A 54,535-nucleotide genomic window follows, 5' to 3' on the forward strand; every position below is an offset into this window, starting at 1 on the left:
TATACCATAGATTCATATCTCCAATATGTTTTCGATTATACTTTTCTTACTTTTTTATATTCTCAAAAACTTTTTGAACAGACTCATAAAACCTTTTCTTCAATAACTAAATATGTGGAATTCTATCTATCGGTAACAACGCACCAAAAATGGTGCGTTTATCTTTTTTGTGCTATAATAGAAATAAATAAAAGGAGGAGTTATATGATTGGAGAAAATATAAAAACGTTACGTAAAACACAGAATTTAACGCAACCTGAGTTTGCAAAGATTGTTGGTATCTCTAGAAATAGTCTGAGTCGTTATGAAAATGGGACAAGTTCAGTTTCAACAGAATTAATAGATCGTATCTGCAAGAAATTTAATGTTTCCTATATCGATATTGTAGGGGAGGAAAAAATGCTCACACCAGTAGAAGATTATCAGTTAACTCTGAAAATTGAAGTGATTAAAGAACGAGGGGCGAATATCTTAGCGCAACTTTATCGTTTACAAGATGAACAAGGAATTGCATTTGACGATACTTCTAATCCTTGGGTACTAATGAGCGATGATCTTTCTGATTTGATTAACACGAAGATTTATCTTGTAGGAACTTTTGAGGATGTAGAGCGATATAATGGCTATTTGGATGGCATTGAACGTATGCTAGAACAAGCTAGTCATCTAGTGGTGGCTTAATGAAACTAGAAGAATTTAGTCAAGATGATTTTGAACGAGCATCCAAACGACTCGTTCGTTCTTTAACTCGTGGTAAAATAACTTCGTCTCAGCCCAAGGCTATCTTGCTCGGTGGACAGAGTGGTGCTGGTAAGACAACGATTCATCGTGTGAAACAAAGGGAATTCCAAGGCAATATCATTATCATTGATGGAGATAGTTATCGTTCTTTTCATCCGAACTACCTTGACCTACAGGAAAAGTATGGAAAAGATAGTGTGGATTATACCAAGGTTTTTGCGGGAAAAATGGTTGAATATCTCGTAGATGAATTGAGTAAACAAGGTTATCATTTGTTAATCGAAGGCACCTTGAGAACAACAGAAGTCCCTAGAAAAACTGCACAATTATTGACAACTAAAGGTTACCAAGTCTCACTTGCACTGATTGCGACCAAGCCTGAATTGTCCTACCTTAGCACCTTGATACGTTACGAAGAGCTCTACGCCATAGATCCTAGTCAAGCGAGAGCGACTCCTAAAAAGCACCATGATGGAATTGTAGAACATTTAGTTGATAACTTACGAGAGTTGGAAAAGGCTAAACTTTTTAGACAAATTCAAATTTATCAAAGAGATCAATCGTGCGTTTATGATTCGCAAGTAGATCAAATCTCAGCATCAGAAGTTCTACACGAATGCCTATTTGGAAAATGGAACAAGGTGGAAAAAGAGATGTTGAAGATGGGACAGGAACGGTTGAGAGAATTAATGGAAATGAAAAAAGGTATAATTGATGGAAATTAAAAAAATCTATATTCAACATTATCGTTTATTAAACGATTTCTCTTTAGAGTTGAAAAATGATTTATCCTTGATTGTGGGTAAAAACAATTGTGGCAAGACTTCGGTTTTATCTGTATTAGAAAAAATATTCAATAAAAATTCCAATCACAATTTGGTATGGGAAGATATTAATTTATATCATAGGAGGGAAATCTTTGAGAATATAAAGAGAGTCTCTGATATTCCTGATTCAGAATTATCGTCTATTTTAGGGATTAATCTTCAAATTTGGATTCAATACTCAGAATCAGATTCTTATCAAAATATCCAAGGATTTATGATGGATTTAAATCCCGAAAATAATTTTATTATTCTTGAATTTTCGTATATAATTCCTACTCAAAAGCTTCGCGAGATAAGTAGTTTGACTTGTGATTTTGCAGATGATTTTTCAAAATTTGAATCATTTATGAAGAAAAATCTGAATAAATTTTTCGAAATACAGATTTATTCACGTGGATATAATCCTATTACTCAAGAAATGACAGAAGAAAAGTCTGATTTACATGAAATGAAAGATGTTCATAAAATTATTAAAGTAAGAGGGATTAGTGCTAGTCGAGAAGTATCTAATAAAGAAAGTAACCATTCATTATCTAAGACATCAAATCGATTTTATAAATTAAATAATGGCGAAGAAATTAACAGTAAAGCAAATAATTTACTACAATCTGCTATTTTAAAGGCAGATGAAACTTTAACCAGAGCATATAGTGGTGATGATAGCGTCGAAGGAATTTTTACTTCAGTCTTTGAACGCGTCAAAAGATTTGGTGGAAATGATAGTGAATCAGAGTTAGCAATTCATTCATCACTGTCTGAGAAAGATATTTTAAGTAATAATACGACACTGTATTATAAGCATGACGATAGTCTATTACCTGAAACATATAATGGTTTGGGATATTTAAATTTATATGGAATCATTTTTGAAATTGAAACTTTAATGGCAGATATAAAAAACGAACCTGCTGATATTAACCTAATATATATTGAAGAACCAGAATCACATACACATCCACAATTACAGTATATTTTTATCAAGAATATTAAAGATTTGCTAAAGGAACACAATGATGAACTAAAAGAAAGTGGAGATTTTAGTTGTATTCAAACTTTAATTACAACTCATTCCTCTCATATAGTTTCTGATTGTAACTTTGATGATCTAATTTATTTTAAACGTGATAACGGCACAGCAGTATCAAAGGCTTTTAATTCATTGAAAGAAGAATATGGTGATGAACAACTAGGATATAAATTTGTAAAGCAGTACCTTACTCTCAATAGTAGTGAATTATTTTTTGCTGATAAAGTCATTTGTGTTGAGGGTGATACAGAAAGGATTTTAATTCCTACGATGATGCAAAAGGTAGATACAGCCAATCCAATAAATCAAGCTTCTAATACAATGCCATTGCTTTCTCAAAATATTTCAATCATTGAAACAGGTGCTCATTCACAAGTGTTTAGGAAGTTATTTGATTTTTTAGGAATAAAAGTATTGATAATTACGGATATTGATCCAGCGAATAAAAATGAAAATAATCGCTTGACTTCTTGCTCAGCAGTAGCTGCTACCTCTACGACAAATACTTCAATTAAAAGTTTTTTTGATATTTCTGGGGATGAAGTTTTTTCAATAGTAGCCCAAAAGAGTTTTGCAGAAAAAATATCATCAGATGATAGAATTCGTATTGCATATCAAATTCCCGAAGATGAAAATGGTTATCAGCCTGCTAGTTTTGAGGATGCTTTTATCAGTTTAAATAAACAATTCATTATTAATCAAAAAGCTGGTCTTATCAAATTTGAAGCTTTAAAAGATTTTGATGATAGTGAAATAGAAGATTTCTATAAATTTGCTAGGGATAAAGTGAACAAAAAATCTGCATTTGCATCAAGTTTATTATATTTTGAAGGTGAAGAAAATACCTGGAAAGTACCTAACTATATTTCGGAGGGATTATTATGGTTGAGAGAACAGTAGAACCGGAGGTAGGAAAGGTATTTGAAGTAATAAAACAAGGTCAAAATTTTATACTTGAGGGTGGTGCTGGGAGTGGGAAAACTTATTCATTAATTTCCATTATTGAAAAAATATCTAAGGAAGAACCAAAAAAATCTATTGTATGCATTACTTATACTAACAATGCTGTTGCAGAGATTAGATCTAGAATCATTAATGATAATTTACGGGTTTCAACTATTCACGATTTTATATGGCATGTCATTGAAAATTTCCAAAAAGAGATTAAAGAATGTCTTGTTGAGTTAATAAATGATAATGAACAAATCTTATTCGTTGCTCCAAAGGAAGTATTAGGTGAGGAACTTATTTCGCTTGATTATTTTGATGGTGTTCGTGTTGAATATACTGAATGGTATTCTATGAGCATAACTGAGCAAAATAAAGTTCAAATAAGTCATGACCATGTTCTTATAGTTGCTGAAAAAATGTTTTCTAAATATAAGAAGTTGAGTGATATTTTAAAGGATACTGCAAACTATATTTTTGTTGACGAGTATCAAGATACGAGTTCCTTAGTTGTAAAAATTTTATTAGAGCATCTCAGAAAGAGTACTAGAGATAATATTGTAGGTTTTTTTGGAGATTCAATGCAGGCTATCTATGACTCAGGAGTGGGAAACATAGATTCCTATGGTCTTGAAAAAATACAAAAAAATCAAAATAGACGTAATCCACGAAAAGTTATTAATTTAGCAAATAAATTTAGAAGCGATGGATTAGTTCAGATTCCTTCTAGTGATGTAGCGGCTCCAAACATGAATAATGGTAATGTAATTGAAGGGACGGTGAAATTCATTTATGGTGATGGAATTACCCACCTTGAAGATCTTAGAAATAGCGAACTATTTAAAGAATTAGAGTTTGATATACCACAGAAAACAAAGGAATTGCGATTAACACACAAACTTAATGCAGAAATGGCTGGGTTTTCTAAACTATTTGAATTGTATAATTCTGATTTGCTTGTAAAATTAATTACAGATATGAAGAAAAAATTTAATGCAAGTGAGTTAGTTGATAAAGGAAAATCTTTTGAAGAATTAGTAGAAGAAGCTCAAATTGTTGTTAGAAAGGGAGGTCCATTAATAATTGATATTGTCAAATCTATTCCAGAACTTTTAGCCATTTACGAAGAAATTAAGACATTTTCGTTTGAAGAAGTGATTAGTAAGAGTAAAGTTAATAAAGATTCTTTATTGGCCTATAAATTTAATGGTTTAAGTAGTAGATATGAGGCGGGTACAGATAGAGATAGGATTCTTAAAAGATTAGATCTAATCTTTGAACTAATAGAACTATATAAAATAGGTAAGCATAACGATTTTTTGCGTATTACTTGCTTTAAAATAACTTCGTCTGCTGATAAAATTAATCTATCTAAAATTATGAAAGAAATCTCTGATAGTGATATTACAATTGGAAAAGTCATAAAACTTGCAGAGAGAACTGGATTAATTTCAAAGGACGACTTATTTACTAATTTTATAGAAAATAAGGGCTATTATTTATGGTTACGCCTTGAGAAATTACCATTTCAAGAATATGTAAATAGTATTGCTTATCTTAGAGAATATGTATCTGTCATAACTCAGCATAAGGTTAAAGGCAGTGAATATGAGAATGTCTTAGTTTTGTTAGATAATGGAAGATGGAATCAATATAATTTTAATTCTATATTTGGTAAAGGTTCATCTAATGAGAAGGTTCAAAACAGAACTAAGAAACTATTTTATGTTACAATCACTAGAGCAATAAAAAACTTAATTGTTTATATGCCATGTAATGACCAACAGATTCTTGAAAAAGCTAAAGATTATTTTGAACAGAGTGATATTGTTAATGTTCTGTCATTAGTTAAAGAGTAAATAAACTTTAACAATTGTTGAACTGAATGTTGAAGGAGAAATTATGATTACATTGGAAAATGATTTACTTGAATTTGATATTACAGGTGTTCTAGGTTCTGAAATTAATCAGCACATTGATTTTTATAATACCGGAGTAGAAGAAACTTATGTGGCAATAAAAAATAAAGATGACAGTACAGCACTGTCCATTTTAAGAATATTAAAATCACAACTAGATATGGAGTATGAGTATTTTGATTCTAAAAGGTTTTGGGATTTTGGTAAATTAAATGATGCTTACAGTTATGTTGATGGTATAAATAGAGCTAGTCGAGCATTGGTGGGAGCACCCAATTATCGAAATATGAAATCTATGCTCTATGACATTCAAGATTATATGACTAGAACAAGATTTGACGATGATAGGTATTATGGAAATGTATTCGCTTTAGCTGTTGACAAATATTTAGATGAGATGACAGCCTCGGGACGTCATTCGCGTTTTGGAATATTCCTTCAAGGGATTAGAACGTTTTACCATCGACCAGGAAAAGGTACAGCAAAACAATGCCTTACTCTATCTAAAGGTCTCGCTCTTAAAGATATAGAACCTTTTATCTTCGTAGAGGAGAGATATTTGTGATAATTTATAATGCATTCCGTATATCAAATGTACAAAGCAATAACAATTTAAATGGTGTGAACTTTTTGGTAAAATCTAGCTCAATTCGTGTATTTTTAGGGTAAAATTCACACCATTCAACTGAAATTTATTCAAATTAGATGAAATTCTGTTTTCTATAAATGTGGAAAAATATTGATTTTAAAAACATCTTGAAACTTATTTAAATAGAAATGTTTCCAGCCAGGTCTTAAGAAAGCTCGTAAAGCATCACAGTTCTCAAAACGTTAATCGAACCGATTATATCAACGTTTCAAAGCACTCAAAAGTTTACCTTATGGGTGCTTTTTTCGTGTTTTTTTGAAAAGTTTACCTTATTTTCACCTTATTGTTTTAGAGACTTTAAAGCAAATTCACCTACTGTCATAGGAACTACATTAGAAGTATTTACATAAATCTGTGTTGTTCCTGTGTCATTGTATGTTAGAGCTTCTGAAATAGCTTCTAAGCTCATTCCTGCTTGTCTAGCAAGCGTTGCTCCTGTATGTCGCATTTTATGCGGTGTAGCATGTGCCAGTTCTTTATGTCGCTCTCTGATGCTTTTCATTTTATCGTTTAGATAGTCAGCATGTAAAGGCTTGTTGATGTTTCCTCTAGTGTCTATATAAGTAAAGACAAACTGTTCAGGTAGTATGTCTTGCATGCTGTTTACTTCTTGTCTCTTGTTTTAGGCTTTGAGATAATAGCGACAACAGAAGTAGTTGTGGATTATTTTTGTGAATGTTCAAATTAATCATTAGAAAATTGTTGGCAGTTGAGAGCTCTAAGTAAATTATTTTGATACAATTTATGGTCGCACATAGATAGTATGTCACAAAAGAAACTACGGCTCGTTAAAAATTTCATTTTTTCAGAGATAGGTCTCTTTTTACATGATTTACCTATTAATATTAGTAAATGTTAAGGATAAGTATTCTTTCTATTTTTTGGCGAATACCGGCTTTTTTGTCACAAATGAGTATCAACATCTTTCGAATGGAATAGTTGACAATTGTTTTTAAGAATTATACTATTAAATTGAATAGATAAGGAGTTGATTTGATGCAAGAGAAAATGATTGATTACAAACAAAATATTTACCAAGAGCTATCTCGCTTAACAAAGGGGCTAGGAAGTGAGAAGCGTCTTGATATTTTAAATATATTATCACAGGGACCAAAGACAGTTGAGGGAATTGCGCATGCGACGGGTCTCTCTGTTGCCAATACTTCGCGCCACCTTCAGGTTTTAAAAGAAAGTCACTTGGTGGTGACGAGTCGAAATGGTAATTTTATCCGTTATAGCTTGGCTTCTGAAAAGGTTGTCCAGTTAGTCCTTCTGTTATTTGCCGTCGGTGAAGAACAGTTAGCAGAAGTCAGAGCGATTGAGTCAGACTATGATGAGGCAGCTGGTGTTCCTCAGATTGAGCTCGCTAATGCAATTGAATTAGCAGCTAAGACAGATGCTCTCCTACTTGATTTAAGGCCTGTTGAGGAGTATGAGGCAGGGCACTTGCCAAAAGCTCTTAATTTACCAATCGATGAGTTTGATCAAAAAAAAGCTCAGCTTCCCAAAGAGAAGACCATCATTGTTTATTGTCGCGGGCGCCAATGTGGCTATGCTAACCTAGCAGCACAGGATTTACAGAGTTTGGGCTACAGTATCTATAGTCTCAATCGCAGTTTTGCTGATTGGAAGTGGGGTGCATCTTCTCGTTCATAACTTGAGAGTGGGACAGAAACCGGTAATTCGTTAGAATTCGATTTCGTCGTCCCACCTCCGCACAGTTGAGTAGGCCTGTAAAAGCTGATGAAATCAGCGTAGTAGAGCCCACTCAACCACTGCGTCTTTCTCGACAATCCAAAAACAATTGAGAGGCTAGAACTTTTGTCCCAGCCTCTTTTCTTATAACCGGAGACTCGTGAGCAAAATCTTTGCAAAATAGATTTAGTGTGTTATAATTCAACTATTCAATAAAAAAGTTGAATTTCTTTTTTACTCAACTTATTCAACAATTTTATTGAATTACATCTTTGAAATACTTCTTATTTAGTATCTCAAAGAAACTAAGTGATACAAATTGGATTTTTAGAAGGGCTAAGTTAACCTTTTTGAAATTCATTCTTTTATGCTTATGCTATTCAATTATATGATTGAATAGAGGCGTTTTATTTTAGATAGGAGTTTTTTATGACGACACAACTAACAACCGAAACATTTGCGAAATCTATCCAAAATGGGGTAAGTTTTATCGATTTTGGGGCGCAGTGGTGCCCACCTTGTCGGATGATGGAGCCAATAGTGGAAGAACTTTCACAGGACTTTGACGGAAAAGTAACGATTGCTCAGGTGGATGTGGACCAATCACAAGATCTGGCCAATCTCTTTGGCATTCGTTCTATCCCAACAATGGTGATTTTTAAAGATGGCAAACCCGTTGATGCTCTTGTTGGTGTTCATCCTAAACAAACATTGATGGAAAAAATCCAAGCACAGTTATCATGAGGTGATTTATGTATGATGCAATTATTGTAGGTTCAGGACCTGCAGGGTACACAGCTGGCATTTATTTAAGTCGAGCTGGTTTGAAAAATCGATTGATCACAGGCTATTCTGAGGGTGGTCAATTAACCACCACAACCCTCGTAGAAAATTATCCAGGTTTTGAAAACGGGATTGATGGCAATGAATTAGTCCAAACAATGCGCCGCCAAGCAGAACAGTTTGGCACCGAAATGACCTTTGGATTTGTTCAAAAAATTGAAGGCGAAAAGTCTCCTTTCGAGGTACATCTGGATAATGGTGAAATCATTGATACCAAGGCCGTTATTATCGCAACAGGCTCTAGCGCTAAATACCTAGGGATTGAAGGCGAAGAAGAGGCCGTCGGAAAAGGTGTCAGCGCTTGTGCGACCTGTGATGCTTTCTTCTATAAAGAGCGTGAAGTCCTTGTAGTTGGCGGGGGTGATGTCGCTATGGAAGAAGCCCTCTATTTGACACGCTTTGCATCGAAAGTGACCGTTGTCCATCGCCGCAATGAGTTACGCGCATCTGATATTATGGCCAAACGGGCTCAGGCAAATGATAAAATTCATTGGATGTTAAATTACACGCCTATCAAAGTTGCATCTAATCTGATGGGAATGACTGGTTTGGATGTTCGTAATAATGAAACAGGTGATATTGAGCACATTCAGGCTGACGGTCTCTTTGTGGCCATTGGTCATCAACCAAACACCGCTTTTCTTGATGGAAAATTAGCATTGGATGATAAAGGCTATATTCAAACACAGGCAGGAACAGCAAAGACCTCTGTTGCAGGTATTTTTGCAGCTGGTGATGTGCAAGATCCAAAATACCAACAAGCCATTACTGCAGCAGGCAGCGGTGCCATTGCTGCCCTAGATACATTGGCCTATATTGATAACCTATGATGAAATCAGTCACGTCTAGTATCGAATTAGAAGAACTGTTAGCCAAACATCAAAATCTAGCTCTTCTTGTTTCAGGAAATCAATGCAGTCTATCGTCTCTTGAGCAAAAAGAACTCATAGACACGGCTGAACGAGAGCATTTGGTGCTTTACCAAGCAGATATTTTTCAAGTGCCCCGTCTCATTTCTTTATTTGGCATTCAGCCTACACTGACGAGTTTATTAGTCTTTAAAAAGGGTCAATTGGTTGATAAGAAAGAGGTTTAAATGGCAAGAAAAGCTTTGATACAAAGGAAAAAGAAGGCTTACCCGGTTCAAGAATACTCACGCTGTTTAGCATGCGGTCGCCCGCATTCGGTCTACCGCAAGTTTAAACTTTGTCGGATTTGTTTACGCCAGCAAGCTTACCAAGGTGTCATTCCTGGGTTGAAAAAAGCTTCTTGGTAGTGGAAAGAAAGGAAGGAAGAAATATGGAAATTAGTTACTGGTCAGATATTGCCTGTCCATTTTGTTACATTGGTGCTAGTCGGATGAAGCGTGCTATGGCAGCTGTTGGTTTAAACCCGGAAGATTTGACAATGAAAGCTTACCAGCTAAATCCCAATGCGCCTTTAGAAACAAGTGAAACCATGCTCACAGAGTTTGCTGCCAGTCACGGTATGACCACTGAGCAAGCTAAAGCTCAGTTTGCGCACATGGAAAGTATGGGAAATGAAGAAGGGCTTCGTATTGATATGGCGGGGATTATCCCAACCAACACCTTTTCAGCTCACCGTCTTATTAAATGGTCGCAGGAGTATTTAGATAAAAAAGATCATCAAAATTTCATTACGGCCTTGTACTATCTTTACTTTGAAGAACATGCCAATATTGCGGATCATTCTGTGTTACTAACTGTTATCAGTGAGTTCGCTCTACCACAAGAAGAGGCAGCGCAGGTACTTGCTGGAGATGCGTTTGCTGACGAGGTCAAACGCGATATCTTAGAAGCCCATCAGTCAGGCGTTCAAGGTGCACCTTTCTTTGTTCTGAACAATAAGTATGGAATTTCAGGTGCTCAGCCTTATGAATACATGTTAGCGGTACTAAAACAAATTCAAGCAGAGGAAGGAGCACAATAAAATGATAGATACCCCTTTTCAACTACTAGACAGCAATTCAGAAGAGACAGGCTTAGTTTGTGGGATTGATGGCTGCAGCATAGAGTCCTCAACACAGCCGTTAGAAACTACCTCTCAGCCATTAGAAAAAAGCAGTCATTAGGAGGACAGAATGGAAAAACAAAGAGTAGAAGCCTTGTCAGATGCTATATTGGCCATTATTGTTACAATTATGGCCTTGGAGTTACAGTTACCTGAGGAATTGATAGTAGGACTTAGAAGCATGCTACCCATGCTTTTTATCTACATTACTAGTTTTTTGCAAATCATGGCAGTCTGGCTATATTATCATGAACTCTACAAATTAGTAGATCATGTCAGCTTTCGTTTATTTGGAGCCAATAGTTTTTGGCTTTTAACAGCTAGTTTTGTTCCCTTAGCGACTCGAGGGATTGGACAGCATTCCGCTAATTTTGCCTTTCTCCTGTTTTACCTCATCGTTCTTGCCCTTTGGGATGTAGCTTGGATAATCATGACAGCAATGGTGATCAAGACGAGTCAAAGACCGTTATCAGCTGAAGAAAAAAAGATACCTTATCGGTGGGCACTATTATATGGATTGCAGCTAGTGATCATATTATTAGTTGGTTATCTTTTTCCAAATCTCATTCCTATTGCCCCGCTACTGATGATTGTTAATGTTATCTATGGTTTTTTAAGCAACAAATCTTGAAAAAGACTAAAAATAATGGCTAAATAGCATCGGTCATAAAAACCAGGTCTTAAGAAAGCTCGTAAAGCTTCACAATTCTCAAAACGTTAATTCGTTGCTGGGAAGCACAATACAAACGAAAATACTTTGCAACTTGCAAGGTGTTTTTTGTATGAGAACTGGCGGTACACAATTAGGCTAGATCTAGCGACTTTAGTCGCATAGAGATATGCTATGCACAGTTGCCTCAAGAAAACAAGTAGAGCGATGTTTGATTGGATGGCAACCACTATATAATGGAAATATCTAGAAATGTCTATTATAACCAAATAAAAAAGTTTCAGGAAAATAGTTGTTTTTTTGCTATAATAACACTATAAAAGGAGTTTTTATGAAATTTAGAATGGCTATAAAATATCGAATGTCATTTAATTCTGTCAATAAATTGTTGTAATGCATAATGTGTTGCAGACACAGTATTAAGTCCTTTAGGAATCAAAGGTATAAAGACTAAGTGTTTCGTAAAGATTTTAGATAGAACTAATTTAAATAAATATATATATAGGGGTTAATGTAAACTACAATACAGGAACAGTATACAGTAGTTTTTAAAAGTACATGCGTTTAAACATAAAGCAAAAATTGGGCCGATTACCCAGTGAAGTTTTGATAGATAAAAAGATTATTAATAGTAATATTAGAGGAGTTTATGGTATTTTTTCCTGCGATAAAAATAAAAAAAAAATAAACATTGTCATTATATTGGGAGAGCTGCGGATATAAGATGTCGTTTCTTTGATGCTGGTGGACATTTTCATAATTTTATTTGGGGGAACACATCAAATAAACAAGTGACAATGAAGCTTACGGAAAACATTATAAAAGATATTTTAAAAGATGGAAAACTAGTTGAAATTGAAGTGATAAAAGAAGTGCCATATCAGTTTGATAATTATTACAGAAATATGCAAAGGTTAGCATATGAGGAATACAAAGTTATAGAAGAGTATCAAGTGAAAAATGAAGCATTACATCAACTCCCAGAAGGTAATTGGATAAAACAATGTAAGTGGCAAGAATTAAAGAATATAAAATGAATATGGAGATTTTACACATTTGTTGGTGTATTATATTAGTATTTACAGAACTAAACTATTCCCTTATTTAAAAAATATTGATTCATATTTTATGAAAGCAATCAGTAGATATAGTTCTGAACAGACTTGGTATTACGCTATTCTTAGTCCAACTGAAACCTATACTTTCCAAACCAAGTTTTATGTTTTACAAATAATTTTTGGAAAATCCAGATGTAATTTTAGTCTCTACCTTTTTTTCTTAGACTGTTATAAAGTCTGTCAGAATAAGCTTTGTAAGTGTAGAAATTGATTTTTACAGAAGTGAAATAATTAGATATAATAAAAGCCTATGAAATCAGTATTTCAAAGGCTTTTTCCTTTTAATTTTAGCAAAATAATTGAATTTTAACTGATTAAGATACTTCAGTTAAAAATAAATAATTAATTAATCATTATTGAAATGCATGTTTGGAATTTGAATAGCTCCGTAAGCACCCTCTGAAAAGAAACCAGTATAAAGTCTAAGTTTCTCTATCATTGGATGAATTAATGCTTGTTGAAATTCAGTATCTGTAGAGAGATCTTCTGGTAAATCAGTGACTAAAACTGAATATACGGCTTTAATCTCGGCATAAATATTATACCTACTGTCTGGGTAGGTGATTTCCATATTAATTATAATAATCTGATTATTTTGCCCTTCTTCTCTATCAGGAAGATTCACGCTAATAGTAGCTTTCCCATCCTCCTTCGTTACCTCATCTTGATGTACGGCAAATTCAAATTTATTAAATGTAATTTTTCTTATTTCTATATTTGTTGATTTCATTTTAGCCTCCAACTGACAATGAAATAACATTACCTTTTGTATTCCTTCTATTAGGAATATTCTGTTCTTTATATGGTAACCTAGTTTCGGACTCGTTTTTCACAATGTAATGAATATGTTGTACTGGTGAAGAGACCTTTTCTTCAATGGTTCTGCTAAATTGCTTAGTCATGATTTCAAATTTGCTAGCTAATTGTTCAAAAGAATTTTGACTCTGCTTATATATTCCATCATTAATCAATTGCACTATAGTTTGATTTAAACTAATACCTTCGATTTCAGAACGTTCTTTTAAATTCCTATGTAATGTTTTGGCTATTCGTAGGGTTATCTTCCCACTATATTCCTCTAAAGAATTTTCAAGAGGTTCTTTAATTTCTCTGCCCCACTCAAGATTAGCCTCAATCCAATCAGCTTTAGCTAATTCAATTTCTTCATAAACTTCTTCCAAAGTTTCGCCATAAACAATTAATCCAGGTAATTCTTTAATAGAAGCAGTAAATAACCACTCACCATCTTCATATATTTTGTTAATCAAAATAGGATAATTTAGTCCAAGATAATATTCTTTATCCCTCATTACTTAAACCCTCCTCTAATTCTATCACTTTCTCAATCATCTTTATAATCTTCTTAACATAAACTGGTTTAATAGGTTTATGTCGTGGTATTGGAAAACTCTCCTGTAACAAAGGATGAGTCGTTATTGAATGATTGCTTCCTTCTCTCCACATAAAACCATACTTTTTGCACAGAGTTTCTAAACGTTCAGGGGTAACAGATTTGGGGTCATTTTTTATTTTTTGCAACTCTTTTTCTTTGCCCATGACATACCTCACCTAAAGTGACACTATATATGGTGTCATAATAATTATATCCCAAAAATTCGCTAAATTCAAGAATTTCTCTTAATTTTAATAAAATAACTGAATTTTAACTGATTATAATAATCAAGAAATTATTTCAGATAAATCTATCATGGCTTGTTCAATCTTATGTTTTCCCTTTTTGCATGACATGAAGGTAGATTTTTTCTATTTCCCTACTATCTTATGAATGTCCTACAAACTCTCGAATAACGTTTAGGATTAGATTCTTATCAGCCATGACTGAAACAAAACTATGTTGGAACATATGGGGAACTATGTGAACAGGTCTATCAAAATCGACTAGGTTGTCAATATTCTTATAGGAATTCCCATTTTTCTTATTATACTTTGCAGACTGACTAGTTCCTCCTCTTAAAAACATTGAAATTTCTGTATGATATAATGAACTCCCCCTGCTGATTCTTCCCCTATTTAGAATCTATTAATTCATATTTTATGAAATTAATTAGCATATATTGTTCTTAAAAACCTTGATATTATGTTGTTTTTAACCCAACTGAAACCCATACTTTACAAACCAGGTCTTAAGAAAGCTCGTAAAGCTTCACAATTTAGTAAACGTTAATTCGAAAGAATTACTATACTTACAAAGAGCACCTTTCGGGGTGTTCTTTTTTATTGATATCTTGTAGATTTATAATTAGAAATCTCCTTGAAGGATATCGGTAAATGAAAAGATTCGGCGATCATATCCTATTTTTTCGCACTTTAGTCTAATACCTATAATGTAAAAAACTCTAGCTATCAGGTAGTTGATAGTTAGAGTTTTTTTCTATTCATAGGATTTAATGAGATTAAATAAGGCTTCTACTTCTGATGACAGTGTAGCTGATTTGAGATAAGCGTAATAAACTGTAAATGTTATCTGGTCCTCTGGTATTAGAGGGATTTTTATTAAGTCATCATCTTCATCAGAAAGTGCGATATCAGCCAGTAAACTAAGGCCAATCCCTTTCTTTAAAAGCTCTTTAATGATGACAATGTCGTCACTCTTGAAGAATATTTCTGCCTTGTTTTGATACTTTTGATTAAGTAGTTCAAAAGCTTTCAGGTGAACAAAGTGTTCGTCTAAAAGTATAAAGGATTGATCTACTAAATCTTCAAAAGTGAGGGAAGGAGCAGTAGCAAGAGGATGGTTCTTAGATAAAACGACATACAGTTCTTTATGAAAGAGTTCATGTGTCTCTATTGAAGGATGATTGAGTGGTTCAATCAAGCCGAGTAGGCTTGCATCAAGGTCTCCCTTGAGGAGAAGATTTAATAACTCTACGGAGCCACCGCGGATAGGGCGTACTTTTTTTAAAAAATCGAATTGATCTTTTTCGTTTAAGGCAGCAAAGAGATACTGAATGATAATAGGAGGGAATCCTACAGTAGAGTATTGGGCCAAGGAACGATTGATTTCTTTGCGAGTAGAAATGACCTCAGGTAAGATCTTTTCTGTATGCTTTAGAAGGATTTTCCCTTGAGGAGTTAGTTTGAAGGAACGATGCGAGGGATCGTGGTGAATCAATTTGCAATTAAAAGATTCCTCTAAGCGCTTGATGGCATAAGAAATAGATGGTTGGCTGACTTTGTGTTGTTTTGCTACTTCCGTATAGGATTGAAGATGGCAGAGGTCATAAAAATATTGTAGATCTTTTAAATTCATATGGGCTCACTTTCATTAGTTGGAGAAGGAAAATAAGTGGAAATCACCAGATAAATACTTTTTATCCGTATCCCACAATTTGACTATACGAGTATTCGCCGGTTAAAATGTAAGTGAGTCAGGGATATCAAAGGTTATCTAAGATACTTTCAAAAATGACCAACATCTTTTCTCGTTTATCAATAGGGAGTTGTTTAATCTTCATGTTGATTCTTTTGAGTGAAAGATTGTCGGTCTTATCAGAGGTTGATTCAAGGCTATCAAAATTGAAAAATTCCTCTGGGGTCATCTTTAGGGCGACAATCACTTTTTCAAGACTGTGAATGGTCAGATTCACATTTTGGTTTTCAAGTTGATTGATATACTTAAGCCCGAGCCCCGCTTGTTCCGAAAGTTCTTCCTGGCTCATTTTTTTCTGTGTTCGAAAATATTTCACTTTTTGGGAAATATATTGTTGTAAATAGTTTTTATTCGTCATATAAATAGAATACAAGTTTTGTATGACAAAAAAACATCTTAAAAAATACAAAGTATTGCATAGCAAACTTATGTAATTTTTATTTTAATTCGGATTGCCAATTTGTATGATTAGTTTCTTTTACTCGAAACTTTTAGTAAAGAGTGATCATCGAGAGTTTTATGAGTTCAGAACTTTATAAAAAATAACACCTTAAAGTGCCATTAACAATAGTGTTTTAAGTATAAAAGAGCTTATTAGAAAATTGTCTTCGTAGACTCATTATAACATATGTGTACACGATTGTATTTTTTAAACAACAAAGTTTTCCAAACAATTCATTTTAAGTGGTATAATAGAAGTAAAAAGGAGGTTGCACTATGACTGCACATGATATTTTAAACAACCCTTTCCTCAATAAAGGTACTGCCTTTACCTTAGAGGAGCGAAAGGAACTAGGTCTTATTGGTTTACTGCCACCGTATGTTCAAACGATTGAAGAGCAAGCGGCGCAAACTTATGCACAAATGCAAACAAAAGCCAATGATTTGGAAAAACGTCTTTTCCTAATGGAAATTTTTAATACCAACCGAACTCTTTTCTATTACCTCTTTTCTCAACATTTGGAGGAATTCAATCCAATTGTATACGATCCAACCATTGCAGATACCATTGAAGGCTATAGTGACCTCTTTGTAGATCCCCAATATGCGGGATATCTTGATATCAATCATCCTGAAAATATTGAAGCCACTTTGAAAAATGCTGCTGGGGATCGCGAGATTCGTCTCATTGTTGTAACAGATGCAGAAGGAATCCTTGGAATCGGTGACTGGGGAACAAATGGTGTCGATATTTCTGTTGGGAAATTGATGGTCTACACGGGTGCTGCTGGAATCGATCCTTCTATGGTTCTTCCTTTAGTCATTGATGCAGGGACTAACCGTGAAGAACTTCGTAACAATCCTAATTACTTAGGAAATCGTCACGAACGGGTTCGCGGAGATCGTTACTACGACTTTATTGACCAATTTGTTCAAACAGCAGAACGTCTCTTTCCTAAACTCTACCTTCACTGGGAAGACTTCGGCCGCTTGAATGCTGCCAATATTCTTGAAAAATACCGGAAACAAATTCCAACTTTTAATGATGATATTCAAGGTACAGGAATCGTTACCTTGGGTGGTATCTTTGGTTCACTGGATATTAGTGGTGAAAAATTAACAGATCAAGTTTATCTCTGCTATGGTGGTGGTACTGCAGGTGCAGGAATTGCCTCTCGTGTTCTTCGTGAAATGGTGAGTGAAGGTATTTCTGAAGAAGAAGCCTATAAACGTTTCTTTATGGTTGATAAACAAGGTCTTCTCTTTGATGACATGGATGACCTAACTCCTGAACAAAAACCGTTTGCTAAGAAACGTGCTGACTTTAGTAATGCAGACAAGTTGACAGACCTGCTTGAAGTAGTGAAGACTGTGAAGCCAACCATTCTTGTAGGAACTTCAACTCAACCTAATACCTTCACTAAAGAAATAGTAGAAGCTATGTGTGAAAATACAGAACGTCCGATGATTTTCCCTTTGTCAAATCCAACCAAACTAGCAGAAGCTAGTGCCAAAGATTTGATTGAATGGTCAGATGGCAAAGCTTTTGTCGCAACAGGAATTCCTGCTGATACGGTTTCTTATAAAGGTGTAAACTATGTGATTGGTCAAGCCAATAATGCCTTGATTTACCCAGGTCTTGGTCTAGGTATGCTGGCTTCTGAAGCAAGTCTTTTGACTGATGAAATGATTGGAGCAGCGGCTCATTCATTGAGTGGTATTGTCAATCCAGGGCAACCTGGAGCACCAGTCTTGCCTCCATTCAAGTATGTAGCCGATGTTTCCATTAAAGTAGCAGAAGCGGTTGCTAAAAAAGCACAAGAACAAGGTCTTGCGCGTGCTAAGGAAACAGATATGTCCAAAGCAGTTCGTGATTTGAAGTGGTATCCAGAGTATAAATAATTCACTGCTGCTGTCTATCCTTCGCTAGCGACAGATTTGTATGGGCTGTGGACTTAAGTAATTTAGAAAGGATACCTATGTCACTCTTTTTAACCTCGATTACGAGTATCATTCCGATTATCGCTATTATTGTTTTGGGGTATATTCTTCAGGTGAAGGGATGGTTTGGAGATGCCTTTGGACCTAACCTATCTCGTTTGATCATGAATGTAGCCTTGCCAGCGTCAATCTTTGTGTCGGTAATGAAATACCTAACACTAGATAAACTAATCAGTCTTTCTGGGGGTCTCCTTTATACATTTGTGGCCTTTATCTTGGGCTATATCGTAGCTTATATTGCAGTTGTGGTTTTCAAGGTTCGTCCAGGACGGCGAGGAACCATGATTAATACCTTTGTGAATGCCAATACGATTTTTATTGGTTTACCTTTAAACGTTGCTCTTTTTGGGGATCAGGCTCTCCCTTATTTCTTAATTTACTATATCACCAACACGATTTCCACCTGGACATTAGGCGTGTATTTGATGACGAGTGACAGTAAATCGGGTCAAAGCAAGGAGACGAGTAAATTTGACTGGAAGAAATTGCTACCAGCTCCGCTTGTAGGTTTTCTTGTGGCTCTGCTATTTTTGATTCTCCGAATCTCTATTCCAGATTTCGCAACGAATACCTTAACCTATGTTGGAAATATCGTCACTCCCCTATCTCTGATTTATATTGGTATCGTTCTTGCAAAGGCAGGCTTGAAAACTATTACTTTTGATAAAGATACAATTGTCACTTTAGTTGGACGCTTTATCCTGGCTCCTCTAATCATGCTTCTTGTATTGAAGTTCTTTGCACCAAATATGGCGACAGTAGAATTTAAGACCTTTATGATTCAGTCCGCTACACCAGCTTTAGCTGTTCTTCCGATTCTTGCTAATCAGGGAAAAGGAGATGTGGAATTCTCTACGAATGTGGTGACTCTAAGTACAGTTCTATTTATCGTTGTTATTCCAATATTACAAACTTTATTAGGATAAGAAGGTAGAGGATAGGATTGAAAGTTTTGCGTTAAGAAATTTCACTATTATAGATACATCTATTCCTATTTCTTGAAATCAAAATCGGCAGAAACTTTTAGGACGTTTCCTATCAAGCGCTTTTGAGCTGTCCTAAAAGCCAGACTTTTCAAACTAGGATTGAAAAAAGCTCGTAAAGCTTCACAATTTAGTAAACGTTCTTCGAAAGAATGACTATACTTACAAAAAGCACCTTTCGAGGTGTTCTTTTTATGCTTCCATACTAAATTGGTGCAATTGACACAGTTGTTGCGACTTTAGTCGCTTACAAATGTGGCTGCAACCTGACAAAGTCAGTTGCCTCAAAAGGTTCATCAACACGATACTATCAACGTTTCGAAACACTTCGTGGTTCACACCATGAGGTGTTTTTTAATGAATTTAAGAAAAGCCCATACAACTTTACTTGAAAGAATGCTATAATAGCTTAGAATAACTGATTTTCTGTTGAAATAAATTTATGGGGATTACGATGTCACTTGTCTTAAAGGTTGGCTTGTTCTATTAGACAATTGGATTTTGAATTCCTTTTTTCAACTGTCTTTGTCCGTCTTGAAAATGCAAATTGGGGTAGTCGTTATCCAATCCTTATGAATGAATTGTATCAGGGGAGAGTTTCAGTATATTATTTAAAGAATTGTCTACTCTAACTATAGAGTATAGTTTAGCAAATTATCGTCTTATGATAATATTTTGGGCTTTGAACATGCAATTTCTATGGGGAAAAGTGTTGAGATTTCTAGTTTGTAGATTTTCTTGCTTGTGCAGGACTAAGTTATGAGACGGATGCTCGAAATAGTGAAAAATTTAAAGTAAAAGATTTTACAAAAAATCAGCAGAGGTGGGAAATGAGAGTCGTTTTATTGCCGATTTATTATAAGGATGAGAATAGAATAGAAACTTGTCAGATTTTTATTAGAGATAGCGAAGAATTATGTATTCTTGATGTTGATAGAGATTCGGGTTTTGAACGCTATGAAGCCGACTCTTTCTTTGAGGCGCTTACGAACTATCGTCTGGATTTGGAAAAGGAAGGCGGGATTCTCCAATGCAATGGAGCTGACAAGTGTGTATTTCCTTCTCCGATGCAGCTGAATTTTGGAGGAGAAAAAGCCTATTTCTTGGAAATGGGAAAACAAGCCAGTTTAAACAATGTTTATGAGATTTTTGACCAAGATAAACCAAACTTAAACTGTGTCAGTGTCGCAGAACAGAAACAATTTTATGATGATTGGTTTACTAGCTTAGTAGGTGGGACCAATTAACCCCTCAGTTTTAAAGGAACGACTAGAAAAAATCTTAGTAAACCTATGTCTTGGGCCGTGTGACAGATGAAAGAATTGTAGATGGACCTTATCACAGAAAATTTGGAGAATACGAGTTGAAATTAAACTAAAGACTTACTTAGTCCATGTTATGGGTGGTATCTAAAGAGAGATGATTTTGACTGGATAGATAGTTGGGGAATTAGGGGGACTGAATGTTGTATTATAAAACAATTTGGAATCACACGAATGACTGTGATCCGATCATAATGTATTCTGAAATAGACGAGGAGCGCTATGAAACGAAACGATTAGATATCTACCATAATGGACACGTAGCTTATTTTGATAATCGGACACCTTTGGAGTTGGGAGAAGCTCCATATCCAAGTGATTTTGATGCAATAAATGCTATAGGGGAGTTTGATGTATCTGAAATATCAGCGATAGATTTTGAGAATATTCTAAAAATGTATGACACAGAAGCTTTAATCGAAGATTATTGTATCAAATTAGCTAAATGGGCCGAAAGGTAACAAGTATTTGCTGTTTTTTCAATAGTAACAAGGGGGAACATTCATGTCGGACATTACATTTGAGCATTCTTTCTTTTCCTATCCACAATCATTAAAGGATTTAGTTTCCGAAGGTAGGGTTGATTTTGGTGTATGGTACTTGATGAATGACGATGAAACAGTGAGAAGATTTCGAGGTCTTCAAACAAGATATCCTGAGCGAACATTATATCCATTTGCAAGGAGAGGTGATAATGATGATATCGCCTGTTTTGAAGATGTTGATAGTACTCTAGTGCATATCATTCATGACTTTGCTGATATAGGATGGGAGCAAAGAGAAGTGTTTCCCACTATTGATGCCTGGTTAGAATACATTGAGGAGTGTAATCTTCAAGATAGACGGTGACTTGGTGTTAGGCTGAACCTTGGTAGAGCTTAGCGCTATTGATGAAAATAGTCATCTATAAATATCTGAGGAATTTATTTGGAGATAAATGGGAAGGAGAAAAATCTTGTTGCTGTTTGATTTATCTACCAAGCAAAAAGAGCTTGAAGAACTAGATTATTGGGAAATGGGAATACTAGATTTAAAGATATCCTATTTTGGAGATGAGGTTTCTTTGTGCATAGAAGATTATCATAACAAAGAAAAATACTGGGAAATTAAGTTTTTAGTATGCGCAAAAGTAGAGTATAGCAATGATGCTTTAGACATCCAGTGGAGAAAAGATAAACATGTCAAAGATATGACTAGAGGGGAATTGCATCATCATGGTCAAGAAATTTCTTTACAAATTTATGAGGAGAATCCTGATTTTGTGAAGTGTATGGTTGATATTGGTTTGTTGCAAATGACAATTGTTTGCCGTGATATTCAGATAGAACATCTTGATTTAAAGGATGCTCAGTTCTTTTGGCAGGATCGTGAAACTGTAGAATGAGTAAAGTGTACCTAAACGGTTATCATAACGGATCGAAGAACAACAAAAAACGTGTAATTTATTACTGAGTATTGATAAATAGGAATGAAATGATGTTAAGTGTTGAATTGAGAATAGCGGTAGCAGACGTAACCATGATAGATAGCTTATTGAATTTATTAGATGTTAGCCAGCAGATTGTTACTTCTCACTTTTATTATAAGGACCAGGAACTAAGTTATTCAAGTGCTATAAAGTGGGAGCGGTATTTTTCGAGTCCAGCTACTGGATATTTGCATGTGAGGCAAATATTTGTAGGAAGAGTTGTTGAAGATGCGATGATTATTATTTCAGGAAATAGCGATATCGTCGATTTTATCATTGAATTTCGCGTTGAACATCTGACAGATGAGGATATAAATAGTATTAAAAAATTTATCCTAAAATCTAATCGAACTATTTCAGATAAGGACATTGAAGTTATCTGTGAAGAGTATTGAGATTTGATAGGCTATTATAAGATTAGCGAACGTAATACTTTGGTAGAAATCAAAAGAGATGAGATCAGTGAGGAGCTGACTGGAGGTAAATAAAATGATTTTTGAGGATTTAAGAGAACTCTTACTCTCGATAGTTGAAGAAGATGCTATTATTTCGACTTTATTTTTGTTTTTTATTAAAAATAAAGGATATTCGCCTCAGATATTGGAAGAGATTATTTTTTATGGAGTGACAATAGGTTGGTTTAAAATTGTTAATGTAGAAAATGATAATATTTCTTATACGGAAATCGAGTGGAGAATGGATAATGTCTTTCAAGAAATCGTTTTTTGCGATAATGATTTTGCTGTAAAGACTTTATTGACACAGGAAGGTGGAATTCCAGAATTATTCAGGAAATTTATCTTATGACAGGAACAATCTTCATTTGTCAAAGAGAGAATTTTGGTAACTTGAATCTCCAGGCCTGTGCGATAAGGAAGTTCAATATACCCATAATAAAAATAGAAAGACTAGATAAAGCATGACAGATAAGCAAGCACTATTTTTACAAGAACTAAAAATCATCCAGGAGCAAGCTGTAAATATGAATATCCATCAGAGTGATTTAACTAAAGAAGAACTGCTTTTTAATGTTAGTTATGATACTTTGGTTTTGATGATGGAATTGTTGGATGGCTATCGTAATATGAATTTAGAGTTATCTGATAAAGAGAGTAAGGAAGTTTTAAATAAGAATATACAATTACATGATGGGGTTGTTGATTTTTTGAAGTCATTTTAATTTAGCTAAGATGTGACATGTGCTCTAATCTCCATAAAATAGGGAGTGAATAGGAGGAGAGGAAATGGTTGGAGATCTTTTGAAAATCGATAGGATTAAGATGCTATTGCTCGAGAATGGGATTTCTTTGGAACCAGGTCTAAGTGATGAAGAAATACAAAAAGTTGAGACAATCTATGGAATTGAATTTCCTGAGCAGTGGTTGGCAGTCTATCAACAATTGTTGCCTATTTCAGAAGGTTTTTATAACTGGAGAGATTTCTCAGCTGAAAATATAGAACATATAAAACGGAACCTAGCTGCTCCCTATGATGGAATTTTGGAAAGTTTGGATGAACTGGTGTGGGATGCATCTTGGGGAATCGAGCCGACTACACTCTTGGACAGAAATGTACAAATCAGGAAAATATTAGGATCAGCACCTCGCTTAATCCCCTTATATGGGCATCGTTTTCTCCCTAGTTATGAGAATCAGGAGATGCCGATTTTATCAGTAGTGGATTTAGATATTATTTACTATGGCAAAGACTTATACGATTATTTTGAGATTGAATTTGGAAATAGGAAACTTTCTCTAGCTTTAAAAGAATATAAGCAAGTACCCTTCTGGACGAGTGACTTTTATTAAATGTTTTTACAAAGATAACTGGTCGCACCCTTGAAAACTTCATCTTACTTTGAAATATGCTAAACCCACGATTGGAATTTCTAGATGTCAAGTTAGAGTTTGATCTGTAACTAAATGCCAGGATAAGAGTCGTATTTGCTCTGATAGGAAAGCATGTATCGCTGTGGGTTAGTGCTTTTAAAATAGCTTCCATAGGCATTCCAGCCTGTTTAGCAAGATGTTGGAATTTATGAGGACTTTGATGGATATTATTTTTCTTCATAGTATGTTGTGTTATAATGTAGATACGATATGAAAAAATTAAGATATCTCTTTAAATTTTGTAAATATCACTTTGTATGAACATGAGTAAATTTGAGTTTAAAGAATGATAGGAGATGGTTTACAATGATAAGTTTAGAGTTGATGTCTGAAGAAAATAGCATAGATGTTTATTCTTTTGAAAAAGAAAATAGAGAGTATTTTGAGCGGAATTTACCTCCTAGATCAGCTACCTATTTTGATTCAGAAGGTTTTAAAGAAATTACAAGGGAATTGTTAAGGGAACAAGAGAATCATGATGTCTACATGCATCTTATTAGAGATGCACAAGGTACTATGGTCGGAAGAATCAATTTAAGTGTCTTAGAGGATGATCGAAAAACAGCAGAACTTGGATATAGGATTGGAGAAAATGTTACTAATTTAGGATATGCAAGCGAAGCAGTTAAACTCGTTTTAGAAAAGGCCTTTACTACTTATGGTTTACATAAGATTATCGCAGGGACGGCAACGGACAATCTGGCCTCTCAGAGAGTGCTTTTAAAAAACGGTTTCACCTTTAGTAAAATCATAGAAAATGACTTTCAAATGAATAACGAGTGGATTCATACGGCGATATTTGAGATAAGGAATCTATAGCATCATCATTACCAGTCGTTTGCCAAAACTCAACATTCCTAGTAGACATTCGTCTACTTTTTTGATATAATAAAAATAAACCAAAATGGTTGAATTTTTAAAATAGAATCAACCTACGATGAAAACATCACGCTAGGAGGTAAAATATGTACCAACCAGAGAAACTCAAGGCTCGGAGAAAAGAGCTAAAATTAACACAGAAAGAGATTGCAGAGCAGCTTGGCATTAGTTTTCAGGCTTATTCGGCTTGGGAGCGTGGAGTCAAGGAGCCTTCCGAAGAAAAGGTTAGTCAGCTAGAGAAAATCTTAAAAGTACCAAAAGGCTATTTCACCCAAATTGAGATTGTCCGTCTCTACAATAGCCTCTCTAATCAAGGGAAAGAAAAGGTGGTAGTTTATGCTCGCAACCTGGTTCAAGAAGAACAAGCCAAGAAGGTAACGACCATGCCAGAAAAACTTTTCGAGTATCATGTCTACGAACGTATGTCAGCCGGTATCGGAGCTTCAGTTTATGATGATCGCAACTTTGATACGGTTTATTTCAATGAGGAACTGGCTCATGATTTTGCTTCCTGGGTATCAGGGGATTCTATGGAACCTAAATATCAAAACGGTTCCGTGGCTCTGATTCGAGAGACCGGATTTGATTATGACGGGGCAGTCTATGCAGTGGTTTGCAATAACCAGACCTATATCAAACGGGTCTATCGAGAGGCAGAAGGTTTACGTCTAGTCTCCATCAATCCTAAATACAAGGATATTTTCATCTCCTATGAGGAAGATCCGAGGATTGTAGGCATTATCGTGGGTAACTTTGTGCCAATGGAGGGATAGTCTATGGGCTACTTTGATTATTCCAGAGAGCCCAAAAGTGATATTGCCTTTGTCGATATGAAGTCCTTTTATGCCAGTGTTGAGTGTGTGGAAAGAGGGCTTCATCCTCTTAAAACCTCCCTTTGTGTCATGAGTCGGGCGGATAATTCTGTTGGGCTTATTCTTGCCTCCTCGCCTATGTTTAAAAAGGTGTTTGGGAAAGCAAATGTTGGTCGAGCTCATGATATGCCTTTTGATATCAAGACGCGCAAATTTTCCTACTACAATGCTAAGAAACAAGGCCTACCTACGGATTCAGCTTATGTGAAATTTATCGAGGATTGGGCTCAAGTGACCGTCATTGTTCCTCCTCGGATGGATAAGTATATTGCAGTCAATATGGAAATCCAACGAATCTTTCATAACTATGGCAGTCCAGATGATATTTATCCTTATTCAATTGATGAAGGCTTTATTGATCTAACCAGTTCGCTCAATTATTTTGTTCCGGACCAGCAGATTTCTCGTAAAGATAAGCTGGACATGCTTTCGGCTCGTATCCAGAGAGATATCTGGCGGCAGACCGGGATTTACTCGACAGTCGGTATGTCGAATGCCAATCCTCTGCTTGCTAAGTTGGCCTTGGATAATGAAGCTAAGCACACACCGACTATGCGAGCCAATTGGTCTTACCAAGATGTGGAGGATAAGGTCTGGTCCATTCCAAAGATGACCGACTTTTGGGGGATTGGGCATCGGATGGAGAAGCGCTTGAATAGCTTGGAAATCTATTCGATTAAGGAATTAGCCAATAGCAATCCTGATGTCCTGAAGAAGGAGCTTGGCCAAGCTGGACTACGCTTGTGGTTTCATGCCAATGGAATAGATGAGAGTAATGTTCATAAGCCTTATAAGCCAAAATCTCACGGCTTAGGCAATTCGCAAATTTTACCGAGAGACTATGTCAAGCAGCGAGATATCGAAGTTATCTTCCGAGAGATGGCTGAGCAGGTGGCTATCAGGCTTCGACGGGCCAGAAAGAAGACGACAGTTGTGTCTATCCATCTTAGTTTTTCTAAGCAGGAACAAAAACGCTCCATCCATACCCAGATGAAGGTTGAGCCGACCAATAATACCAGTCTTTTAGTCAGTTATGTACTGAAATTATTCCATAGCAAATATACTTCTGGGGCTGTCAGAAGTGTTGCCGTTAGTTATTCAGGATTTGTGGACGAGTCCTTTGCTTTAATTTCCCTTTTTGATGATGTTGACAAGCTAGAAAAAGAAGAAAGGCTCCAGACTGCCATTGATTCCATTCGAGAACAATTCGGATTTACTTCTCTCTTGAAGGCGACTGCCTTAGAGGATGCATCGAGAAGTATTGCCAGAAGTAAGCTGATCGGAGGGCATTCTGCTGGAGGATTAGATGGACTCAAATGATTGATCGTTCTTACTTACCTTTTCAATCCGCGAGGGACTACCAGGATCCAGGCATGCAGAAGTGGATGGGATTTTTCTTATCGGAGCATACCAGTTCACTCAGTGCAGAAAAAAATCGTGTCGATGTATCGCCTGATTTGAATCCAGTTGAGAAATTGTTGTGGCTTTCCCAGCTCTACGTTGGACGACAAAAAGGCTCTTTTGTGGTCAAGGAGAAAAATTATAAAAGCACGATATTGGGTGAAGTAAGAGAATTATCTCCTCAAGAAATCTCTGTTAGAACGGATGAAGGTTATCGATTAATAAAGGTAGATGATATTCTCACAATCCAACTTTGTCAGGAGGAAGTTGATGACTAGAAAAGAGTTATATGAAAACAAATTGCAGATGGATTACTTCTCAGATGATTACATCCGCTTTGAAGAAGATTTTCAAAAGTACTCTACCATGAATGTACCCCTGACCTTTCTCATTGATGATATCCTACGGACCATGGCCATCAACCAAAAGAACTACTTTGTTTTAAACAAGGAAAATGCCAAAGATGGCAGAGATCATTATTATTATTTTGAGATAGATTATCGCGTAGGATGTAGAAGTTTTCACTATAAAAAGCATGTGAATAGATAATTTGAACGCTATGACAGATGAAGCCTATATTTATTTTGAAAATAAATTACCCAGTGAAATAGCACCCCTAACAGAGAGTGCTAAAACATTATAAATTCATCAAGTGATTTGAAAATTTTGAGAATAACGGAAAAAACGTAAAAAATGTTTGATCAGTAGATAAATATATCGATGACTATATTTTTTATCATATTGTAAAATAAAAATTTCTCTCCACAAGAATACAAAGACTAGTAGATTTAAGAATGTATAGACCCCGAAAGTTAAATTTTTCGGGGGTGTAGTACAGAGGAATTCCTCCCTCTCAAAGCCTCTCTTTTGTCATGAGTTGTTGAATATCAAGAAATGCAAATCTTATGAACTATAATGCCAAGAAATAAGGCTTGCCAACAGATCCAAAATTTATCTAAGATTGGTTTCGAGTGCCTCTGCTTATTCCTTCTAGAGATTGCAGTCAATATGGTGGAAATTTAGACCATTTAATGCAGAATAGAGAGTCAGATTTGTCATCAAAACAACATCATTTTCTTAGTTCTTGTCATAGATTTGTAATGAAAATGTACTTTTTTTATAAAAATCAAAATGCTATAATTCTCTAAACAATTTTCCTTGCACAGGGAGGTTATTATGAAAAAATATAGATTGTTAAAGAAAAGTTTCTTGGCGCGTATCCTTGGATTGCTGATGGGATTTCTCTTCTTATCAGCATTCACAGCACCTGAAAAACCAGACTATGGTATCTACGATCCAAATCACTATTTGACAGAGGATACTATCACACAAATTCGTGATTTGAATGAAGCTAATAGTAAAAAGGCAGAAAAGCTTCAAGTGGGAGTTTATATCGTGGACAGTTTAGAAGGAGAAAACATTGAAACAGTAGCTAATGAGACTGCTAGAGCCTGGAAGATAGGTTATTCAGGAGATAATTTTGGAAGTTTGATTGTGGTAGCTGTTCAAGATCGTAAATCAAGGATTGAGACAAGTAATAATACCGCAATTAGAATAACGGACTACCAAACCAAGCAGATCTTGGCAGCCAGTCGTACAGATTTTAAAAATGGGGACTATAGTAAAGGAATTCTAGCGATTGCCAAAGGCTTGGACAATCAGTTTTATAGAGGAAGTGGAACATTTCAATCTGATGAATCCGCTAAAATCAAACGTTATTCTGAAAGCATCAGTGGAAAAAAATCGAGTCGAAATAGAAGCAGTTCCTCAAATTACAGTCAAAAAAATGACCCCATAAAAGATTTCTTTGGGTTCATGATGGTGGTATATATCATTGGAGTCATTATTGCCGTTATCAGAGGAGGTGGAAGTTCTCGTAACGGTGACTCGTCTAGCGGTGGCTGGTGGTTTAGTGACTCATCCGATTCAGATTCATCTTGGTCAGACTCAGGTTCAGATTCTTCTGGTGGCTGGGACGGCGGAGGCTTTGACGGTGGAGGTTCCTCTGATGATTGGTAATGTTAGTATAAAATTTAAAGAAATGAGTAGGTTTAGATATGAAAAATAAAGGAATCATTTATGTATTGAGCATTTTACTAGCCATTATCTTGCTGGGAGGTTGCTCGGTTGTAGGTACTTATAACGGTCTTGTCTCCGAACAGACCAAGGTAGAACAAGCTCAAGCAAATGTAGCGACAGCTCTTCAACGTCGTTCAGACTTGATTGGAAATCTGGTAGAGTCTGTAAAGGGACAAATGAACCATGAGACAGAGGTCTTCACCCAGATTGCAGAAGCACGTGCAAAAATTGGGAATGGCTCTGTTACTTCGAAGGAAAACCAAGAGGCTCAAGGTGAGTTGAGTTCAGCTATTTCACGCCTGCTTGTGTTGACAGAGAACTATCCTGAGCTTAAGAGTAATCAAAATGTGGAACAACTCATGACGGAGTTGGCTGGAAGCGAAAATCGTATTTTTGTAGCCCGCAAGGATTACAACCAGGCAGCAACTGACTACAATCAAAAATTAAGAAGCTTCCCAACTGTTCTCTTTGCTAATATGATGAACTTTAAAGAAGCAGAAACCTTCAAAGAAAGCGAAGAAGCCAAGACAGCTCCAAAGGTTGATTTTAGTACTTCTACATCAAAACAGTAGAGGGGCCGTTTATTTCTAAGAATTGCAAGATCTGGAAACTACTTTCCAGGTCTTTTTGCTATAATAAAAATAGGAAAGAGTTTTGGAGGTGAGGAGATGGAGAAGTTGATACAATTGCTAGTTTTAGTGCCCTATTTTTTCTTTTTTAGTTGGCAAAGGAAGGCACGACCAGGAAGTAAGCACTTTTCATTCCTTTACTATTTTTACTGGATTTATTTACCTCTCATGGCCTTGTTTAGTCTAGCTTTCACTCTTTTTTCGCTAATCTTATTTAACTTTATTTTACAAGAACCAAGGGATCTTGCTAGATGGATGATATGGCTACTTTTAGTCTTTTTATCCTTAGTCAATGACTGGAAAATCTATGCTTGTCTAAAATTTATGAATAAGCTACGATTGGAAAAGAAGAAATCCAGTCTTCCTTGAAAGAAATAGGCAAGCTTTTACCTAATAGAAAATGATGGCAATTTTTTCATGGATAAACTAGCTAGAAGCATTAATGAAGAAAACTAGACTCGAAATAGGAATTTTAAGGGAACTAATCACCTTGATTAGCCCTTTTTTGCCCTAAGGGAAAACGGAATATTTCTTGAAAAAAATGGGCAAATATGCTACAATAAAAAGAACATTCTAAAATATTCAGAATTTAAAGTAAGGAAAAAAATGGCAAATTTATTAAAAACAATCATCGAAAATGATAAAGGGGAACTCCGCCGCCTAGAAAAGATGGCTGATAAAGTCCTCAAATACGAAGATGAAATGGCTGCTTTGACAGACGAGCAGTTGCAAGCTAAGACAGAAGAATTTAAGCAACGTTATCAAAATGGTGAAACGCTTGATCAACTCTTGTACGAAGCCTTTGCTGTTGTACGCGAGGGAGCTAAGCGTGTTCTTGGTCTTTTCCCGTATAAGGTTCAGGTTATGGGGGGAATCGTTCTTCACCATGGTGACGTTCCTGAGATGCGTACAGGTGAAGGTAAAACCTTGACAGCGACAATGCCTGTTTACCTAAACGCTCTGTCAGGTAAAGGTGTACACGTAGTTACCGTCAACGAATACCTTACAGAACGTGATGCAACTGAAATGGGTGAGTTGTATTCATGGCTTGGTTTGTCAGTTGGGATTAACCTAGCTGCAAAATCTCCGATGGAGAAAAAAGAAGCTTATCTTTGTGACATTACGTACTCAACCAACTCAGAAATTGGTTTCGACTATCTTCGTGATAACATGGTTGTTCGTGCAGAGAATATGGTTCAACGTCCGCTCAACTATGCCTTGGTCGATGAGGTTGACTCTATCTTGATTGACGAAGCTCGTACACCATTGATCGTTTCAGGAGCTAATGCGGTTGAAACAAGTCAACTCTACCATATGGCGGACCACTTTGTGAAGTCTTTGGATAAAGATGACTATATCATTGATATTCAGTCTAAGACAATCGGTCTATCTGATTCTGGTATTGACAAGGCTGAAAGCTACTTCAAACTAGAAAATCTCTACGATATCGAAAACGTAGCCTTGACTCACTTTATCGACAATGCCCTTCGTGCTAACTACATCATGATTCTTGATATTGACTATGTGGTCAGCGAAGAGCAGGAAATCTTGATTGTCGACCAATTTACAGGTCGTACCATGGAAGGTCGTCGTTATTCTGATGGTTTGCACCAAGCGATTGAAGCTAAAGAAGGTGTGCCAATCCAAGATGAGACCAAGACATCAGCATCGATTACCTACCAAAACCTTTTTCGTATGTATAAAAAATTGGCAGGTATGACAGGTACTGGTAAAACAGAAGAAGAAGAATTCCGCGAAATCTACAACATTCGTGTTATTCCAATTCCTACTAACCGTCCGATCCAACGTATTGACCATTCAGACCTTCTTTACGCTAGTCTCGATGCAAAATTCAAGGCTGTGGTAGAAGATGTTAAGGCGCGTTACCAAAAAGGTCAACCTGTCTTGGTAGGTACTGTTGCCGTTGAAACCAGTGATTTTCTTTCTAAGAAATTGGTTGAAGCAGGCGTACCTCACGAAGTATTGAATGCTAAAAACCACTACAGAGAAGCGCAAATCATCATGAATGCTGGTCAACGTGGTGCGATCACTATCGCAACCAACATGGCCGGTCGTGGTACTGATATTAAGCTTGGTGAAGGTGTTCGTGAACTTGGTGGACTTTGTGTCATTGGTACAGAACGCCATGAAAGTCGTCGTATCGATAACCAGCTTCGTGGACGTTCAGGACGTCAAGGGGACCCAGGGGAGTCACAATTCTACCTTTCTCTGGAAGATGATTTGATGAAACGTTTCGGTTCAGAGCGCTTGAAGGGTGTCTTTGAACGTCTCAATATGTCAGACGAAGCGATCAAATCTCGTATGTTGACACGTCAGGTTGAAGCAGCACAAAAACGTGTTGAAGGAAACAACTACGACACACGTAAACAAGTCCTTCAATACGATGATGTCATGCGTGAGCAACGTGAGATTATCTACTCACAACGTTACGATGTCATCACTGCTGATCGCGACTTGGCTCCTGAGATTCATGCAATGATTAAACGCACTATTAATCGTGTTGTTGATAATCATGCGCGTGCTAAACAAAATGAAAAACTAGAAGCTATCTTGAATTTTGCAAGATACAACTTGCTTCCAGAAGATTCAATTTCACCTTCAGACCTAGAAGGTTTGTCAGACGAAGCGATCAAAGATGAACTTTACCAACGTGCATTGAAAGTCTACGATAGCCAAGTTGCTAAGCTTCGTGATGAGGAAGCTGTTAAAGAATTCCAAAAAGTCTTGATCCTACGTGTTGTAGATAACAAGTGGACAGACCATATCGATGCTCTTGATCAGTTGCGTAATGCTGTTGGTCTCCGTGGTTATGCTCAGAATAACCCTGTCGTTGAGTATCAAGCAGAAGGTTTCCGTATGTTTAATGATATGATTGGTTCCATTGAGTTTGATGTGACCCGTTTGATGATGAAAGCACAAATTCATGAACAAGAGCGTCCACAAGCAGAGCGTCATATCAGTACGACAGCTACTCGTAATATCGCTGCACAACAGGCTGAGCTTCCTGCAGATTTGGATCTTAGCCAAGTTAAGCGTAACGACTTGTGCCCATGTGGTTCTGGTAAGAAATTTAAAAACTGTCACGGTAAACGACGTTAAAATTGACTAATTTTCAGGCGGATGCCTAGTGAAAAGTGAATTTTCGCTTGGCGTCCGTTTGCTTTATAAGGAGATGAATAATGGTATTTACAGCAAAAAGCCCTAAAATTAATATTGAAGAAGTTCGTAGTTTATCTAAATTAGAAGGACAAGCACTGGCTAATAAACAACAACGTGACCAAGAACTTGAAGCGATTATTCGTGGTGAAGATCAACGCATTTTGTTGGTGATTGGTCCTTGTTCATCTGACAATGAAGAAGCAGTTCTCGAATATGCTAAGCGTTTGGCAAAATTGCAAGAAGAAGTCAAAGATCGCGTCTTTATGGTCATGCGCGTCTACACTGCTAAACCACGTACTAATGGTGATGGTTATAAGGGCTTGATTCACCAACCAAATGCCAAAGAAGCACCTAGTCTCATCAATGGGATCAAGGCGGTTCGTCACCTGCATTACCGTGTGATTTCTGAAACAGGAATGACGACAGCGGATGAAATGTTGTACCCAGAGAACCTTCCTTTGGTAGATGATTTGATTTCTTATATGGCAGTTGGAGCTCGTTCGGTTGAAGACCAACAACACCGTTTTGTAGCTAGTGGAGCAGATTTTGCGACAGGTTTTAAAAATCCAACGTCTGGAAATCTCAATGTCATGTTCAACGGTATTTATGCAGCGCAAAACAAGCAGAGTTTTCTTTTCCTAGGAAAAGAAGTCGAAACTACTGGAAATCCTTTATCCCATGCCATTCTCCGTGGTGCCCTCAACGAATACGGGAAAAACATTCCTAACTACTACTATGATAATTTGATGGATACTATTGCCCAGTATGAAAAGATGGGCCTTGAAAATCCATTTATCATCATTGATACCAACCATGATAACTCAGGTAAGCAGTATATGGATCAGATTCGCATCGTTCGTCAGACCTTGATTAACCGCGATTGGAATGAAAAGATTAAAAAATATGTTCGTGGTTTCATGATTGAGTCTTATCTAGAAGACGGTCGTCAAAATGAACCAGAGGTCTTTGGAAAATCTATCACCGATCCATGTCTTGGATGGGAAAATACTGAAGCTCTTGTGCGCGAAATCTACCAAAGACTAGGAGAATAATATGGCATTTATTGAAAAAGGTCAAGAAATCGATATCGAAGCGATTAAGGCGAAAACACAGCTGTCTGCAGAAGCCTTGCAACATAAGGAAAGCCGAGACCAAGAACTAGCAGACATCCTTTCAGGAAAGGATGACCGAATCTTGTTGGTCATTGGACCTTGTTCGTCTGACAATGAAGAAGCAGTTCTTGAGTATGCTCGCCGTTTGGCAGACTTGCAGAAGAAAGTTGCGGATAAGATTTTCATGGTCATGCGTGTTTACACAGCTAAGCCACGAACCAATGGAGATGGCTACAAGGGCTTGGTTCATCAGCCAGATACTTCTAAAGCCCCAAGTTTGATTAATGGTTTGCAAGCGGTTCGTCAACTTCATTATCGAGTGATTACAGAAACTGGATTGACCACAGCGGATGAAATGCTTTATCCATCCAATCTAGTTTTAGTTGACGACTTGGTGAGCTACCATGCCGTGGGTGCGCGTTCAGTAGAAGACCAAGAACACCGTTTTGTAGCTTCAGGGATTGATGCACCAGTGGGGATGAAAAATCCAACCTCAGGAAATCTATCTGTTATGTTTAATGCCATCTATGCTGCACAAAACAAGCAAACATTTCTTTACCATGGACAAGAAGTTGAGACTTCAGGTAATCCCCTGGCCCACGTTATCCTTCGTGGAGCTATGAATGAATATGGGAAAAATGAACCAAACTTCTACTATGAAACTCTCTTAGATGCTATCGGGCGTTATGAGTCTATGGGGCTTGAAAATCCCTTTATCATGATTGATACTAACCATGATAATTCAGGGAAACAATATATGGAGCAAGTTCGAATTGTTCGCCAAGCACTGCTCAACCGTGATTGGAATGAAAAGATTAAGAAAACAGTTCGAGGTTTCATGATTGAATCCTACTTGGCAGATGGTCGCCAAAATCAACCAGAAATTTTTGGTTGCTCTATTACAGACCCATGTCTAGGATGGGAAAATACAGTAGCTCTGGTAGAAGAAATCTATACTACCTTAACAAAATAAGTGAAAAGGATGGAGTTGGGGGTGTCTCAACTCCTTTTGACGAAAATGATAGTTGGACACGGAATTGATATCGAAGCATTAGCTTCTATACAAAATGCAGTTGAAAAAAGAGAAGGATTTGCACGGCGTGTCTTGACAGACAAGGAAATGGAGCGCTTTGCCAGTCTTAAAGGTCGCAGACAGGTCGAGTATTTGGCTGGTCGTTGGTCAGCTAAAGAGGCTTTCTCAAAGGCTATGGGAACGGGAATTGGGAAGTTGGGCTTTCAAGACTTGGAAATCTTGAACAATGAAAGAGGAGCTCCCTACTTCAGCAAATCCCCGTTTTCAGGAAAAGTTTGGCTATCGATTAGCCATACAGATCAGTTTGTGACAGCTAGTGTTATTTTGGAGGAAGATTATGAAAACTAGTCCACATAGACCAACCAAGGCCCTCATCGATCTGGGTGCTATCCGCTACAATATCCAACAAATGGGAGAGCACATTCCCAAAGATACCCTCAAATGGGCAGTTGTAAAAGCCAATGCCTACGGGCACGGAGCGGTAGCTGTTGCAACAGCTATTCAGGATGATGTCGATGGTTTTTGCGTTTCTAATATCGATGAAGCCATCGAGCTTCGTCAGGCAGGAATTTCTAAGAAGATTCTTATTTTGGGAGTATCTGAGGTTGAATCTCTTTCATTGGCTAAGGGGTATGCGATTACCTTGACAGTGGCGGGATTGGAATGGATTGAGAATCTCCTTGATACTGAGTCAGACTTATCTGGTTTAACCGTTCACCTTAAAATTGACTCAGGCATGGGACGAATTGGTTTTAGAAGCGCTAGTGAGGCCGAACAAGCCCAAATTTTACTCAAGGAACATGGAGCCAATGTTGAGGGAATCTTTACCCACTTTGCAACAGCTGATGAAGAGTCGGATAGCTACTTTAAGCAACAGTTGGACTGTTTCAAGACAATCCTTGCAGGCTTGAATGAAGTACCGGAATTGGTTCATGCAAGTAACTCTGCAACGACTCTATGGCATGCGGAAACGATTTTCAGTGCTGTTCGCATGGGAGATTCCATGTATGGCCTCAATCCAAGTGGACAAGTTTTGGAATTACCTTATGAACTAAAACCAGCCTTAACTTTGGAGTCAGCCATCGTTCATGTCAAAACAGTAGAGGTTGGAGCTTGTATGGGCTACGGAGCGACCTATCAGGCAGACAGTGAGCAAGTCATTGCCACTTTGCCAATCGGTTATGCAGATGGTTGGACACGAGATATGCAGAATTTCTCAGTTCTGGTAGATGGACAATTGTGCCCCATCGTAGGACGTGTATCCATGGACCAAATCACCATTCGCTTACCTAAGCTTTACCCATTGGGTACCAAGGTAACTTTAATTGGCTCAGACGGTAATAAAGAAATTACTGCAACAGATGTAGCAGTTTACCGAGGAACCATCAATTATGAGGTGGTTTGTCTCCTCAGTGATCGAATTCCAAGAGAATATTATTAAAAAACAGAAGGAAAGGAGAGTAGCATGAATTTACACCAACCCTTGCATGTCTTGCCTGGTGTGGGACCCAAATCAGCAGAAAAATATGCCAAACTAGGAATTGAAAATCTGCAAGACCTCTTGCTCTACTTTCCTTTCCGTTATGAAGATTTTAAGACCAAGCAGGTGCTAGAACTAGAAGATGGTGAAAAGGCTGTCCTATCTGGTCAGGTGGTAACGCCAGCTAGTGTTCAGTATTATGGATTTAAGCGCAATCGTCTTCGCTTTAGCCTTAAACAGGGAGAAGTTGTGTTTGCGGTTAACTTCTTTAATCAACCCTACCTAGCTGACAAGATTGAGCTAGGAGCAACCTTGGCTGTCTTTGGAAAGTGGGATCGTGCTAAAGCTAGTCTCACAGGCATGAAGGTTTTAGCCCAAGTGGAGGATGATCTCCAACCTGTCTATCGTCTCGCACAAGGAGTTAGTCAAGCAGGACTTGTTAAGGTCATCAAAACCGCCTTTGACCAGGGTCTAGATCTCTTGATAGAGGAAAATATCCCTCAGTCCTTGCTCGATAAATACAAACTCATGTCTCGCTGTCAGGCTGTTCGTGCCATGCATTTTCCTAAGGATTTAGCAGAATACAAACAGGCCCTTCGTCGAATCAAGTTTGAGGAGCTCTTTTATTTCCAAATGCAATTACAGACCCTTAAGTCTGAAAATAAGATTCACGGAAGTGGATTGGTCCTGAATTGGTCCCAGGAAAAACTAACGGCTGTACAAGAAAAGTTGCCTTTTGCTTTGACCCAAGCCCAAGAAAAGAGCCTGCAAGAAATCCTAACAGATATGAAGTCGGACCATCACATGAATCGACTCTTACAAGGGGATGTCGGTAGTGGGAAGACAGTAGTTGCGGCTCTAGCGATGTACGCGGCTGTAACGGCTGGTTATCAGGCAGCTCTAATGGTTCCGACAGAGATCCTTGCAGAGCAGCATTTTGAAAGTTTAGAGAGTCTCTTTCCAGATTTGAAACTAGCCCTCCTAACAGGTTCATTAAAAGCTGCAGAAAAACGCACGGTTTTAGAGACCATTGCTAAGGGCGAGGTCGATGTGATTATCGGAACTCATGCTCTGATTCAAGATGGGGTGGAATACGCTCGACTTGGTTTGATTATCATCGATGAACAACACCGATTTGGTGTAGGACAAAGGCGTATTTTACGGGAAAAAGGAGAAAATCCAGATGTCCTTATGATGACGGCAACTCCGATTCCACGGACCTTAGCTATCACAGCTTTTGGAGATATGGATGTATCCATTATTGACCAGATGCCAGCGGGACGAAAACCGATCGTAACACGCTGGATCAAGCATGAACAACTGCCTCAGGTCTTGACTTGGTTGGAGGGTGAGATTCAAAAAGGCTCCCAAGCCTATGTCATTTCGCCCTTGATTGAAGAATCTGAAGCCCTGGATCTTAAAAATGCTATTGCTTTATCGGAAGAATTGACGGCTCATTTTGCAGAAAAAGCAAAAGTTGCTCTCTTACACGGTAAGATGAAGAGTGATGAAAAAGACCAGATTATGCAGGAGTTCAAAGAGAGAAAAACAGATATTCTGGTTTCGACAACGGTTATCGAGGTTGGGGTCAATGTGCCAAATGCGACGGTTATGATTATCATGGATGCTGATCGTTTTGGGCTTAGTCAACTCCATCAGCTTAGGGGTCGTGTAGGCCGTGGGGATAAGCAGTCCTATGCGGTACTTGTGGCCAATCCCAAAACTGACTCTGGAAAGGATCGCATGCGCATCATGACGGAAACGACTAATGGATTTGTCCTTGCAGAGGAAGATTTGAAAATGCGTGGCTCTGGTGAGATTTTTGGAACCAGACAGTCAGGTCTACCAGAGTTTCAAGTTGCTGATATTATCGAGGACTTCCCAATACTTGAGGAAGCGCGTAAGGTAGCTGGTTATATCAGCTCTCTTCCTAACTGGCAGGAGGATCCAGAGTGGCATATGATTGCCCTAAATCTAGAAAAGAAAGAACATTTGGATTAAGCTTTCTCTAAGAAAATCTTAAGTTTGCTTTTAGGGTTATTGCCTATACTAGGGTCATCAAAAAGAAACGAGGACTCTCACATGACGATGACGATTAAAGTAAATTACCAAAAAATGTTTCAACAGGAACAAACACCTTCTTCTAAATACTAAGTAAAAGAGCGGTAACGCTCTTTTTGTATGAGATTCTCAGGTAAGGGATTTAGAAAAATGCTTATGTTCATTTGATTTACTGAATGTATAAACTTCAACATCACTTCAAACAACACCGTAGTCTTAACAGGCAATCTAAAAGCAGTGCTTTGAGAAACCTGTAACTAGCTTTCTAGTTTGCTCTTTCGTTTTCATTGAGTCAGAAGTTACTTTTAGTTTTTTCTAAGGAAAATATAAGCTATGTTTTAGGAAGGGATTTTATACTGGGTTCATCAAAAAGAAACGAGGACTCTCACATGACAATGACGATTAAAGTAAATTATCAAAAAACCTTTCAAGAAGTAGTAAAGGCAGACAGGCTTGCTACAAAATAGTAGTTATTAAGGGCGGTAGAGCCCTTTTTAAATACTTGCTTTAGGCGAAATATGATAGATTTTTAGTAGATAGAATCGGCAGAATCACGCTATACCAATTTTTATTCTTGACAAGTAAAAGAAACAAGTATATACTGTTTTTGCTGATTCTGCAAAGCGAGAATTAGACTATACCAATTCAAGGGGAAAGCACAGCTTGTCTGTGTCGTATATACTATGTGTGGAATTGTTGGTGTTGTTGGAAACACAAATGCAACTGATATTTTGATTCAAGGACTTGAAAAGCTCGAATACCGTGGTTATGATTCTGCGGGAATTTTTGTTCTAGGTGGTGCTGAAAGCCATTTGGTGAAAGCAGTTGGTCGTATCGCAGAATTGTCTGCTAAGACAACTGGGGTTGAGGGAACAACTGGTATCGGACATACTCGTTGGGCCACTCACGGTAAACCAACAGAAGACAATGCTCACCCACATCGCTCTGAGACAGGACGTTTTGTATTGGTCCACAATGGGGTGATTGAAAATTATCTTGAAATCAAGGAAGAATACCTTGCAGGACACCACTTCAAGGGACAAACAGATACTGAAATCGCTGTACACTTGATTGGAAAATTTGTTGAAGAAGACGGCATGTCAGTACTTGAAGCCTTTAAAAAAGCTCTTCACATCATCCGTGGTTCTTATGCCTTCGCTTTGATCGACTTTGAAAATTCAGATGTCATCTATGTGGCTAAGAACAAATCACCACTTTTGATTGGTCTTGGAGATGGTTACAACATGGTATGCTCAGATGCTATGGCTATGATTCGTGAAACTAACCAATACATGGAGATCCATGACCAAGAGTTGGTTATCGTGAAAGCTGATGGCGTTGAAGTGCAAGACTATGATGGTAATAGCCGTGAGCGTGCTAGCTACACTGCTGAACTTGACTTGTCAGATATCGGTAAGGGAACTTACCCTTACTACATGCTTAAAGAAATCGATGAGCAACCAACAGTGATGCGTAAGTTGATCCAAGCCTATACAGATGAGGCTGGTCAAGTAGTGGTTGATCCAGCTATCATCAAGGCTGTTCAAGACTCAGACCGCATCTACATTCTAGCAGCTGGGACTTCTTACCACGCAGGATTTGCTTCTAAGAAGATGCTAGAAGAATTGACAGATACGCCAGTTGAACTTGGTATCTCATCTGAGTGGGGCTACGGTATGCCACTTCTCAGCCAGAAACCACTCTTCATCTTTATCAGCCAATCTGGTGAAACAGCAGATAGCCGTCAAGTTTTGGTTAAGGCCAATGAAATGGGAATTCCAAGCTTGACAGTGACAAACGTGCCAGGATCAACTCTTTCTCGTGAAGCTAACCATACCATGCTTCTTCACGCAGGTCCTGAAATTGCCGTTGCTTCAACCAAGGCTTATACAGCACAAATCGCAGCTCTTGCCTTCCTTGCGAAGGCGGTCGGTGAAGCAAATGGCAATGAAAAAGCCAAAGCTTTCGATTTGGTTCACGAATTGTCTATCGTGGCTCAGTCTATCGAATCAACTCTCTCAGAAAAAGAATTGATTGATAGCAAGGTGCGTGAGCTTCTTGAAACGACACGCAATGCCTTTTACATTGGACGTGGTCAAGATTACTACGTAGCCATGGAAGCCAGTCTCAAGCTCAAAGAAATCTCTTACATCCAGTGTGAAGGTTTTGCAGCTGGAGAGCTCAAGCACGGAACTATTGCTTTGATTGAAGAAGGAACGCCTGTCTTGGCTCTCTTGTCAGATCCAGTTCTTGCCAACCACACTCGTGGAAATATCCAAGAGGTGGCAGCTCGTGGTGCCAAAGTGCTCACTATCGCAGAAGAAAATGTTGCTAAAGATACCGATGATATTGTCCTTACGACCGTACACCCTTACCTCTCACCAATCTCAATGGTCGTACCAACGCAACTGGTCGCTTACTTTGCAACCCTCCACCGTGGACTTGATGTGGACAAGCCACGTAACCTTGCCAAGTCAGTAACGGTAGAATAAACCCAAAGTTTAAATCATAAGCAAAAGTGAACTAAATAGTTTTCTGGAAATCAGAATGCTGTCTTGTTCACTTTTTTTGTATACTTAATGAAAATTAATGACCAAACTAAGGTGTTTAGGCAGATATCTCACAGAATAGCTTTGAGGTTCTAGATAAGAGTAACGCAGTCAGTCTCATTACACCAATTTGATATTGTAGAGAAAACGGATCAAGGCCTCAGCCAAGATAGTTCTAGCCTAGATTGAAGAGGATTGATTCATACTCTTCGAAAATCAAATTCAAACCGCGTCAACGTCGCCTTGCCGTATATATGTTACTGACTTCGTCAGTTCTATCTACAACCTCAAAGCAGTGCTTTGAGCAACCTGCGGCTAGTTTGCTCTTTGATTTTCATTGAGTATCACTCCTTTTAAGAATTCATGAGAAATAAATCTAAAATTAAATGTTATCCCAGTTTCTATTAAAATTAGAATTCTTTTTGAAAGCTATGCTTGTGAAAGACTGGAAAGCTATAAAAAAACTCTAAGAGCTGGACGATAAGGATCCAACTCTTAGAGGAGTGAGTGTCGTATTTTACTTGCGATATAAACGATCGTATTGGTAGTAAGGATCAAAGGTTACATTGATTCCTAGTTTGCGAAGAACATTTTTGTCTTCGTCTGTTAGGATAATCGTAGAGTGAGCTTCGCTTCCTTTGAGGTTTCCGAGTTCTTTCATGGCACGATCTGCATCAGGATTCTGCATAGCTGTGATTGCAAGTGCGATAAGGATTTCATTTGAGTGGAGTCGGGGATTGCGGCTACCCAAGTGATTGATTTTCAAACCTTGGATTGGTTTCACCACTTCTGGTTCAATTAATTTTGTTTCAGCATCAATATTAGCTGATTTCTTGATTGCATTGATCAAAGCAGCAGCTGTTGGACCAAAGAGTTCTGAGTTCTTACCAGTAACGATTTCACCAGAAGGTAATTCAAGAGCTAGAGCAGGTCCGCCTGTTTCTTCTGCTTTTTGACGTGCGGCAACAGCAACTTTTCTATCAGCTGGTGTGATACCTAGGTCATTCATGAGAAGCTCAATCTTCTTCACAGCAGTTTCTCCAACCTTCTCAGCTTTGAAATCAAGAACTGTCTGGTAATAGCGACGGATAATTTCCTGTTTAGATGCTTCAATGGCAGCGTCGTTATCAGTGATTGCAAAACCAACCATATTTACACCCATGTCAGTTGGAGATGCATAAGGAGACTCACCTAAGATACGTTCCAGCATACGCTTAAGAACAGGGAAAATTTCAATGTCGCGGTTGTAGTTGACTGTGGTTTCTCCATAAGTTTGGAGATGGAATGGGTCAATCATGTTGACATCATCTAGGTCTGCTGTAGCAGCTTCATAAGCCAAGTTGACTGGGTGATGAAGTGGGAGATTCCAAACTGGGAAGGTTTCAAATTTGGCATAACCAGACTTGATACCATTGATTTGGTCGTGGTACATGTTAGACATACAAGTTGCCAACTTACCTGAACCAGGCCCAGGAGCAGTCACGACAATCAAGTTACGACTAGTTTTGATATAGTCGTTTTTCCCCATACCTTCAGGAGAAATGATGTGATCCATATCTGTCGGATACCCCTTGATAGGGTAGTGAAGATAAGAGTCGATACCATTTTTCTCTAATTGATTACGAAAGGCATCAGCTGCCGGTTGGCCTGCATATTGAGTAATGACAACTGAACCAACAAAGATACCGAGTTCATTGAATTTATCGATCAAACGAAGCACTTCTTGGTCATAAGAAATGCCCAAGTCTCCACGAGCTTTTGAGTGCTCGATATTGCTAGCGTTGATGGCGATGACAACCTCAACTTGCTCCTTCAATTCTTGCAAGAGTTTGATTTTGTTATCTGGTTCATATCCAGGAAGGACACGAGCAGCGTGGAAATCTTCTAACATTTTGCCACCAAACTCCAAGTAGAGTTTGCCGTCAAATTGGTTGATGCGCTCCAAGATATGGTCGCGTTGTAGATTTAAATATTGTTCAGAACTAAAAGCTTGTTTTTTCATTTTTTTACCTCTGACCTCTATTATATAAAAAAAATGGAAGATTAGAAACTAGAGAGTCGCAAAAGTGAGAAAAAAAGACAAAGCAAACGCTTGCATAAAATTGATAAAAGGTCTATGATGGAGTAAAGTCAATTTTAAATAGAGGTAAAAAGATGCAAGAAAAATGGTGGCACAATGCCGTTGTTTATCAGGTCTATCCAAAAAGTTTTAAGGATAGCAATGGAGATGGGATTGGTGATTTGCCTGGGATTACCAGTAAGCTAGACTATCTAGCTAAGTTAGGGATTACAGCGATCTGGCTTTCTCCAGTCTATGATAGCCCCATGGATGACAATGGTTATGATATTGCCAATTATCAAGATATCGCGGCTATTTTTGGCACCATGGAAGATATGGATGAGCTCATTGCTGAAGCCCAAAAACGAGACATTCGAATCATCATGGACCTAGTTGTCAATCATACATCCGATGAGCATGCTTGGTTTATCGAAGCTTGTGAAAATCCTGATAGTCCTGAGCGAGACTACTATATCTGGCGTGATGAACCTAACGAATTGGAGTCAATTTTCAGTGGATCTGCCTGGCAATATGATGAAAAGTCAGGCCAATATTACCTGCACTTTTTCAGCAAGAAGCAACCAGACCTCAACTGGGAAAATGAAGAACTACGCCAAAAAATCTATGAGATGATGAATTTCTGGATTGATAAAGGGATTGGTGGATTCCGTATGGACGTCATTGACATGATTGGGAAGATTCCTGATCAGAAGATTGTCAACAATGGTCCTATGCTCCATCCCTATCTCAAGGAAATGAATCAGGCTACTTTCGGCGACAAAGAGCTCTTGACAGTAGGGGAGACTTGGGGAGCAACACCAGAGATTGCCAAACTCTATTCAGATCCTAAAGGACAAGAACTGTCTATGGTCTTCCAGTTTGAACATATCTGTCTTCAGTATCAGGAAGGGCAACCTAAGTGGCAGTACCAAAAAGAGCTAAATGTAGGGAAATTAAAAGAAATTTTCAACAAATGGCAGACAGAGTTGGGAGTTGAAGATGGCTGGAATTCCCTCTTCTGGAACAACCATGACCTCCCCCGTATTGTTTCTATCTGGGGAAATGACCGAGAATACCGCGAAAAATCTGCTAAAGCGTATGCAATCTTGCTTCATCTCATGAGAGGGACTCCTTATATTTACCAAGGGGAGGAGATTGGGATGACCAATTTCCCATTTGAAAAGCTGGATCAAGTAGAGGATATTGAATCCCTCAACTATGCGCGTGAAGCTCTTGAAAAGGGTGTTTCAATGGAAACAATCATGGATAGCATTCGTGTGATTGGACGTGACAATGCGCGTACTCCAATGCAGTGGGATGAGACAAAAAATGCTGGTTTCTCAGACGGACAACCTTGGTTGGCTGTTAATCCAAACTATGCGAAGATAAATGTAGAAGAAGCTTTAGCAAATCCAGATTCTATCTTCTATACTTATCAAAAATTGGTAAACATTCGTAAGGAAAATAGCTGGTTGGTTCGTGCTGACTTTGAACTTCTTGATACGGCTGAAAAAGTTTTTGCTTATATCCGTAAAGATGGAGACCGTCGTTTCCTAGTTGTGGCCAATTTGTCCAACCAAAAGCAAGAGTTTGCAGTTGAAGAATCAATCATATCTGTCTTGATTGAAAATACCTCAGTAGAAGCAGCTTTAGCTACACAGAACTTGGCTCCATGGGATGCCTTCTGTATCGAATTAGCCAAATAAACCTAGAAACTCAAGTGTCCAAAGATGCTTGAGTTTTTTTCTAAAATAAGTGTAAAAACTTCTTTAATAAATATTAGTTTGAATTTTCTAAAAAATACCCTTAAAACCCTTGCTTTTATATAAAAATAGGGTATAATGGTGAAAAATAGTATTTTAAAGGAGAATACCGATGAAATCGAAAAAGTGGCTCGCAGTAGCAGGGATAACGATGAGCGCAGCTCTTCTTTTGGCGGCTTGTGGCAAGACTGAGAAAAAAGCAGATGCTCCAACAACATTTTCGTATGTTTATGCTATTGATCCAACAACATTGGACTATAGCGTTACTAGTAAAAGTTCAACATCAGATGTCATCGCCAACCTGGTCGACGGACTCTTGGAAAATGACAAATATGGAAACTTGATTCCATCGCTTGCTGAAGACTGGTCTGTTTCACAAGACGGTTTGACCTACACCTACAAGCTACGTAAAGGTGTCAAATGGTATACTTCTGAAGGGGAAGAGTATGCTGAAGTCAAGGCCCAAGACTTTGTGACTGGTTTAAAACATGCTGCAGATGGTAAATCAGATGGCCTAACACTTCTCCAAGACTCTATCAAGGGTTTGGCAGAGTACGTTAGCGGTGAAACAAATGACTTCTCAACAGTTGGAGTTAAAGCAATTGACGACTACACTGTTCAATACACCTTGAACAAACCAGAAAGCTTCTGGAATTCTAAGGTAACAACAGCAACCATGCTCCCAGTTAATGAAGAATTCTTAAATTCTCAAGGGAAAGATTACGGTGCAGCAGCTCCTTCAGGGATTCTCTACAATGGTCCTTATATTTTGAAGAACTTCACTTCGAAATCCGTGATCGAGTATGAAAAGAACCCAAATTACTGGGATAAAGACAATGTGAAAATTGACCACGTCAAACTGACTTTCTACGATGGTTCTGACCAAGAATCATTGATTCGTAGCTTTGCGTCAGGCTCATATACGACAGCTCGTCTCTTCCCAACTAGTTCAAGCTTTGATTCAACGAAGAAAGAATACGGCGATAAAATTGTCTATAGCCCACAAGAAGCAACTAGCTATTACTTTACTTTCAACGTAAATCGTCAGTCTTATAATAAAACAGCCAAGACAGATGATGCCCAAAAAACATCAACTAAAGAAGCGCTTCTCAATAAAAACTTCCGTCAAGCCATCAACTTCGCTCTTGACCGTCATGCTTACTCTGCACAGATGAATGGCGAAGAGGGTGCAGACAAGATTATCCGTACCAGCCTTGTGCCTTATGACTATGTTCAGGTTGGTGAAAAGACCTTCGGTGAATTGGCTCAAGAACAATTGGTAACATACGGAGACCAGTGGAAGGATGTAGCTTTGACAGATGGTAAAGATACCCTTTACAATCCAACAAAAGCAAAAGCTGCCTTTGAAAAAGCAAAATCAGAATTGCAAGCTAAAGGTGTAACCTTCCCAATCCATTTGGATATTCCAGTTGAACAGACAGATGTCATTGCTGTACAGCAAACTAACTCTCTCAAACAGTCTGTCGAAGCAGCGCTTGGAAGTGAAAATGTTGTCATCGATGTACTTCAAATGACTGACAATGAGAAAATGAGCATTACATCTCAAGCTAAAGTTCCTTCTCAAAAAGACTATGACTTGAATGGAACTGGTTGGGGGCCAGACTATCAAGATCCGGCAACCTATCTCAATATCCTAGATGCTAAGAAAGGTTCTGCCCTTAAACACTTGGGTATCACAAAAGGAAAAGATCCAGAAGTCATGGCTCAAGTTGGACTTGATGAGTACAAGAAACTCTTGGATGATGCAGCATCAGAAACGAGCGATCTCAACAAACGCTATGAAAAATATGCCAAAGCACAAGCATGGGTTTCAGATAGCTCACTCCTTATCCCTGTAGCATCTTCAGGTGGTTCTCCGACAGTTAGTCGTACAGTGCCGTTTACAAAAGCATATTCTCAAGTTGGTATCAAGGGTGATCCATTTGTATTCAAAGGCTTAGAGTTGCAAAACGATATTGTAACCACTAAAGAATACGAAGAAGCTCTCAAGAAATGGCAAAAAGAGAAGATTGAAACAAATGCTAAATATCAAAAAGAGTTAGCAAACCACGTTAAATAGCCTTTGCCAATGAGTAAAGAAATCCAGTTTTTAAGCTGGATTTCTTTTTTTGTTTTATTGCCGATGAGAGATCGATTAGTATATAACTTTACTTTTAGGTCAAAATTTGATAAAATAGTTTCATGTCACAAAAGCTAACATAAAAGGAGGAATAAAACATGAAACTTAAAAAACGTTTGATTGGAGCAGGTTTGACACTTGCTGCTGCGGTCCTATTGACAGCATGTGGCCAGTCAGCATCAGACGGTAAAACATACTCGTCTACCTTTGGTGCAGATCCGACAACCTTCAACTATCTCTTGGACTACGCTGGTGATAACACTGCTATTGTAACCAACTTGGTAGATGGTTTGCTTGAAAATGATAACTACGGAAATCTCATTCCTGCTCTTGCAGAAGATTGGAGTGTTTCTAAGGATGGTTTAACTTATACCTACAAACTTCGCCAAGATGCCAAGTGGTATACAGCTGACGGTGAAGAATACGCTCCTCTTAAAGCCCAAGACTTTGTAACTGGTATCAAGTACGCTGCTGACAACAAAGGACAAGCTTTAGACTTGATTCAGAACTCTATCAAGGGCTTGGACGATTATGTAACAGGTGCAAATACTGACTTTTCAAATGTTGGTGTCAAAGCCATAGATGACTATACTGTACAATATACCTTGACTCGTCCAGAGCCATTCTGGAACTCAAAGACAACCAACAGTATTTTGTTCCCTGTTAATGAAGAATTCCTATCTTCTAAAGGAAAAGATTTCGGAACCTTGAAACCTGATAGCATTCTTTATAGCGGGCCATATTTGTTAAAAGATTTTACATCTAAATCATCTATCGAGTATGTGAAAAATCCACATTACTATGACCAAGAAAAAGTAACGATTGAAAAGGTAAAATTGGCCTACTTTGACGGTTCAGACCAAGACTTGACAATCCGTAATTTTGAAAGTGGTGCTTACTCATCTGCAGGTGTTTATCCAAATAGCTCAAACTTCGCAAAGACTAAGGAAAAATACAAGGACAATATCGTTTATAGCTTGCAAGATGCAACATCTTGGTACTATAACTTTAACGTTAACCGTGGTGCTTATAACCATACTGCAAAAACAAGCGATGAGCAAAAACAAGCAACTCAAGCTGCAGTTTTGAACAAAAACTTCCGTCAGGCAATTAACTTCGCCATTGATCGTACAGCATACTCAGCTCAATCAAACGGTGAAGAAGCAGCTAAAAACACTCTTCGTAACTCGCTTGTACCACCAACTTTCGTACAAGTTGGAGACAAGACTTTTGGTGAAACAGTTGCTTCAAAATTGGTCAACTATGGCACACAATGGTCAAATATGAATCTTGAAGATGCTCAAGACGGTTATTTCAATAAAGATAAAGCACAAGCCAAGTTTGCAGAAGCTAAGAAAGAATTAGAATCTCAAGGTGTGAGCTTCCCAATTCATTTGGACTTGCCTGTAGACCAAGTTAACAAGACCTTGCTTTCAGGAACAAACTCAATCAAGCAATCAATCGAATCAACACTCGGTTCTGAAAATGTAGTGGTTGATGTTATCCAAGTATCGACAGATGACTATGCAAATGCTACCTATCAAGCACCAACTCCAGCTGATCATGACTATGATTTGAACCTGGATGGCTGGTCAGCTGATTACCAAGATCCTTCGACTTACCTCAATCCTTTCAACTCTGAAGATGGATTCTATCTCAAGATTTTGGGACTTGATCCAAGCAAGGATGCAAACAAGATTACCAGTCTAGGTTTGGACCAATATACTCAAAAATTAAAAACAGCAGATGCAGAAAATACAGACGTAGCGAAACGCTATGAAAACTACGCAGATGCCCAAGCTTGGTTGATTGATAGTTCCCTTCTAATCCCAGTTGTGTCAAACGGTGGTAGTGCTTCAGTGACTCGTGTGACACCATTTACACGTGCTTACTCACTAGTTGGTATCAAAGGAACTGGAAGCAACTACAAGTACATGAGATTACAGACAGATGTTGTTACAAGCTCTCAATTTGCTGAAGCCAAGGCTAAATGGGAACAAGAACGCAAAAATGCAGTCGAAAAGAGTCAAAAAGACTTTGAAAGTCACGTAAAATAAGTATAAGAAGAGGTTGGGACAAACATCCCAGCCTTATTTTTTATTAGCGATAAGTTTTCGATGTGACAGCTGGTTGGATTTTTTGTTAATTTTTCGGATTCTAGAAATCTTTTTTGGGGAAAATCTTGTATTTCTTATCTACACTCTTCGATAACCCAGTCGATTGTTAAAATATAGTAGATTGAACTTAGAATAGTACGTTACAGATTCTAAAACATTTTTAGAAATTAATTTGACTTTCCTAGCCTCTTTGTTCACATCTTATTTCAATCCACTATATCGTAGATTTGGAACTAGGAAGTTGAGGTTTGGTTTAACAGTTTATAGTCCCGTCTTTTTTAGGTCAGATACTTCCTTCAAGCGACATTTTAGCCATTTCATCATTGGAATTTACTATTCATGTTTTTAAGGTGTATAAAAACGGTTGCTTAATATATCTTGGTGGTATCCAGTACTACTTTGTGATATAATGGAAATAAAAAAACTTTGTAGAGGTGTAAGTTGAGTAGACATTCAAAAGAAAGAAAAACGAGCAAGATTCAACAAAGCATCAATATTATTTTGTTGTTTGTATATATAGTACTTGCTTGTTTTTTGCTGTTTTTAATATTCAGATATCATATTTTAGAAATTAGCTATGCCAATGTCCTTATAGCGATTGTTATGATCTTGCTTGCGTTAATAGCTTTATTTTTGATTCTAAAGAGAAAAGCTAAGATCTTCACCATGATTTTACTATTGGTGTCGGTATTTGTTAGTTCCCTTTCTTTGATTGGAGTTCATCAATTTATCAGCCTAGCAAATCAACTCAATGCGACATCTAACTATTCTAGTTACTCTATCAGTGTTGCAGTTTTGGCGGATAGTGAGATTGGAAATGTCTCGGAATTATCCAGTGTGACAGCTCCAACCAAAACAGATGCAGAAAATATTAAAAAACTGCTCGATGATATTAAGACAAGTCAGAGCAAAGACTTAACGGTTGAAGAGAGTGCTTCCTATCTTGCTGCTTATAAGAGTCTCTTATCTGGAGAGACCAAGGCAATCGTTTTGAACAGTGTCTTTGAAAATCTGATCGAGCAAGAGTACCCAGACCATGCCAAAAAGATCAAGAAGATTTATACCAAAGAACTAACCAAGAGTGTTGAAGCGCCTAAAGTTTCTCAAAACAAGGCTTTTAATATCTACATCAGTGGGATTGACACATACGGACCGATTAGCTCCGTTTCTCGTTCGGATGTCAATATCATTATGACGGTCAATCAAGAGACCAAGAAAATTCTCCTGACAACAACGCCTAGGGATGCTTATGTGCCCATAGCTGATGGTGGCAATAACCAAAATGATAAATTGACCCATGCAGGTATTTATGGCGTGGATGCTTCCATTCATACCTTAGAAAATCTCTATGGAATTGATCTGAATTACTATGCACGACTCAACTTCACTTCCTTCTTGAAATTAATTGACCTCTTAGGTGGTGTCGATGTTTATAATGATCAAGACTTCACATCTCTTCATGGGAACTATCACTTCCCTGTTGGAAATGTTCATCTAAACTCTGAGCAGGCTCTAGGCTTTGTTCGTGAACGTTATTCCTTAACTAATGGTGATGGAGATCGTGGACGTAATCAACAAAAAGTCATTGCTGCCATTATTCAAAAACTAACTTCGGCAGAAGCCTTGAAGAATTTTGATAGTATCATGCAAGGCTTGCAAGATTCTGTACAAACCAATATGCCTCCTGAAACCATGGTTAGCTTAGTAAATGACCAACTAGCAAGTGGGGGAAAATATACTGTCATCACTCGAGATCTAAAGGGAACTGGTCATATGGATCTTCCTTCCTATGCCATGCCTGATAGTAACCTTTACATGTTAGAGGTTGATCCAAATAGCTTAGAGACACTCAAAACAGAGATCAAAGATATTATGGAAGGAAAATAAGATGATTGATATCCATTCACACATAGTTTTTGATGTAGACGATGGCCCAAAGGATAAATCAGAGAGTGTAGCGCTTCTGAAGGAAGCCTATGCTCAAGGAGTCCGTACCATCGTTTCGACTTCTCATCGTCGGAAGGGAATGTTTGAAACGCCAGAGGAGGACATTGCAAGAAATTTTAAAGTTGTCAAGGAGTTAGCTAAGGAGATTGCTCCCGACTTTACCATCTTGTATGGGGCAGAGATCTATTACAGTAGTGATGCTTTAAATAAATTAGAGAATCAGCAGATTCCACAGCTAAATGGCACCCGTTACGCCTTGATAGAATTCAGTATGAATACCCCTTATCGTGAAATCCATAGCGCATTAACCAATGTTTTGATGTTGGGAATAACTCCTGTTATTGCCCATATAGAACGTTATGATGCTTTGGAAAATAATGAAAAAAGGGTGCGGGACCTCATCGATATGGGATGTTATACCCAAGTCAATAGTTCGAGCATCCTCAAACCAAAATTGTTTGGTGATACTTATAAATTTATGAAAAAGCGTGCTCGCTATTTCTTAGAGAGGGATTTGGTCCATATAGTTGCTAGTGATATGCATAATCTAGATGGTCGTCCACCTTATATGCGAGAGGCTTACGAGATAGTGAGCAAAAGGTATGGCCAAGATAAGGCTAGGGAACTCTTCGTGGAAAATCCCGAAAAAGTCATTAAAGATCAAATAATATAGGAGTTAAAATGAAAGAACAAGATACTATTGAAATCAACGTTATTCAGTTGTTAAAGGCGCTATGGAAAAAGAAACTGCTAATCCTTCTTGTAGCCATCGTAGCAGGAGCCGCTGCATTTGCATATAGTAGTTTTGTGGTTGAACCTGAATATAAAAGTACTACTCGCATCTATGTCATTAATCGTTCTCAAGGTGATAAAGCATTGACAAATCAGGATTTGCAGGCAGGAACATACTTGGTTAAGGACTACCGTGAAATCATTCTTTCTCAAGATGTTTTAGAGAAGGTGGTTTCTGATCTTGGCTTGACCATCAATGCAAAAACATTGGCGAAAAAGGTTCAGGTAACAGTTCCCGCAGATACACGTATCGTATCTATTTCAGTTAGCGACCATAAACCAGATGAAGCAAGTCGTATTGCAAATGCGCTTCGAGATGTCGCAGCACAAAAAATTGTTGCTGTAACCCGAGTGTCAGATGTGACTACCCTTGAAGAAGCGCATCCAGCTACTAGTCCTTCATCACCCAATATCCGTCGTAATACTATGATAGGTGCTGGTGCTGGAGCAGGATTGGTTATTGTCGTCGTTCTATTGATTGAACTATTGGATGACCGTGTCAAACGTCCAGAAGATATCGAAGATGTTATGAAAATCTCACTCCTTGGAGTCATTCCAGACCTGAATAAATTAAAGTAAGGGAGAACTTATGGCAAAGTTAGAATTATCACAACAAAAACTGAACTCTGTAAAAAAAGCAGAAGAGTACTACAATGCTTTACGTACAAATATACAACTGAGTGGAAATAACTTAAAGGTTATTGCAGTCACATCAGTCGATCCTAGTGAAGGGAAATCTACAACTTCTACCAATATTGCTTGGGCTTTTGCGCGTGCAGGGTACAAAACACTATTGATCGACGCCGATATCCGAAACTCAGTCATGTCTGGAGTATTCAAATCAAGAGAAAAAATCACTGGTTTGACAGATTATCTGGCTGGTACCCAAGACTTGTCAAATGGCCTTTGTGAGACAAATGTTGAGAATTTATTTATGATCCAATCAGGAGCAATTTCACCAAATCCAACAGCTCTTCTTCAAAGCGCCAACTTTGGAAGTATGATTGAAACCTTGCGTAAATATTTTGACTATATTATCGTTGATACTGCTCCGATAGGAGTCGTGATTGATGCGGCTATTATTGTACAAAAATGTGATGCATCTATTCTAGTCACAGAAGCTGGTGTGGCAAAACGAAGAGAAGTTCAAAAAGCTAAAAGTCAGTTAGAACAAACAGGAATGCCATTTTTAGGTGTGGTTCTGAACAAATTTAATATTAAACGTGAAAAATACGGTTCTTACGGTTCATATGGTTCATACGGGAAAAAATAAAATGAAGTAAGGGAGTTTAGTATGGAGGGAAGAGGTTTCTATAATGTAACTTTGGCATTCTTACAGAGTATTCTTGTTAGTTTATTAGCTTATATACTGATTGCAATTTCAGAAACTGATATTGTTCTCAATACAGTGCTTGTCCTTTTTTTTCTACACTTTGCAGCCTTTTACATTAGTGGCTACGGTAAGGATTTTTTCAAACGAGGTCAATATGTTGAGTTAGTAGAAACGGTCAAATACATCCTCTTTTATGCCTTGTTGATTAGTTTTTCAAGTTTCTTCCTGAAAGAAAAATTTGTGATTTCTAGACGAGGGATGCTCTATCTGCTTTCCTTGTATGGTGTTTTGAATTATCTACTCAGTTTCTTTGTGAAGCGTTATTGGAAAACCTTTAACCACAATTTGAAGAGCAGTCGTAAAATTTTGTTGATCACAGCGATGTCTCGTACCGAAAGAGTAATGGACCGATTATTAACTGCTAACGATGTTCAAGGGGAACTAGTCGCTGTATGTGTCCTAGATATGCCAGAATTCACTCATGAAAAGGTGACGGTTGTTCCAAGGGAACAGTTGCTCTCTTATGCAACGCACGAGGTAGTTGATGAAGTTTTTGTCAATCTTCCAAGTGAGGACTATGACATCGGGGCTATTATTTCTCAGTTTGAAACGATGGGAATCGATGTTACAGTCAATCTCAATGCTTTTGATAAAAACTTAGGTCGAGATAAACAAATCCATGAGATGGCGGGCTTGAACGTAGTGACATTTTCTACAAATTTTTACAAGTCAAGCCATGTGATTGCTAAACGAATCCTTGACATTTGTGGTGCTATTGTTGGATTGATCTTTTGTGGGATTGCTAGCCTATTTTTAGTTCCCATGATTCGAAAAGATGGTGGGCCTGCAATCTTTTCACAAACTCGTATCGGAAAAAATGGTCGTCACTTTACCTTTTATAAATTCCGTTCGATGCGAATCGATGCTGAAGCTATCAAGGAACAGTTGATGGATCAAAATACGATGCAAGGTGGTATGTTTAAGATCGATAACGATCCTCGAGTGACTAAGATTGGGCAGTTTATCCGAAAAACTAGCTTGGATGAATTGCCACAATTTTGGAATGTTTTGATTGGAGACATGAGTCTAGTCGGTACACGCCCACCAACTGTAGATGAATACGAAAAATACACACCTGAACAAAAA

Annotated in this window: 53 protein-coding genes and 1 pseudogene; 46 read left to right on the top strand and 8 right to left on the bottom strand. The window is 37.7% G+C overall.

Annotated features, from left to right (window positions below; genetic code table 11):
• Positions 1 to 204: 204 nt before the first annotated feature.
• The 5 genes from pezA to O3633_RS09545 are packed head-to-tail and all read left to right on the top strand — an operon-like array spanning position 205 to position 6,027.
• A complete protein-coding gene (gene pezA / locus O3633_RS09525; protein WP_049530591.1) occupies positions 205 to 681 on the top strand; it encodes a type II toxin-antitoxin system antitoxin PezA in 477 nt (158 codons plus the stop codon).
• Entirely contained in the window at positions 681 to 1,466 is a 786-nt protein-coding gene (gene pezT, locus O3633_RS09530) for a type II toxin-antitoxin system toxin PezT (protein ID WP_049530589.1), read from the top strand. Before pezA ends, pezT begins: the two co-directional genes overlap by 1 nt.
• Positions 1,456 to 3,495, top strand: coding sequence for an ATP-dependent nuclease (locus tag O3633_RS09535; protein WP_049530588.1), 2,040 nt, complete (start codon positions 1,456 to 1,458; stop codon positions 3,493 to 3,495). Before pezT ends, O3633_RS09535 begins: the two co-directional genes overlap by 11 nt.
• Positions 3,477 to 5,402, top strand: a complete 1,926-nt coding sequence (locus O3633_RS09540; RefSeq protein ID WP_371621129.1) for a UvrD-helicase domain-containing protein — start codon at positions 3,477 to 3,479, stop codon at positions 5,400 to 5,402. Before O3633_RS09535 ends, O3633_RS09540 begins: the two co-directional genes overlap by 19 nt.
• A gap of 43 nt (positions 5,403 to 5,445) precedes the next feature.
• Entirely contained in the window at positions 5,446 to 6,027 is a 582-nt protein-coding gene (locus O3633_RS09545) for a hypothetical protein (RefSeq protein ID WP_371621130.1), read from the top strand.
• Between the two features lie 364 nt (positions 6,028 to 6,391).
• Here the strand turns inward: O3633_RS09545 and O3633_RS09550 are convergent.
• Positions 6,392 to 6,694 (bottom strand): annotated as a pseudogene (locus tag O3633_RS09550) (tyrosine-type recombinase/integrase); the annotation flags it as partial.
• Positions 6,695 to 7,107: 413 nt separating this feature from the next.
• Between O3633_RS09550 and O3633_RS09555 the strand changes: the two are divergent.
• From O3633_RS09555 to O3633_RS09590, 8 genes are all read left to right on the top strand, one after another.
• Positions 7,108 to 7,767 (top strand): ArsR/SmtB family transcription factor, encoded by a 660-nt coding sequence (locus O3633_RS09555; RefSeq protein WP_049530583.1) that lies wholly within the window; start codon positions 7,108 to 7,110, stop codon positions 7,765 to 7,767.
• 468 nt (positions 7,768 to 8,235) lie between these two features.
• Complete coding sequence (trxA, locus tag O3633_RS09560) at positions 8,236 to 8,550, top strand: thioredoxin (protein WP_049530582.1); 315 nt, start codon at positions 8,236 to 8,238, stop codon at positions 8,548 to 8,550.
• An 8-nt stretch (positions 8,551 to 8,558) separates the two neighbouring features.
• Complete coding sequence (gene trxB, locus O3633_RS09565) at positions 8,559 to 9,479, top strand: thioredoxin-disulfide reductase (RefSeq protein ID WP_049530581.1); 921 nt, start codon at positions 8,559 to 8,561, stop codon at positions 9,477 to 9,479.
• Positions 9,476 to 9,745, top strand: coding sequence for a hypothetical protein (locus O3633_RS09570; RefSeq protein ID WP_049530580.1), 270 nt, complete (start codon positions 9,476 to 9,478; stop codon positions 9,743 to 9,745). The genes trxB and O3633_RS09570 overlap by 4 nt, the downstream gene beginning before the upstream one ends.
• The gene (locus tag O3633_RS09575) at positions 9,746 to 9,925 is read left to right on the top strand and encodes a type Z 30S ribosomal protein S14 (protein WP_000101265.1); all 180 of its coding nucleotides are present in this window, start codon (positions 9,746 to 9,748) and stop codon (positions 9,923 to 9,925) included.
• Between the two features lie 23 nt (positions 9,926 to 9,948).
• On the top strand, positions 9,949 to 10,599 hold the full coding sequence (locus O3633_RS09580; RefSeq protein WP_049530578.1) for a DsbA family oxidoreductase: 651 nt from the start codon (positions 9,949 to 9,951) through the stop codon (positions 10,597 to 10,599).
• A gap of 151 nt (positions 10,600 to 10,750) precedes the next feature.
• Positions 10,751 to 11,311 (top strand): TMEM175 family protein, encoded by a 561-nt coding sequence (locus O3633_RS09585; protein ID WP_371621131.1) that lies wholly within the window; start codon positions 10,751 to 10,753, stop codon positions 11,309 to 11,311.
• Positions 11,312 to 12,147: 836 nt separating this feature from the next.
• Positions 12,148 to 12,387 carry a hypothetical protein gene (locus tag O3633_RS09590; protein WP_371621132.1) on the top strand — a complete coding sequence of 80 codons (240 nt, stop codon included), beginning with the start codon at positions 12,148 to 12,150 and terminating at the stop codon, positions 12,385 to 12,387.
• A gap of 427 nt (positions 12,388 to 12,814) precedes the next feature.
• On the opposite strand, the gene O3633_RS09595 is transcribed toward O3633_RS09590, so the two are convergent.
• The 6 genes from O3633_RS09595 to O3633_RS09620 form a co-directional block, all read right to left on the bottom strand.
• Positions 12,815 to 13,198: a hypothetical protein gene (locus O3633_RS09595; protein WP_049530575.1), complete on the bottom strand. Its 384-nt coding sequence runs from the start codon at positions 13,196 to 13,198 to the stop codon at positions 12,815 to 12,817.
• Between the two features lies 1 nt (position 13,199).
• Positions 13,200 to 13,778 (bottom strand): toxin-antitoxin system HicB family antitoxin, encoded by a 579-nt coding sequence (locus O3633_RS09600; RefSeq protein WP_049530574.1) that lies wholly within the window; start codon positions 13,776 to 13,778, stop codon positions 13,200 to 13,202.
• Positions 13,768 to 14,025, bottom strand: coding sequence for a type II toxin-antitoxin system HicA family toxin (locus O3633_RS09605; RefSeq protein WP_061564721.1), 258 nt, complete (start codon positions 14,023 to 14,025; stop codon positions 13,768 to 13,770). Before O3633_RS09605 ends, O3633_RS09600 begins: the two co-directional genes overlap by 11 nt.
• Before the next feature lie 223 nt (positions 14,026 to 14,248).
• Positions 14,249 to 14,449 (bottom strand): hypothetical protein, encoded by a 201-nt coding sequence (locus tag O3633_RS09610; RefSeq protein ID WP_049530573.1) that lies wholly within the window; start codon positions 14,447 to 14,449, stop codon positions 14,249 to 14,251.
• A 411-nt stretch (positions 14,450 to 14,860) separates the two neighbouring features.
• Positions 14,861 to 15,739, bottom strand: a complete 879-nt coding sequence (locus O3633_RS09615; protein ID WP_371621133.1) for a LysR family transcriptional regulator — start codon at positions 15,737 to 15,739, stop codon at positions 14,861 to 14,863.
• Between the two features lie 127 nt (positions 15,740 to 15,866).
• Complete coding sequence (locus tag O3633_RS09620; RefSeq protein WP_004250856.1) at positions 15,867 to 16,217, bottom strand: helix-turn-helix domain-containing protein; 351 nt, start codon at positions 16,215 to 16,217, stop codon at positions 15,867 to 15,869.
• A gap of 359 nt (positions 16,218 to 16,576) precedes the next feature.
• Here O3633_RS09620 and O3633_RS09625 point away from each other — a divergent pair, with 359 nt between their 5' ends.
• From O3633_RS09625 to glmS, 25 genes are all read left to right on the top strand, one after another.
• Positions 16,577 to 18,202, top strand: a complete 1,626-nt coding sequence (locus O3633_RS09625) for a malolactic enzyme (protein ID WP_371621134.1) — start codon at positions 16,577 to 16,579, stop codon at positions 18,200 to 18,202.
• 77 nt (positions 18,203 to 18,279) lie between these two features.
• A complete protein-coding gene (locus O3633_RS09630) occupies positions 18,280 to 19,227 on the top strand; it encodes an AEC family transporter (RefSeq protein WP_371621135.1) in 948 nt (315 codons plus the stop codon).
• A gap of 551 nt (positions 19,228 to 19,778) precedes the next feature.
• Positions 19,779 to 19,916: an Imm70 family immunity protein gene (locus O3633_RS09635; protein ID WP_239681993.1), complete on the top strand. Its 138-nt coding sequence runs from the start codon at positions 19,779 to 19,781 to the stop codon at positions 19,914 to 19,916.
• Positions 19,917 to 20,114: 198 nt separating this feature from the next.
• A complete protein-coding gene (locus O3633_RS09640; protein ID WP_371621136.1) occupies positions 20,115 to 20,531 on the top strand; it encodes a hypothetical protein in 417 nt (138 codons plus the stop codon).
• A gap of 215 nt (positions 20,532 to 20,746) precedes the next feature.
• Positions 20,747 to 21,067, top strand: coding sequence for a DUF6881 domain-containing protein (locus O3633_RS09645; protein WP_049530565.1), 321 nt, complete (start codon positions 20,747 to 20,749; stop codon positions 21,065 to 21,067).
• Positions 21,068 to 21,110: 43 nt separating this feature from the next.
• Positions 21,111 to 21,455 carry a hypothetical protein gene (locus O3633_RS09650; protein ID WP_049530564.1) on the top strand — a complete coding sequence of 115 codons (345 nt, stop codon included), beginning with the start codon at positions 21,111 to 21,113 and terminating at the stop codon, positions 21,453 to 21,455.
• Positions 21,456 to 21,543: 88 nt separating this feature from the next.
• On the top strand, positions 21,544 to 21,990 hold the full coding sequence (locus tag O3633_RS09655) for a PIM7 family immunity protein (RefSeq protein ID WP_049530563.1): 447 nt from the start codon (positions 21,544 to 21,546) through the stop codon (positions 21,988 to 21,990).
• Positions 21,991 to 22,082: 92 nt separating this feature from the next.
• Complete coding sequence (locus tag O3633_RS09660; RefSeq protein WP_371621137.1) at positions 22,083 to 22,469, top strand: Cdi1I family immunity protein; 387 nt, start codon at positions 22,083 to 22,085, stop codon at positions 22,467 to 22,469.
• A gap of 94 nt (positions 22,470 to 22,563) precedes the next feature.
• On the top strand, positions 22,564 to 22,881 hold the full coding sequence (locus O3633_RS09665) for a hypothetical protein (protein ID WP_049530561.1): 318 nt from the start codon (positions 22,564 to 22,566) through the stop codon (positions 22,879 to 22,881).
• A 112-nt stretch (positions 22,882 to 22,993) separates the two neighbouring features.
• Complete coding sequence (locus O3633_RS09670; protein WP_049530560.1) at positions 22,994 to 23,254, top strand: hypothetical protein; 261 nt, start codon at positions 22,994 to 22,996, stop codon at positions 23,252 to 23,254.
• Between the two features lie 64 nt (positions 23,255 to 23,318).
• Complete coding sequence (locus O3633_RS09675) at positions 23,319 to 23,882, top strand: hypothetical protein (RefSeq protein WP_049530559.1); 564 nt, start codon at positions 23,319 to 23,321, stop codon at positions 23,880 to 23,882.
• 387 nt (positions 23,883 to 24,269) lie between these two features.
• On the top strand, positions 24,270 to 24,782 hold the full coding sequence (locus O3633_RS09680; protein ID WP_049530558.1) for a GNAT family N-acetyltransferase: 513 nt from the start codon (positions 24,270 to 24,272) through the stop codon (positions 24,780 to 24,782).
• Positions 24,783 to 24,928: 146 nt separating this feature from the next.
• Complete coding sequence (locus O3633_RS09685; RefSeq protein WP_049530557.1) at positions 24,929 to 25,615, top strand: XRE family transcriptional regulator; 687 nt, start codon at positions 24,929 to 24,931, stop codon at positions 25,613 to 25,615.
• Positions 25,616 to 25,618: 3 nt separating this feature from the next.
• On the top strand, positions 25,619 to 27,034 hold the full coding sequence (locus O3633_RS09690) for a Y-family DNA polymerase (RefSeq protein WP_049530556.1): 1,416 nt from the start codon (positions 25,619 to 25,621) through the stop codon (positions 27,032 to 27,034).
• The gene (locus O3633_RS09695; protein ID WP_049530555.1) at positions 27,031 to 27,393 is read left to right on the top strand and encodes a hypothetical protein; all 363 of its coding nucleotides are present in this window, start codon (positions 27,031 to 27,033) and stop codon (positions 27,391 to 27,393) included. Before O3633_RS09690 ends, O3633_RS09695 begins: the two co-directional genes overlap by 4 nt.
• Positions 27,386 to 27,664, top strand: coding sequence for a DUF5960 family protein (locus O3633_RS09700; protein ID WP_049530554.1), 279 nt, complete (start codon positions 27,386 to 27,388; stop codon positions 27,662 to 27,664). The genes O3633_RS09695 and O3633_RS09700 overlap by 8 nt, the downstream gene beginning before the upstream one ends.
• A gap of 627 nt (positions 27,665 to 28,291) precedes the next feature.
• The gene (locus O3633_RS09705; RefSeq protein ID WP_371621138.1) at positions 28,292 to 29,134 is read left to right on the top strand and encodes a TPM domain-containing protein; all 843 of its coding nucleotides are present in this window, start codon (positions 28,292 to 28,294) and stop codon (positions 29,132 to 29,134) included.
• A 38-nt stretch (positions 29,135 to 29,172) separates the two neighbouring features.
• A complete protein-coding gene (locus tag O3633_RS09710; protein WP_000790850.1) occupies positions 29,173 to 29,766 on the top strand; it encodes a LemA family protein in 594 nt (197 codons plus the stop codon).
• Positions 29,767 to 30,429: 663 nt separating this feature from the next.
• Positions 30,430 to 32,943 carry a preprotein translocase subunit SecA gene (gene secA, locus O3633_RS09715; RefSeq protein WP_371621139.1) on the top strand — a complete coding sequence of 838 codons (2,514 nt, stop codon included), beginning with the start codon at positions 30,430 to 30,432 and terminating at the stop codon, positions 32,941 to 32,943.
• A gap of 80 nt (positions 32,944 to 33,023) precedes the next feature.
• Complete coding sequence (locus O3633_RS09720) at positions 33,024 to 34,055, top strand: 3-deoxy-7-phosphoheptulonate synthase (protein ID WP_000232201.1); 1,032 nt, start codon at positions 33,024 to 33,026, stop codon at positions 34,053 to 34,055.
• A gap of 1 nt (position 34,056) precedes the next feature.
• Positions 34,057 to 35,088 carry a 3-deoxy-7-phosphoheptulonate synthase gene (locus O3633_RS09725; protein WP_371621140.1) on the top strand — a complete coding sequence of 344 codons (1,032 nt, stop codon included), beginning with the start codon at positions 34,057 to 34,059 and terminating at the stop codon, positions 35,086 to 35,088.
• Positions 35,089 to 35,133: 45 nt separating this feature from the next.
• Positions 35,134 to 35,496, top strand: a complete 363-nt coding sequence (acpS, locus tag O3633_RS09730; RefSeq protein WP_371621152.1) for a holo-ACP synthase — start codon at positions 35,134 to 35,136, stop codon at positions 35,494 to 35,496.
• The gene (gene alr, locus O3633_RS09735) at positions 35,486 to 36,589 is read left to right on the top strand and encodes an alanine racemase (RefSeq protein ID WP_371621141.1); all 1,104 of its coding nucleotides are present in this window, start codon (positions 35,486 to 35,488) and stop codon (positions 36,587 to 36,589) included. Before acpS ends, alr begins: the two co-directional genes overlap by 11 nt.
• A gap of 24 nt (positions 36,590 to 36,613) precedes the next feature.
• Complete coding sequence (gene recG / locus O3633_RS09740; RefSeq protein WP_371621142.1) at positions 36,614 to 38,629, top strand: ATP-dependent DNA helicase RecG; 2,016 nt, start codon at positions 36,614 to 36,616, stop codon at positions 38,627 to 38,629.
• A 743-nt stretch (positions 38,630 to 39,372) separates the two neighbouring features.
• Positions 39,373 to 41,181, top strand: coding sequence for a glutamine--fructose-6-phosphate transaminase (isomerizing) (gene glmS / locus O3633_RS09745; protein ID WP_371621143.1), 1,809 nt, complete (start codon positions 39,373 to 39,375; stop codon positions 41,179 to 41,181).
• 574 nt (positions 41,182 to 41,755) lie between these two features.
• Here the strand turns inward: glmS and O3633_RS09750 are convergent.
• The gene (locus tag O3633_RS09750) at positions 41,756 to 43,240 is read right to left on the bottom strand and encodes a DUF1846 domain-containing protein (RefSeq protein ID WP_045762827.1); all 1,485 of its coding nucleotides are present in this window, start codon (positions 43,238 to 43,240) and stop codon (positions 41,756 to 41,758) included.
• Between the two features lie 152 nt (positions 43,241 to 43,392).
• Between O3633_RS09750 and O3633_RS09755 the strand changes: the two genes are divergently transcribed.
• The 8 genes from O3633_RS09755 to O3633_RS09790 form a co-directional block, all read left to right on the top strand.
• Complete coding sequence (locus tag O3633_RS09755; protein WP_371621144.1) at positions 43,393 to 45,003, top strand: glycoside hydrolase family 13 protein; 1,611 nt, start codon at positions 43,393 to 43,395, stop codon at positions 45,001 to 45,003.
• 169 nt (positions 45,004 to 45,172) lie between these two features.
• Positions 45,173 to 47,140 (top strand): peptide ABC transporter substrate-binding protein, encoded by a 1,968-nt coding sequence (locus O3633_RS09760; protein WP_371621145.1) that lies wholly within the window; start codon positions 45,173 to 45,175, stop codon positions 47,138 to 47,140.
• 158 nt (positions 47,141 to 47,298) lie between these two features.
• Entirely contained in the window at positions 47,299 to 49,257 is a 1,959-nt protein-coding gene (locus O3633_RS09765; RefSeq protein WP_371621146.1) for a peptide ABC transporter substrate-binding protein, read from the top strand.
• A 501-nt stretch (positions 49,258 to 49,758) separates the two neighbouring features.
• Positions 49,759 to 51,204, top strand: coding sequence for an LCP family glycopolymer transferase CpsA (cpsA, locus tag O3633_RS09770; protein WP_371621147.1), 1,446 nt, complete (start codon positions 49,759 to 49,761; stop codon positions 51,202 to 51,204).
• Between the two features lies 1 nt (position 51,205).
• A complete protein-coding gene (gene cps4B, locus O3633_RS09775) occupies positions 51,206 to 51,937 on the top strand; it encodes a capsular polysaccharide biosynthesis protein Cps4B (protein ID WP_371621148.1) in 732 nt (243 codons plus the stop codon).
• Positions 51,938 to 51,945: 8 nt separating this feature from the next.
• Positions 51,946 to 52,635, top strand: a complete 690-nt coding sequence (locus O3633_RS09780; protein WP_371621149.1) for a CspC family polysaccharide chain length determinant protein — start codon at positions 51,946 to 51,948, stop codon at positions 52,633 to 52,635.
• Positions 52,636 to 52,645: 10 nt separating this feature from the next.
• The gene (locus tag O3633_RS09785) at positions 52,646 to 53,329 is read left to right on the top strand and encodes a tyrosine-protein kinase (RefSeq protein WP_371621150.1); all 684 of its coding nucleotides are present in this window, start codon (positions 52,646 to 52,648) and stop codon (positions 53,327 to 53,329) included.
• A 21-nt stretch (positions 53,330 to 53,350) separates the two neighbouring features.
• On the top strand, positions 53,351 to 54,535 hold a 1,185-nt coding region (locus O3633_RS09790), incomplete at its 3' end, for a sugar transferase (RefSeq protein ID WP_371621151.1).

Origin of the sequence: Streptococcus sp. 27098_8_22, from assembly GCF_041432415.1 — a bacterium.
Classification (GTDB): Bacteria; Bacillota; Bacilli; order Lactobacillales; family Streptococcaceae; genus Streptococcus; species Streptococcus pseudopneumoniae_M.

Coding starts and splice junctions, on each gene's coding strand:
- pezA (WP_049530591.1), top strand. CDS start 205: ATGATTGGAGAAAATATAAAAACGTTACGTAAAACACAGAATTTAACG.
- pezT (WP_049530589.1), top strand. CDS start 681: ATGAAACTAGAAGAATTTAGTCAAGATGATTTTGAACGAGCATCCAAA.
- O3633_RS09535 (WP_049530588.1), top strand. CDS start 1,456: ATGGAAATTAAAAAAATCTATATTCAACATTATCGTTTATTAAACGAT.
- O3633_RS09540 (WP_371621129.1), top strand. CDS start 3,477: ATGGTTGAGAGAACAGTAGAACCGGAGGTAGGAAAGGTATTTGAAGTA.
- O3633_RS09545 (WP_371621130.1), top strand. CDS start 5,446: ATGATTACATTGGAAAATGATTTACTTGAATTTGATATTACAGGTGTT.
- O3633_RS09555 (WP_049530583.1), top strand. CDS start 7,108: ATGCAAGAGAAAATGATTGATTACAAACAAAATATTTACCAAGAGCTA.
- trxA (WP_049530582.1), top strand. CDS start 8,236: ATGACGACACAACTAACAACCGAAACATTTGCGAAATCTATCCAAAAT.
- trxB (WP_049530581.1), top strand. CDS start 8,559: ATGTATGATGCAATTATTGTAGGTTCAGGACCTGCAGGGTACACAGCT.
- O3633_RS09570 (WP_049530580.1), top strand. CDS start 9,476: ATGATGAAATCAGTCACGTCTAGTATCGAATTAGAAGAACTGTTAGCC.
- O3633_RS09575 (WP_000101265.1), top strand. CDS start 9,746: ATGGCAAGAAAAGCTTTGATACAAAGGAAAAAGAAGGCTTACCCGGTT.
- O3633_RS09580 (WP_049530578.1), top strand. CDS start 9,949: ATGGAAATTAGTTACTGGTCAGATATTGCCTGTCCATTTTGTTACATT.
- O3633_RS09585 (WP_371621131.1), top strand. CDS start 10,751: ATGGAAAAACAAAGAGTAGAAGCCTTGTCAGATGCTATATTGGCCATT.
- O3633_RS09590 (WP_371621132.1), top strand. CDS start 12,148: ATGAAGCTTACGGAAAACATTATAAAAGATATTTTAAAAGATGGAAAA.
- O3633_RS09595 (WP_049530575.1), bottom strand. CDS start 13,198: ATGAAATCAACAAATATAGAAATAAGAAAAATTACATTTAATAAATTT.
- O3633_RS09600 (WP_049530574.1), bottom strand. CDS start 13,778: ATGAGGGATAAAGAATATTATCTTGGACTAAATTATCCTATTTTGATT.
- O3633_RS09605 (WP_061564721.1), bottom strand. CDS start 14,025: ATGGGCAAAGAAAAAGAGTTGCAAAAAATAAAAAATGACCCCAAATCT.
- O3633_RS09610 (WP_049530573.1), bottom strand. CDS start 14,449: ATGTTTTTAAGAGGAGGAACTAGTCAGTCTGCAAAGTATAATAAGAAA.
- O3633_RS09615 (WP_371621133.1), bottom strand. CDS start 15,739: ATGAATTTAAAAGATCTACAATATTTTTATGACCTCTGCCATCTTCAA.
- O3633_RS09620 (WP_004250856.1), bottom strand. CDS start 16,217: ATGACGAATAAAAACTATTTACAACAATATATTTCCCAAAAAGTGAAA.
- O3633_RS09625 (WP_371621134.1), top strand. CDS start 16,577: ATGACTGCACATGATATTTTAAACAACCCTTTCCTCAATAAAGGTACT.
- O3633_RS09630 (WP_371621135.1), top strand. CDS start 18,280: ATGTCACTCTTTTTAACCTCGATTACGAGTATCATTCCGATTATCGCT.
- O3633_RS09640 (WP_371621136.1), top strand. CDS start 20,115: ATGAGAGTCGTTTTATTGCCGATTTATTATAAGGATGAGAATAGAATA.
- O3633_RS09645 (WP_049530565.1), top strand. CDS start 20,747: ATGTTGTATTATAAAACAATTTGGAATCACACGAATGACTGTGATCCG.
- O3633_RS09650 (WP_049530564.1), top strand. CDS start 21,111: ATGTCGGACATTACATTTGAGCATTCTTTCTTTTCCTATCCACAATCA.
- O3633_RS09655 (WP_049530563.1), top strand. CDS start 21,544: ATGGGAAGGAGAAAAATCTTGTTGCTGTTTGATTTATCTACCAAGCAA.
- O3633_RS09660 (WP_371621137.1), top strand. CDS start 22,083: ATGTTAAGTGTTGAATTGAGAATAGCGGTAGCAGACGTAACCATGATA.
- O3633_RS09665 (WP_049530561.1), top strand. CDS start 22,564: ATGATTTTTGAGGATTTAAGAGAACTCTTACTCTCGATAGTTGAAGAA.
- O3633_RS09670 (WP_049530560.1), top strand. CDS start 22,994: ATGACAGATAAGCAAGCACTATTTTTACAAGAACTAAAAATCATCCAG.
- O3633_RS09675 (WP_049530559.1), top strand. CDS start 23,319: ATGGTTGGAGATCTTTTGAAAATCGATAGGATTAAGATGCTATTGCTC.
- O3633_RS09680 (WP_049530558.1), top strand. CDS start 24,270: ATGATAAGTTTAGAGTTGATGTCTGAAGAAAATAGCATAGATGTTTAT.
- O3633_RS09685 (WP_049530557.1), top strand. CDS start 24,929: ATGTACCAACCAGAGAAACTCAAGGCTCGGAGAAAAGAGCTAAAATTA.
- O3633_RS09690 (WP_049530556.1), top strand. CDS start 25,619: ATGGGCTACTTTGATTATTCCAGAGAGCCCAAAAGTGATATTGCCTTT.
- O3633_RS09695 (WP_049530555.1), top strand. CDS start 27,031: ATGATTGATCGTTCTTACTTACCTTTTCAATCCGCGAGGGACTACCAG.
- O3633_RS09700 (WP_049530554.1), top strand. CDS start 27,386: ATGACTAGAAAAGAGTTATATGAAAACAAATTGCAGATGGATTACTTC.
- O3633_RS09705 (WP_371621138.1), top strand. CDS start 28,292: ATGAAAAAATATAGATTGTTAAAGAAAAGTTTCTTGGCGCGTATCCTT.
- O3633_RS09710 (WP_000790850.1), top strand. CDS start 29,173: ATGAAAAATAAAGGAATCATTTATGTATTGAGCATTTTACTAGCCATT.
- secA (WP_371621139.1), top strand. CDS start 30,430: ATGGCAAATTTATTAAAAACAATCATCGAAAATGATAAAGGGGAACTC.
- O3633_RS09720 (WP_000232201.1), top strand. CDS start 33,024: ATGGTATTTACAGCAAAAAGCCCTAAAATTAATATTGAAGAAGTTCGT.
- O3633_RS09725 (WP_371621140.1), top strand. CDS start 34,057: ATGGCATTTATTGAAAAAGGTCAAGAAATCGATATCGAAGCGATTAAG.
- acpS (WP_371621152.1), top strand. CDS start 35,134: ATGATAGTTGGACACGGAATTGATATCGAAGCATTAGCTTCTATACAA.
- alr (WP_371621141.1), top strand. CDS start 35,486: ATGAAAACTAGTCCACATAGACCAACCAAGGCCCTCATCGATCTGGGT.
- recG (WP_371621142.1), top strand. CDS start 36,614: ATGAATTTACACCAACCCTTGCATGTCTTGCCTGGTGTGGGACCCAAA.
- glmS (WP_371621143.1), top strand. CDS start 39,373: ATGTGTGGAATTGTTGGTGTTGTTGGAAACACAAATGCAACTGATATT.
- O3633_RS09750 (WP_045762827.1), bottom strand. CDS start 43,240: ATGAAAAAACAAGCTTTTAGTTCTGAACAATATTTAAATCTACAACGC.
- O3633_RS09755 (WP_371621144.1), top strand. CDS start 43,393: ATGCAAGAAAAATGGTGGCACAATGCCGTTGTTTATCAGGTCTATCCA.
- O3633_RS09760 (WP_371621145.1), top strand. CDS start 45,173: ATGAAATCGAAAAAGTGGCTCGCAGTAGCAGGGATAACGATGAGCGCA.
- O3633_RS09765 (WP_371621146.1), top strand. CDS start 47,299: ATGAAACTTAAAAAACGTTTGATTGGAGCAGGTTTGACACTTGCTGCT.
- cps4B (WP_371621148.1), top strand. CDS start 51,206: ATGATTGATATCCATTCACACATAGTTTTTGATGTAGACGATGGCCCA.
- O3633_RS09780 (WP_371621149.1), top strand. CDS start 51,946: ATGAAAGAACAAGATACTATTGAAATCAACGTTATTCAGTTGTTAAAG.
- O3633_RS09785 (WP_371621150.1), top strand. CDS start 52,646: ATGGCAAAGTTAGAATTATCACAACAAAAACTGAACTCTGTAAAAAAA.